The 56,507-nt window shown below is 69.2% G+C and carries 53 protein-coding genes and 2 pseudogenes (2 of these 55 running past the window's edge); 32 read left to right on the top strand and 23 right to left on the bottom strand.

What is annotated here, in order from left to right:
* The 4 genes from A605_RS03510 to A605_RS03495 all read left to right on the top strand — a co-directional run.
* Nucleotides 1-139, top strand: the 3' portion of a protein-coding gene (locus A605_RS03510) for a carbohydrate ABC transporter permease (protein ID WP_015400127.1). It extends 698 nt beyond the left edge of the window; the window shows 139 of its 837 coding nt (coding positions 699-837); its start codon lies beyond the left edge, outside the window; the stop codon is at nt 137-139.
* A gap of 175 nt (nt 140-314) precedes the next feature.
* Entirely contained in the window at nt 315-773 is a 459-nt protein-coding gene (locus A605_RS03505; protein WP_015400126.1) for a MarR family winged helix-turn-helix transcriptional regulator, read from the top strand.
* Nucleotides 774-828: 55 nt separating this feature from the next.
* Nucleotides 829-1,041, top strand: coding sequence for a hypothetical protein (locus tag A605_RS03500; RefSeq protein ID WP_015400125.1), 213 nt, complete (start codon nt 829-831; stop codon nt 1,039-1,041).
* A 27-nt stretch (nt 1,042-1,068) separates the two neighbouring features.
* Nucleotides 1,069-1,638: a dihydrofolate reductase family protein gene (locus A605_RS03495; protein ID WP_015400124.1), complete on the top strand. Its 570-nt coding sequence runs from the start codon at nt 1,069-1,071 to the stop codon at nt 1,636-1,638.
* Between the two features lie 82 nt (nt 1,639-1,720).
* Here A605_RS03495 and A605_RS15235 read toward each other — a convergent pair.
* The 7 genes and pseudogenes from A605_RS15235 to A605_RS03460 all read right to left on the bottom strand — a co-directional run.
* Nucleotides 1,721-1,891 (bottom strand): annotated as a pseudogene (locus tag A605_RS15235) (NAD-dependent succinate-semialdehyde dehydrogenase); the annotation flags it as partial.
* Nucleotides 1,892-1,933: 42 nt separating this feature from the next.
* Nucleotides 1,934-2,392, bottom strand: a complete 459-nt coding sequence (locus tag A605_RS03485) for a YdcF family protein (RefSeq protein ID WP_034991233.1) — start codon at nt 2,390-2,392, stop codon at nt 1,934-1,936.
* Complete coding sequence (gene purE / locus A605_RS03480; protein WP_015400120.1) at nt 2,389-2,889, bottom strand: 5-(carboxyamino)imidazole ribonucleotide mutase; 501 nt, start codon at nt 2,887-2,889, stop codon at nt 2,389-2,391. The genes A605_RS03485 and purE overlap by 4 nt, the downstream gene beginning before the upstream one ends.
* 63 nt (nt 2,890-2,952) lie before the next feature.
* Nucleotides 2,953-3,825 carry an NAD(P)H-binding protein gene (locus A605_RS03475; protein WP_027004561.1) on the bottom strand — a complete coding sequence of 291 codons (873 nt, stop codon included), beginning with the start codon at nt 3,823-3,825 and terminating at the stop codon, nt 2,953-2,955.
* Nucleotides 3,826-3,940: 115 nt separating this feature from the next.
* Nucleotides 3,941-5,164, bottom strand: coding sequence for a 5-(carboxyamino)imidazole ribonucleotide synthase (locus A605_RS03470; RefSeq protein WP_027004562.1), 1,224 nt, complete (start codon nt 5,162-5,164; stop codon nt 3,941-3,943).
* A 264-nt stretch (nt 5,165-5,428) separates the two neighbouring features.
* Complete coding sequence (locus A605_RS03465; RefSeq protein ID WP_027004563.1) at nt 5,429-5,902, bottom strand: PH domain-containing protein; 474 nt, start codon at nt 5,900-5,902, stop codon at nt 5,429-5,431.
* Nucleotides 5,903-5,927: 25 nt separating this feature from the next.
* Nucleotides 5,928-6,686, bottom strand: a complete 759-nt coding sequence (locus A605_RS03460; protein WP_015400116.1) for a biotin--[acetyl-CoA-carboxylase] ligase — start codon at nt 6,684-6,686, stop codon at nt 5,928-5,930.
* Between the two features lie 141 nt (nt 6,687-6,827).
* Here A605_RS03460 and A605_RS03455 point away from each other — a divergent pair, with 141 nt between their 5' ends.
* The 4 genes from A605_RS03455 (at nt 6,828) to A605_RS03440 (ending at nt 10,992) form a co-directional block, all read left to right on the top strand.
* A complete protein-coding gene (locus A605_RS03455; protein ID WP_015400115.1) occupies nt 6,828-8,459 on the top strand; it encodes an acyl-CoA carboxylase subunit beta in 1,632 nt (543 codons plus the stop codon).
* 127 nt (nt 8,460-8,586) lie between these two features.
* The gene (locus A605_RS03450; RefSeq protein ID WP_015400114.1) at nt 8,587-10,170 is read left to right on the top strand and encodes an acyl-CoA carboxylase subunit beta; all 1,584 of its coding nucleotides are present in this window, start codon (nt 8,587-8,589) and stop codon (nt 10,168-10,170) included.
* Between the two features lie 10 nt (nt 10,171-10,180).
* A complete protein-coding gene (locus A605_RS03445; RefSeq protein WP_015400113.1) occupies nt 10,181-10,399 on the top strand; it encodes an acyl-CoA carboxylase subunit epsilon in 219 nt (72 codons plus the stop codon).
* Entirely contained in the window at nt 10,399-10,992 is a 594-nt protein-coding gene (locus A605_RS03440) for a Maf family protein (RefSeq protein WP_015400112.1), read from the top strand. The genes A605_RS03445 and A605_RS03440 overlap by 1 nt, the downstream gene beginning before the upstream one ends.
* 224 nt (nt 10,993-11,216) lie before the next feature.
* Here A605_RS03440 and A605_RS03435 read toward each other — a convergent pair whose 3' ends face one another.
* Nucleotides 11,217-13,316: an acyltransferase family protein gene (locus tag A605_RS03435; RefSeq protein ID WP_015400111.1), complete on the bottom strand. Its 2,100-nt coding sequence runs from the start codon at nt 13,314-13,316 to the stop codon at nt 11,217-11,219.
* Between the two features lie 82 nt (nt 13,317-13,398).
* Between A605_RS03435 and A605_RS03430 the strand changes: the two genes are divergently transcribed.
* Together A605_RS03430 and A605_RS03425 are read left to right on the top strand one after the other, a co-directional pair.
* The gene (locus tag A605_RS03430) at nt 13,399-13,812 is read left to right on the top strand and encodes a DUF3151 domain-containing protein (protein WP_015400110.1); all 414 of its coding nucleotides are present in this window, start codon (nt 13,399-13,401) and stop codon (nt 13,810-13,812) included.
* A 136-nt stretch (nt 13,813-13,948) separates the two neighbouring features.
* A complete protein-coding gene (locus A605_RS03425; protein WP_015400109.1) occupies nt 13,949-14,716 on the top strand; it encodes a chymotrypsin family serine protease in 768 nt (255 codons plus the stop codon).
* A gap of 8 nt (nt 14,717-14,724) precedes the next feature.
* Here the strand turns inward: A605_RS03425 and A605_RS03420 are convergent, their stop codons facing one another.
* Nucleotides 14,725-15,804: a Cj0069 family protein gene (locus tag A605_RS03420; RefSeq protein WP_027004565.1), complete on the bottom strand. Its 1,080-nt coding sequence runs from the start codon at nt 15,802-15,804 to the stop codon at nt 14,725-14,727.
* A 264-nt stretch (nt 15,805-16,068) separates the two neighbouring features.
* Between A605_RS03420 and A605_RS03415 the strand changes: the two genes are divergently transcribed.
* From A605_RS03415 to A605_RS03400, 5 genes are all read left to right on the top strand, one after another.
* Nucleotides 16,069-16,944, top strand: a complete 876-nt coding sequence (locus A605_RS03415; RefSeq protein WP_015400107.1) for a sulfurtransferase — start codon at nt 16,069-16,071, stop codon at nt 16,942-16,944.
* Nucleotides 16,945-17,141: 197 nt separating this feature from the next.
* Entirely contained in the window at nt 17,142-18,911 is a 1,770-nt protein-coding gene (locus A605_RS03410) for an acetyl-CoA carboxylase biotin carboxylase subunit (protein WP_015400106.1), read from the top strand.
* A 108-nt stretch (nt 18,912-19,019) separates the two neighbouring features.
* Nucleotides 19,020-19,163, top strand: a complete 144-nt coding sequence (locus A605_RS15470) for a hypothetical protein (RefSeq protein ID WP_154653282.1) — start codon at nt 19,020-19,022, stop codon at nt 19,161-19,163.
* A 10-nt stretch (nt 19,164-19,173) separates the two neighbouring features.
* Nucleotides 19,174-19,572: a DUF1707 SHOCT-like domain-containing protein gene (locus tag A605_RS03405; RefSeq protein ID WP_015400105.1), complete on the top strand. Its 399-nt coding sequence runs from the start codon at nt 19,174-19,176 to the stop codon at nt 19,570-19,572.
* 11 nt (nt 19,573-19,583) lie between these two features.
* Nucleotides 19,584-20,078 carry a GNAT family N-acetyltransferase gene (locus tag A605_RS03400; protein ID WP_015400104.1) on the top strand — a complete coding sequence of 165 codons (495 nt, stop codon included), beginning with the start codon at nt 19,584-19,586 and terminating at the stop codon, nt 20,076-20,078.
* Nucleotides 20,079-20,136: 58 nt separating this feature from the next.
* Here A605_RS03400 and A605_RS03395 read toward each other — a convergent pair whose 3' ends face one another.
* Nucleotides 20,137-21,081: an NAD(P)/FAD-dependent oxidoreductase gene (locus A605_RS03395; RefSeq protein ID WP_015400103.1), complete on the bottom strand. Its 945-nt coding sequence runs from the start codon at nt 21,079-21,081 to the stop codon at nt 20,137-20,139.
* A 99-nt stretch (nt 21,082-21,180) separates the two neighbouring features.
* Between A605_RS03395 and A605_RS03390 the strand changes: the two genes are divergently transcribed.
* Nucleotides 21,181-21,789, top strand: coding sequence for a helix-turn-helix domain-containing protein (locus tag A605_RS03390; protein WP_015400102.1), 609 nt, complete (start codon nt 21,181-21,183; stop codon nt 21,787-21,789).
* A gap of 204 nt (nt 21,790-21,993) precedes the next feature.
* Here A605_RS03390 and A605_RS03385 read toward each other — a convergent pair whose 3' ends face one another.
* The 4 genes from A605_RS03385 to A605_RS03370 form a co-directional block, all read right to left on the bottom strand.
* Nucleotides 21,994-22,719 carry an SPFH domain-containing protein gene (locus A605_RS03385; protein WP_015400101.1) on the bottom strand — a complete coding sequence of 242 codons (726 nt, stop codon included), beginning with the start codon at nt 22,717-22,719 and terminating at the stop codon, nt 21,994-21,996.
* 400 nt (nt 22,720-23,119) lie between these two features.
* A complete protein-coding gene (locus tag A605_RS03380) occupies nt 23,120-23,329 on the bottom strand; it encodes a hypothetical protein (protein ID WP_015400100.1) in 210 nt (69 codons plus the stop codon).
* Between the two features lie 203 nt (nt 23,330-23,532).
* Nucleotides 23,533-25,434 carry an FAD-binding monooxygenase gene (locus A605_RS03375; RefSeq protein ID WP_015400099.1) on the bottom strand — a complete coding sequence of 634 codons (1,902 nt, stop codon included), beginning with the start codon at nt 25,432-25,434 and terminating at the stop codon, nt 23,533-23,535.
* A gap of 163 nt (nt 25,435-25,597) precedes the next feature.
* Complete coding sequence (locus A605_RS03370; RefSeq protein ID WP_015400098.1) at nt 25,598-26,989, bottom strand: MFS transporter; 1,392 nt, start codon at nt 26,987-26,989, stop codon at nt 25,598-25,600.
* Nucleotides 26,990-27,150: 161 nt separating this feature from the next.
* Between A605_RS03370 and A605_RS03365 the strand changes: the two genes are divergently transcribed.
* From A605_RS03365 to A605_RS03315, 11 genes and pseudogenes are all read left to right on the top strand, one after another.
* Nucleotides 27,151-28,626 (top strand): fumarylacetoacetate hydrolase family protein, encoded by a 1,476-nt coding sequence (locus A605_RS03365; protein WP_015400097.1) that lies wholly within the window; start codon nt 27,151-27,153, stop codon nt 28,624-28,626.
* Nucleotides 28,627-28,645: 19 nt separating this feature from the next.
* The gene (locus tag A605_RS03360; protein ID WP_015400096.1) at nt 28,646-29,329 is read left to right on the top strand and encodes a GntR family transcriptional regulator; all 684 of its coding nucleotides are present in this window, start codon (nt 28,646-28,648) and stop codon (nt 29,327-29,329) included.
* Entirely contained in the window at nt 29,329-30,873 is a 1,545-nt protein-coding gene (gene hpaE / locus A605_RS03355) for a 5-carboxymethyl-2-hydroxymuconate semialdehyde dehydrogenase (RefSeq protein ID WP_015400095.1), read from the top strand. Before A605_RS03360 ends, hpaE begins: the two co-directional genes overlap by 1 nt.
* 51 nt (nt 30,874-30,924) lie before the next feature.
* Nucleotides 30,925-32,034, top strand: a complete 1,110-nt coding sequence (gene hpaD, locus A605_RS03350) for a 3,4-dihydroxyphenylacetate 2,3-dioxygenase (RefSeq protein WP_015400094.1) — start codon at nt 30,925-30,927, stop codon at nt 32,032-32,034.
* A 9-nt stretch (nt 32,035-32,043) separates the two neighbouring features.
* Complete coding sequence (locus A605_RS03345; protein WP_015400093.1) at nt 32,044-32,829, top strand: 2-keto-4-pentenoate hydratase; 786 nt, start codon at nt 32,044-32,046, stop codon at nt 32,827-32,829.
* Nucleotides 32,814-33,608: an aldolase/citrate lyase family protein gene (locus A605_RS03340; RefSeq protein ID WP_027004569.1), complete on the top strand. Its 795-nt coding sequence runs from the start codon at nt 32,814-32,816 to the stop codon at nt 33,606-33,608. The genes A605_RS03345 and A605_RS03340 overlap by 16 nt, the downstream gene beginning before the upstream one ends.
* Before the next feature lie 7 nt (nt 33,609-33,615).
* A complete protein-coding gene (locus A605_RS03335; protein WP_015400091.1) occupies nt 33,616-35,088 on the top strand; it encodes an NAD-dependent succinate-semialdehyde dehydrogenase in 1,473 nt (490 codons plus the stop codon).
* A gap of 332 nt (nt 35,089-35,420) precedes the next feature.
* Nucleotides 35,421-36,086, top strand: a complete 666-nt coding sequence (locus tag A605_RS03330; protein ID WP_015400090.1) for an IclR family transcriptional regulator — start codon at nt 35,421-35,423, stop codon at nt 36,084-36,086.
* A gap of 175 nt (nt 36,087-36,261) precedes the next feature.
* Nucleotides 36,262-37,516 (top strand): annotated as a pseudogene (locus tag A605_RS03325) (CaiB/BaiF CoA transferase family protein).
* Nucleotides 37,506-38,372, top strand: a complete 867-nt coding sequence (locus A605_RS03320; RefSeq protein ID WP_015400089.1) for a hydroxymethylglutaryl-CoA lyase — start codon at nt 37,506-37,508, stop codon at nt 38,370-38,372. Before A605_RS03325 ends, A605_RS03320 begins: the two are co-directional and overlap by 11 nt.
* 75 nt (nt 38,373-38,447) lie before the next feature.
* Nucleotides 38,448-39,920, top strand: coding sequence for a 2-hydroxycarboxylate transporter family protein (locus A605_RS03315; RefSeq protein WP_015400088.1), 1,473 nt, complete (start codon nt 38,448-38,450; stop codon nt 39,918-39,920).
* A 90-nt stretch (nt 39,921-40,010) separates the two neighbouring features.
* Here A605_RS03315 and A605_RS03310 read toward each other — a convergent pair whose 3' ends face one another.
* The 4 genes from A605_RS03310 to prpD form a co-directional block, all read right to left on the bottom strand.
* Complete coding sequence (locus A605_RS03310; protein WP_015400087.1) at nt 40,011-43,424, bottom strand: pyruvate carboxylase; 3,414 nt, start codon at nt 43,422-43,424, stop codon at nt 40,011-40,013.
* 139 nt (nt 43,425-43,563) lie between these two features.
* Nucleotides 43,564-44,733 carry a bifunctional 2-methylcitrate synthase/citrate synthase gene (locus A605_RS03305; RefSeq protein ID WP_027004556.1) on the bottom strand — a complete coding sequence of 390 codons (1,170 nt, stop codon included), beginning with the start codon at nt 44,731-44,733 and terminating at the stop codon, nt 43,564-43,566.
* 15 nt (nt 44,734-44,748) lie between these two features.
* Nucleotides 44,749-45,726, bottom strand: a complete 978-nt coding sequence (prpB, locus tag A605_RS03300) for a methylisocitrate lyase (protein WP_015400085.1) — start codon at nt 45,724-45,726, stop codon at nt 44,749-44,751.
* Complete coding sequence (gene prpD / locus A605_RS03295) at nt 45,726-47,225, bottom strand: 2-methylcitrate dehydratase PrpD (protein ID WP_015400084.1); 1,500 nt, start codon at nt 47,223-47,225, stop codon at nt 45,726-45,728. The genes prpB and prpD overlap by 1 nt, the downstream gene beginning before the upstream one ends.
* Before the next feature lie 182 nt (nt 47,226-47,407).
* Between prpD and A605_RS03290 the strand changes: the two genes are divergently transcribed.
* Nucleotides 47,408-48,751, top strand: coding sequence for a short-chain fatty acyl-CoA regulator family protein (locus A605_RS03290; RefSeq protein ID WP_015400083.1), 1,344 nt, complete (start codon nt 47,408-47,410; stop codon nt 48,749-48,751).
* 84 nt (nt 48,752-48,835) lie between these two features.
* Nucleotides 48,836-49,018, top strand: a complete 183-nt coding sequence (locus A605_RS03285) for a hypothetical protein (protein WP_015400082.1) — start codon at nt 48,836-48,838, stop codon at nt 49,016-49,018.
* Between the two features lie 63 nt (nt 49,019-49,081).
* Here A605_RS03285 and A605_RS03280 read toward each other — a convergent pair whose 3' ends face one another.
* The 4 genes from A605_RS03280 to upp all read right to left on the bottom strand — a co-directional run bounded on the left by A605_RS03280 (nt 49,082) and on the right by upp (nt 53,143).
* Nucleotides 49,082-50,494 (bottom strand): NAD(P)H-quinone dehydrogenase, encoded by a 1,413-nt coding sequence (locus A605_RS03280; protein ID WP_015400081.1) that lies wholly within the window; start codon nt 50,492-50,494, stop codon nt 49,082-49,084.
* A 63-nt stretch (nt 50,495-50,557) separates the two neighbouring features.
* Complete coding sequence (locus tag A605_RS03275; protein WP_015400080.1) at nt 50,558-51,745, bottom strand: M20 family metallopeptidase; 1,188 nt, start codon at nt 51,743-51,745, stop codon at nt 50,558-50,560.
* 64 nt (nt 51,746-51,809) lie between these two features.
* Complete coding sequence (locus A605_RS03270; protein ID WP_015400079.1) at nt 51,810-52,358, bottom strand: helix-turn-helix domain-containing protein; 549 nt, start codon at nt 52,356-52,358, stop codon at nt 51,810-51,812.
* Nucleotides 52,359-52,507: 149 nt separating this feature from the next.
* Nucleotides 52,508-53,143, bottom strand: coding sequence for a uracil phosphoribosyltransferase (upp, locus tag A605_RS03265; RefSeq protein WP_015400078.1), 636 nt, complete (start codon nt 53,141-53,143; stop codon nt 52,508-52,510).
* A 70-nt stretch (nt 53,144-53,213) separates the two neighbouring features.
* On the opposite strand from upp, the gene A605_RS03260 reads away from it, so the two are divergent.
* From A605_RS03260 to A605_RS03250, 3 genes are read left to right on the top strand one after another with little or no spacing between them, the layout of a single operon-like run.
* Nucleotides 53,214-53,495, top strand: a complete 282-nt coding sequence (locus A605_RS03260; RefSeq protein ID WP_015400077.1) for a hypothetical protein — start codon at nt 53,214-53,216, stop codon at nt 53,493-53,495.
* A complete protein-coding gene (locus tag A605_RS03255) occupies nt 53,492-54,457 on the top strand; it encodes a C40 family peptidase (RefSeq protein ID WP_015400076.1) in 966 nt (321 codons plus the stop codon). The genes A605_RS03260 and A605_RS03255 overlap by 4 nt, the downstream gene beginning before the upstream one ends.
* A gap of 22 nt (nt 54,458-54,479) precedes the next feature.
* The gene (locus A605_RS03250) at nt 54,480-55,709 is read left to right on the top strand and encodes a hypothetical protein (protein WP_015400075.1); all 1,230 of its coding nucleotides are present in this window, start codon (nt 54,480-54,482) and stop codon (nt 55,707-55,709) included.
* Here the strand turns inward: A605_RS03250 and A605_RS03245 are convergent.
* Nucleotides 55,687-56,507, bottom strand: the 3' portion of a protein-coding gene (locus tag A605_RS03245) for a hypothetical protein (RefSeq protein ID WP_015400074.1). 136 nt of this gene lie beyond the right edge of the window; only the last 821 of its 957 coding nucleotides appear in the window; the start codon falls outside the window, past its right edge — the gene reads right to left on this strand; it ends in the stop codon at nt 55,687-55,689. The genes A605_RS03250 and A605_RS03245 overlap by 23 nt on opposite strands.

Below are 56,507 nucleotides of genomic sequence, written 5' to 3'. Positions count from 1 at the left end.
CGGGCCGAGCGCCTTCGAGTACCCGTACGCCTCCACCATGGCCGCCGGTGCGCTGGTGACCATCCCGCTGATCATCATGGTGCTGATCTTCCAGCGCCGGATCGTCTCCGGGCTGACCGCCGGCGGTGTGAAGGCCTAAAGTACCGGTCTGGCGCCGGAGCCTGGTGCCGGGCGGGGGTGGGCTTCCCGCCGCACCTCCCGGCGAGCACCGCGACAATCAGCCCGGGTTTCGGTGCGGGGGCGGCTCCCGAGGAGATGAATGTGCACCATACAGATCATGTGCATTATGCATAATATGTGGCAGAATGAGGGGCATGCCCGACGATCCGATCCCCCACCTCGAGTACGAGAACATGGTCTTCGGCCGACACCAGGCCCTCTTCACCGGCCGGACCACACAGGAGGGCGGCCCACTCGACCAGAGTGCCTACGTACTCCTGAGCCTGCTCCGGGCCTCCGGACCGGCGAGCATCAGCGAGCTCAGCGCGGTCACCGGCCTGGACGCCTCCACCCTCAACCGGCAGACCGCCGCGCTGCTGCGGAAGGGGTACGCGGAACGCATCCCCGATCCGGAGGGCGGCATCGCCCGAAAGTTCCGCAACTCCACGGTCGGTGACGAGGTCCTCGACGAGGTGCGCGCCGCCACCCGGGAGAAGCTCGCCGAGATCCTGGAGGACTGGAGCGCCGGGGAACTGGCGACCTTCACCGACCTGCTGGGAAAGATGAACCGGGCCATCGAAAAGCGCACCGGGCGGCCCTGGCCGCGACCGTGAGGCGGGCGGGGCTTTCCGGTGAATCCCGGAGAACCCCCTGCTAACCTGACATGACATGGACAACCCCCGGGACCATTCCCGTGACGAGCGCCGCCGCCTGCAGACGGATTCCTTCGCCGGATTCCTGGGGTTCTTCGCCTTCCTCTCCGTGGTCCAGGCCGTGATCAACGTGCTGTCCCCCGACCCCGCCGTGTGGCCGGCGGTCCTCGCGCTCATCCTGGTCGTGGCCACGGTGGCCACCTGGCGGTACGGAAGACGGTTCCGCTGAAGCCCCGTCGTCCCTAGGATCCGGGGTGTGAAGATCATCTACAACACCGCCACCACCCTCAACGGGTTCCTGGCCACCGAGGACGATTCCCTGCAGTGGCTCTTCGACGTCGGCGGTCAGGAACCCGACATGGACGCCTTCCTCGACTCGATCTCCGTCATCGTGATGGGATCGACCACCTACGAGTGGCTGCTGCGGGAGATGGACCTGCTCAATCGCCCGGAGAAGTGGCGCGAGTACTACGGCGACCGCACCGGCTTCGTGTTCTCCAGCCGGGAGCTTCCGGTCCCGGCGGGCGTGGACATCCGGGTGGTCAATGGCACCGTTCCGGAGATTCTCCCGGAAGTCCGCACGGCCGCCGGTGACAGCGATGTCTGGGTGCTCGGCGGCGGGGACCTGGCCGGTCAGTTCCTCGACGAGGATCTCCTCGACGAGATCGTGCTGACCATGGCCCCGGTCTTCCTCCCCGCGGGCCGGCCCCTGCTGCCGCGGGAGGTGCTCAGTGACCGGCTGCACCTGCGGGAGACACGGCGGACCGGACGCTACGTGGAGGTCATGCTCGGCGTCGTCAAGCGCGGGGAGCCCGGGCAGCCGTAGCCGCTACGCCGGCGACTGCCCCGCATCCGTCTGGTCGCTGGCGCGGATCAAGGTGCTCGTTGACGAACTCGCCCACGCCCCGGCGGGTCAGCTTGCCCATCTCCCGGCCGATGTGGTCGGCGAGCTCGTCGAAGCGTTCCTCGTAGAGACCGACGCCACGGGCGAGCACTGCGGCGCGCTCGTCGTCGGAAAAGCGGTCGAAGGTTTCTTCGGTTCGTCCGGTGTTCGGGTTCTCCAGCGCGAATGAGCTCATGGCCCCCGTCTAGTCCTGCCAGGACGGGCAGCGTCTCACAGGTCAGTCCCGGGCCCGCCACCGCCGCCACAGCACGCGCAGCGTCGAATGCGGCAGGGCGAAGCATTCGCGCAGGTACATCTTCCCCCGCCGGGGCGTCGGTGTGCGGGCGGAGACCACGCGCACGGGAATGCCGAGGTGCCAGGCCCACAGACGGGTGCGCCACACGTGGAAGTCACTGGTGACCACGGTCCAGCACCTCGTGTCCGGCAGGAGGGCGTGGGCCTTCTCCAGGTTCTCGTTGGTGCTGGTGGCCTCGGGTTCCTCGCGGATCGCGGCGGCGTCGACGCCGTGGTCGATCAGCCACTCGGCCATGACCCCGGCCTCCCCCGCGCCGGAGACCACGGCGACGCCGGCGGCGTCGATGAGCGGTAGGGCGCGCTCCAGCCGGGAGGCGAGGATGGCCCCCGGACGGTCGCCTCTCGTCCTGCTGCCCAGGACGAGCACCGGGTGAGGTGTCACTCCCCCATCAGCTTCTTACGCAGGTTCTCGTCCTTGGTCTCCACCTCGGCGGCCATGTTCTCCTGGTAGGCGACCATTCTGTCCTGCAGCTCGGGGATACCGGCGGAGAGGATCCGCACGGCCAGCAGGCCCGCGTTCTTCGCCCCGCCGATGGACACGGTGGCCACCGGCACGCCGCCGGGCATCTGGACGATCGACAGCAGCGAGTCCAGTCCGTCGAGATCCTTGAGCGCGCGCGGGATGCCGATCACCGGCAGCGGGGTCGCGGCGGCGACCATGCCCGGTAGGTGGGCGGCGCCGCCGGCGCAGGCGATGATCACCTTCAGCCCGCGCCCGTGGGCCTCCTTCGCGTAGGAGAGCATCTTCTCCGGGGTGCGGTGGGCGGAGACCACCCCGACCTCCAGGGGAATGCCGAACTCGGCGAGCACCTGCGCGGCGGGCTCGACGGTGGGCCAGTCGGAGTCCGAGCCCATGATCAGGCCGACGAGAGGTTGCATGCTTGTTCTCCTTTATGCGCGCGGGATTCGTCCGCCTCGATTGTGCCAGAGCAGCCGGGGATGTCAGCCCGCCAGGGCGGGCCGGAGTACCGCATGGGCCCAGGCGCTCAAGGGGGTGGGCGTCGTGGTGACGAGTGCGCGGGGATTTTCGGGGGCGAAGCCGCGCTGGCCGCGGAACATGCCCAGGGCAGCGTCGATCTGCGCCGCGGTGAGACCGGCCGCGCGCATGGCCTCCGCGGCCTCCGCCTCCGGAATCTCCTCGGCGACGACGGTGCGGTCGAGGGCGGTGCTCAGGATCGCGGCGGCCTCCGCGAAGGACAGGTCCGCCGGGCCGTGGACGCCGAGGGTGTGGCGGCCGGTCCAGGCGGTGGACAACAGGCGGGCCGCGGCGACATCCCCGATGTCCCGGGGATCCACCCAGGGCATGCGGTGGCCGACGGGAAGCGTGGTGCCCAGGACCCCCGCCTGCACGGATTCGAGGTCCAGGAGCAGGTTGGTGAAGAAATAGCCGCACCGCAGGTGGGTCACGTGCGCGCCCGTCGCGTCGAGCAGCTCCTCGGTGCGCCCGAGCCCGTCGATCTCCCCGAAACCGGAGCGGGCCTCGGCCCCGCCGCTGCTCTGGAAGACCACCCGGGAAATGGCGTTCTCCCGCACGGCGGCGGCCGCCGACTCCCCCATCCGGATGGAGCCGGCGAGGGGGTCGTCGTCATCCGTCGGTGGGTTCACCCAGTACAGCGTGTCAATGCCTGCGGTGGCACGCACCACCGCCTCCGTGTCCCCCTGGTCGACCTCACGGATCTCGCAGCGTCCGCGCAACGCGGCGTCGAGACGGGCGGCGTCGCGCAGCAGGACGACGGGCCTTACCCCGGCCTGCACGAGCAGGCGCACGACCCGGGAGCCGACGTTTCCGGTGGGCGTGGTCACTGCGATGTTCACGAGATTCGTCTCCTCGGAGCCGCCGGGGGTGGTGGTTCCTCCATGATCGCCCATCGCACCGCGGGATGGAATACCCCGGCGGAGTATTCCGGCCGGGGGCGGATTCACGGCAGGACTACTCCGCCACGAACCCGTCAGCCCACACCGCGTGGACCAGGTAGTGGGCGGCCAGCTGCGCCTCGCGGCGGGTGCGCGGCTCGTCCGAGCCGGAGAGGTTGACGTGGCCGATCTTGCGGCCCGGTCGGTGCGTCTTGCCGTAGAGGTGGATCTTCGCCTCCGGGAAGCGGGTCCAGACATCGACCGTGCGGCGGGCCATGGGCAGCTCCGGATCGGAGTCGGCGCCGAGCACGTTGGCCATCACGGTCACCGGTGCGGTCGGCTCGGTCGAACCGAGCGGGTAGTCCAGTACGGCCCGCAGGTGCTGCTCGAACTGGCTGGTCACGCAGCCGTCCTGGGTCCAGTGGCCGGTGTTGTGCGGGCGCATGGCCAGCTCATTGACGGCGATGTCGGGCTGGCCGTTGGCGTCGGTGAACTCGAAGAGCTCCACGGCGAGCACCCCGGTCACGCCGAGTTCCTCGGCGATACGCACGGACAGGTCGCGGGCGCGGGAGCCCAGTTCCCCGGACAGGCCCGGGGCCGGGGAGACGGCCTCGGCGCAGACACCGTTGCGCTGCACGGACTCGACGACCGGCCAGGGTGCGGTCCTCCCCGACGGGGTGCGGGCGACCATGGCGGACAGCTCGCGGGTCAGGGCGACCTTCTTCTCCGCCATCAGCGGCATGCCGCGGCCGAGCAGGTCGGCGACCAGGTCGCGCAGCTCCTCCTTCGAGGACGGGAACCACACGCCCTTGCCGTCGTAGCCGCCGCGGCGGGTCTTCAGGCACACGGCGCCGTCGACGGCGTCCCAGAACTCCTCGGCGTCGGCCACGGACTCGAGCGCGGCGAACGGCGGGACCGGGGCGCCGAGTTCGCGCAGCTTCTTCCGCATGACCAGCTTGTCCTGGGCGTTGACGAGCGCGTCGGGACCGGGCTGGACGTTGACGCCCTCCCCGATGAGGGTGCGCAGGTGCTCGGTGGGCACGTGCTCGTGATCGAAGGTCACGGCGTCCGCACCCGCGACGGCGCGGCGCAGATCCTCGAGATCGGTGTAGTCGCCGATGACGACGTCGGCGGCGACCTGGGCGGCCGAGGAGTCCGGCGCGCCCGCCAGCAGGCGGATGGACTGGCCGAGCTCGATGGCCTCGGTCTGCATCATCCGGGCCAGCTGGCCGTCACCGAGGACGGTGACGACGGGCATTCCGGGGGCATGGGCACTGGGGTTACCTGCGGGTTCAGTCACGCGCACCACTATAGCCACCGGTCCGGTCAGCGGAAATGTCCGGTCAGGAAGGCCCCGGCCGGACCTGCCGCGGGCGACGAAGGAAGCCTGGTGCCGCCCGTACCTGCCCTCCCCGAGATCACCCGCCCGAGAGGCCTTCGCCGAGATCGCCACCTGATCTCGGTGAAGCGCGCCGCCCCGGACCGAGATCACCCACCCCTCTCGGTCAGGTGATCTCGGCGAGGTGATCTCGGCCCCGCGCACCGGCACCCCGGCCCCAGCACCTCACCGGTAATGCCCGGGCCGCGGCGGCAGGGAGGACTCGATCAGCCCGGCGACCTTCTTCGTCTTGGGCACGTCCGGGAAGTACAGGGGCCGGGCGAAGCCGGAGATGGCCAGGGAGATGCCGCGGCGTCGGCGGGAGACGGCGCGCACGTCACGCAGCGGGATGGAATCGACGCGGGAGCGCAGGGCCCCGTCGCGGACGACAATGCGCCGGTCGGTGACGATGAAGCGGCGGCGCCGGGAACGCAGCAGCGGCAGCCCGAAGCGCCACAGCGCCAGCAGGAACCACACGACGACCACGCCGTTGCGCAGCTGCATGTCGACGACCGCCTCGGGCCGGTCGAGCCAGCCGATGAGGATCCAGCTCAGTCCCGTGATCAGGATGAGTTCGAGCACGGGGAAGGTCAGGGAGCGCAGCGGCGACGTGACATCGGCGCGCACCACTTCCCCTTCACCGGGTCGGAACAGTCCCATGGGCGGTGAGTTTACTTCAGGCAACCTACTGATCGCTGCGCCGGAGGTGGGTGACGTCGCCGGCGGCCAGGAGATGCTCCCGCCCGTCGGGCCCGGCGACGATGATGCGGCCGTCGTCGGCCACCCCGCGGACGTCGCCGTGCAGGTCGCCGGTGGGCAGCTCGACGCGCACCTGCCGGCCGATCGAGGTGCACACGCGGCGGTAGTCGGCCATCAGTTCCGGGTCCCCGGTCTCCCACTGGCCCAGGCGTCGGCGCAGGGCGGTGAGCACCTCCACGGCCAGGTCATCGAGATCGGCGTCGGCGTCGATGAGTCCCTCGAGCGCCAGGGAGGTGGCGTGCGGCACGGGCAGCTGTCCGCGGGTCAGCAACGCGTTCAGCCCCACCCCGATGACCACGCGCGGTTCATCCGGCAGACCGGCGGCCTCGGCGAGGATGCCGCAGAGCTTGCGGCCGTCGATGAGCACGTCGTTGGGCCACTTCAGCCCGGCGGGGGCGACGACATCGGTGAGCGCCAGGCCGGTGGCCAGCGGAATCGTTCCCAGCCGCTCCAGTGCGGCGGCCTCCGGGCGCAGCAGCACGGAGAGAATCAGCTGGGTGCCCGCGGGGGCGGACCAGGGGCGGCCGAGACGACCCCGGCCGGCGGACTGGTGGCCGGCGAGCAGGACGGACCAGGCCGGGGCCGAGGCGTCGGCGAGCAGGTCGGCGTTGGTCGAGCCGGTGTCGTCGGTGTAGTCGACGCGCGCGTAGCCGGGAAGACGGGTGTGAAGCAGCGGTAAATCCACGCCCTTGAGCGTAGTTCGTCACGGCACGAACTTATTATTTCCCCCGGAAAAACGTCTCACCTGCGATTTCCTCAATTGTGACACTCATCACGGGTGTTTGGTTGTGGAATCCGTGGGGTTATACGTCTACGATTCCGAAACATGACCATTTCCTCACCTTTGACGGATCTCGAGAATCTGACCGACGTGTCCACCACCGCCGGCAAGATCGCCGACCTGAAGCGCCGTCGCGCCGAGGCCACCTACCCGATGGGCGAGAAGGCCGTCGAGAAGGTGCATGACGCCAACCGGCTGACCGCCCGGGAGCGCCTGGACTACCTGCTCGACGAGGGTTCCTTCGTCGAGACCGACATGCTCGCCAAGCACCGGACCACCGACTTCGGCATGGGCAAGAAGCGCCCGACCACCGACGGCATCGTCACCGGCTGGGGCACCATCGACGGCCGTGAGGTCTGCATCTTCTCCCAGGACGGCACCGTCTTCGGCGGCGCGCTGGGTGAGGTCTACGGCGAGAAGATGATCAAGATCATGGAGCTGGCCGTGACCACCGGCCGCCCGCTGATCGGCCTGTACGAGGGCGCCGGCGCCCGCATCCAGGACGGCGCCGTGTCGCTGGACATGATCGCCCGCACCTTCTACCAGAACATCAACGCCTCGGGCGTCGTCCCGCAGATCTCCGTGATCATGGGCGCCTCCGCCGGCGGCAACGCCTACTCCCCCGCCCTGACCGACTTCGTGGTCATGGTCGACAAGACCTCCAAGATGTTCGTCACCGGCCCGGACGTGATCAAGACCGTCACCGGCGAGGAGATCACCCAGGAGGAGCTGGGCGGCGCCGCCACCCACATGGCCACCGCCGGCAACTCCCACTTCACCGCCCAGTCCGACGAGGAGGCCCTCGACTGGGTCTCCGACCTGGTCAGCTTCCTGCCGTCCAACAACCGCAGCTTCGCCCCCTTCGAGGACCACACCGCCGACGAGGGCGCGGTCGGCGACAACATCACCGCCGACGACCTGCGTCTCGACGAGATCATCCCGGACTCCCCGACCCAGCCCTACGACGTCCGCGACATCATCGAGTGCCTCACCGACGACGGCGAGTACCTCGAGATCCAGGCCCAGCGCGCCGAGAACGTGGTTATCGCCTTCGGCCGCATCGAGGGCCAGTCCGTCGGCTTCGTCGCCAACCAGCCGTCCGTCTTCGCCGGCTGCCTGGACATCGACTCCTCCGAGAAGGCCGCCCGCTTCATCCGCACCTGCGACGCCTTCAACATCCCCGTGGTCATGCTGGTCGACGTCCCGGGCTTCCTGCCGGGCGCGAATCAGGAGTACGGCGGCATCCTCCGCCGCGGCGCCAAGCTGCTCTACGCCTACGGCGAGGCCACCGTCCCGAAGATCACCGTGACCATGCGCAAGGCCTACGGCGGCGCCTACTGCGTCATGGGCTCCAAGGGGCTGGGCGCCGACGTCAACCTGGCGTGGCCGACCGCCCAGATCGCCGTCATGGGCGCCTCCGGCGCCGTGGGCTTCATCTACCGCAAGGAGCTCAAGGAGGCCCGCGAGAAGGGCCTGGACGTCGACGAGCTGGCCAAGTCCTTCGAGCGCGAGTACGAGGACCACATGCTCAACCCGTACAAGGCCGCCGAGCGCGGGCTCATCGACTCGGTCATCCTGCCGAGCGAGACCCGCGGCATGATCGCCCGCAACCTGCGCCTGTACAAGGACAAGAACGTCACCCGCCCGGCCCGCAAGCACGGCAACATCCCGCTGTAGGCCCCGGCCCCGGAAGGACCGACGGTGCGCCCGTACCGTCGGTTTTCTTCTGCCCTGTCCCCTGTCCGCCCACGGTTTTCCGGCGTCGTTGCAACAGCCGCCGGACGACGACCTAGACTAAGTGACCATGACTGCCTCCTCCCCTGATCTCACCACCACCGCCGGCAAGCTCGCGGACCTGCGCGGACGCCTGGCGGAGACTGAGGCCCCGGTGGGAACCGACGCCGTCGAGGCGACCCACGCCGCCGGCGACCGGACCGCCCGGGAGCGGATCGTCCACCTGCTCGACGAGGGATCCTTCGTGGAGACCGACGCCCTGGCGCGCCACCGCTCCACCGAGTTCGGCCTGGACGCCACGCGTCCGGTAACCGACGGCGTCGTCACCGGCTTCGGCACCGTCGGTGGCCGCAAGGTCTGCGTCTTCTCCCAGGACGCCACCGTCTTCGAGGGCGGCCTCGGCGAGGTCCACGGCGAGAAGATCATCAAGATCTACGACCTGGCCACCAAGACCGGCGTGCCGATCATCGGCATCCATGAGGGTGCCGGCGCGCGTGTCGCCGAGGGCGTGGTCACGCTGGCGATGTACTCGAAGATCTTCGCCCGCGCGACGGCCGCCTCCGGTCTCATCCCGCAGGTCGCCGTGGTCGTCGGCGAGAACGCCGGTCTGCACGCCCTGGCCCCGGCCTTCGCCGACCTGGTCGTCATGGTCGACGACAGGTCCAGCCTGCACCTGGCCGCTCCGGACGTCGTCACCGCGGTGACGGGCACGCCGGCCACCGCCGGTTCCCTCGGCGGCGCGCAGGTCCACGCCACCACCTCCGGTACCGCGCACGCCACCGCCGCCACCGACGCCGAAGCGCTGACCCTGACCCGTGAGCTGCTGGCCTACCTGCCGGTGAACAACCGGGCCGAGGCCCCGCGCACCGACGCCGAGCCGATGAGCGGTGCCGTGACCGAGAACATCACCGACACCGATCTGGAGCTGGACTCGCTGATCCCGGACTCCGCGGCCGGGACCTACGACATCCGCGAGGTCGTCACCCGCGTCGCCGACGACGGCGAGTTCCTCGAGCTGCAGCCCGGTTACGCCGCGAACATCGTCACCGGCTTCGCCCGGGTCGAGGGCCGCTCGATCGGCGTCGTGGCCAACCAGCCCACCGAGCTGGCCGGCTGCCTGGACGCGGTGGCCTCCGAGAAGGCCGCCCGGTTCATCCGCACCTGCGACGCCTTCAACCTCCCCGTCGTCGAGTTCGTGGACACCCCCGGCTTCCTGCCGGGTGAGGACCAGGAGCACGGCGGCGTCGTGCGCCGCGGCGCCAAGCTCGCCTACGCGTACGCCGAGGCGAGCGTCGGCAAGATCACCGTGATCACCCGCAAGGCCATCGGCCCGGCGTACGTGGTCATGGGCTCCAAGGACATGGGCGCCGACCTCGTCTACGCGTGGCCGACCGCCGAGATCGCCGTCACCGAGGCCCCGGCCGCCGTCCGCGCCATCCACGGCGAGAAGGCCGCCGACCCGGAGAAGGCCGCCCAGCTCGAGGCCGAGTACGCCGAGAGCCACATCAACCCCTACCTCGCCGCCGAGCGCGGGCTGGTCGACGCGGTCATCCCGCCGTCGCAGACCCGCGGCCAGCTGGTCGAGGGCCTGCGGCTGCTCGACCGCAAGGTCGTCGCCGCACCCGCCAAGAAGCACGGAAACATCCCGCTGTAAGGAGCGTTTAGTGACCACCACCACCGACAAGCCGTTGTTCCGCGTGCTCAAGGGCAACCCGGACGCCACCGAGCTCGCCGCCCTCACCGCGGTGATCACCTCCCTGGCCGGCAAGAAGCCCGCCGCCACCGACTCCCGCGAGCGCAACATGTGGGGACGTCCCGAGGACCGCCTCCAGCGCCCCGCGCTCTACAACCCGAACGCCTTCCGCAACGTCACCTACTTCTGATGCGCCTGGTACTCGCCTCCGCCTCCCCCTCCCGCCGGATGATCCTCGAAGCCGCGGGAGTCGAGCCGGTGACCCACCCCGCGGACGTCGACGAGGAGGCCATCCAGGCCTCGCTCGCCGGCGCCCCGCCCGCCGACGTCGTCGCGGCGTTGGCCGCGGCCAAGGCCGAGGTGGTCGCGCCGTCATACCCTTCCGACGTGGTCGTGGGCTGCGACTCCATGCTGCTGCTCGACGGGCAGCTGCAGGGCAAGCCCCACACCGTCGAGGCGACCGTGGAACGCTGGCGCGCCCAGGCGGGCAAGACCGCCGAGCTGCTGACGGGCCACTGCATCATCCACGGCGAGCAGCGCGTGGTGGAGACCCGCCGGACCACCGTGAGCTTCGCCGAGGCCAGCGAGAACGACATCGCCGCCTACGCCCGCTCCGGTGAGCCGCTGGAGTGCGCCGGCGCCTTCACCCTGGAGGCCCTCGGCGGCTGGTTCATCGACCGCATCGAGGGCGACCCCTCCTCGGTCATCGGGCTGTCCCTGCCGCTGCTGCGCCGCGCCCTGTACGGGTTCGGGCTGGACGCCAGCAGCTTCTGGACGCGCTGAGGGCCTCCGGCTGTTTTCGGCACCTCGCCGGCCTCGGCGCCGGCCCGCGCACGTTGAGTTGAGCCGGCGATAAACCCGCGTTCCCTGCGATCAGATCCACGCAAGGACCCTCTCCAGGGAGCGTCAAACCCCGCATTCGGTAGGTGGATGCGTGGAATTGATCGCGGGGTTCAGCCCCCAGGCCTCGGCCCCCGGCACACCGAAGCTCCACAGTCGGCCGCGCCCTACCGCGGGAAGAACCCGCCGATCTCCGCCCACAGCAGCGGGGCGGTGGAGTAGGCGTACTGGTTCGACAGGTGGTTGCTGTCGCGGTAGACGAAGATGTTGCCGATGACCGCCGGGCAGTGGCCGTCGCGGCAGAGCCACTCGGAGGTGTCGATCGCCTTCATGCCGCGCATCGGGTCCAGGTAGGCCGCCGCCGGGTCGGTCTCCTGGTAGAAGTCGTCGTAGGCCACGCCGCATGCGTGGATGTCATCGATGTCCAGCATGCACAGCGGAATGCTGAGTGGGCTGCCGTCCGGGAAGGTCTTCCACGGGTTGTCGCGCAGCCCGGCGAACGGGATTCCCTGCTCCGCGAGGAACTCCCAGAACGTCACGTAGGACGCCGGGACCGTCTCCCGGCTCGAGCCGGACTCGATGAGCGGGCGCGTCGTCGTGGAGATCACCAGATCCGGGTCGGCCTCCGCCAGTCGCTCGGTCACCTGCTGATTGAACAGCCGGCAGTCCTCGCCGAAGATGCCGTCGAGGTCGGTGACGAACGTCGGGCAGCTCTGCCGCACCAGGGGGATGATGCGGAATCCGTGCTCCTCGCCGAGGGCGTGCAGCGGGGTGATCCACTGCTCCGAGTGGGAGCCGCCGACGAGGTAGACGTCGAAGGTGGAGTCGGGGTCACCGTAGATGCAGTCCCCGCCGCGCTCGTCGACGGGCAGGATCGTCGGGTCCTCGCCGAAGCGGGACATGCAGCCGTCGGTCCAGATACGCGAGACCGTCGTCGGCCCCAGCAGCTCCGGGTTCGGCCGGGGATTCACGTCCGGCGCCGGCGTGCCCGTCAGGGCCATCGCCCCGGGGTAGCGGTCGGGGTCGAGGCGCACGTTCTCGATGGACGACAGCCGGACCTGCCACACCGCCTGCACGGCCAGCAGACCGACCAGCACCACGGCCAGCGTCCCACCGGCGACGGCCCGCCGGCGCGGGGCGCGCGAGACCGACAGTTCGTGCCATGCCCGGCGGGCGCGGCGTTCATCCCGCACCGGCCGCTTGGCGTGCTGACGCAGCGGCTTCTCGACGACGCGGTGGGTCAGGTCCGCCAGCACCAGCGAGACCGCCACGATCACGACACCCAGCACCGGGCCGGAGGTCTCCCGGCCGAGGACCACCAGCGCGATGATCAGCAGCGGCCAGTGCCACAGGTACAGCGGGTAGGCGATGTCGCCGAGCCAGCGCATGAAGCGGTTGCCCAGCACCCCGGCCAGCCGGCCCCCGCCGAGGATGACCAGGACCGCACCGCCGATCGGGTACAGGGCGGCCGGGCCCGGGAAGACCGCGGCGCCGTCGAAGAGCAGACCGGTGGTCAGCACCATCGCCAGGCCGATCCAGGTGAAGACCTCCTTCAGCCACGGCGCCACCGTCAGGCGCGAACCGTAGAGGGCGAGCAGACCACCGAGGGTCATCTGCCACATCCGCGTCCAGGTGGAGTAGTAGTTCAGCGGCTGGTTCGCGCCGTGCAGCCACCAGGCGTAGGCGAAGGAGACCACGGTGACCACGATCAGCAGCGGCCCCACCCAGCGGCTGAGGTCCCGGCCGCTGCGCCGCAGCCAGATGATCACCATCGCCAGGGCGATCGCCACCAGATAGAACTGCCCCTGCACCGACATCGACCACAGGTGCTGCAGGGGGCTCACGGTGCCGGAGGCGACGTTGTAGTCGGCGTCCTGCGCCGCCAGTTCCCAGTTCTGGAAGTACAGCAGGCTGGCCGTGAACTGCTCGACGATCTCCGTCCGCCGCAGCTGCGGGGCGAACAGCAGGCCGATGATCGCGCTGGCCCCCAGCACCACGACCAGCGCCGGGGTGAGCCGGCGGATCGTGCGCCAGACCGGCCACCACGGGTTGGCGGAGGCGTCCGGCCGGGGGGCGTAGCGCAGCTGCGAGCCGAGGAAGAAGTAGCCCGACAGCAGCAGGAAGACGTCGACGCCGCCGGAGACCCGGCCGACGAAGACGTGGAAGAGGACGACGAACGCGATGGCGATGCCGCGCAGTCCGTCGAGATCGTAGCGGTAGGGAACCGTCCGCAGCGCCCTACCCGTGTCCGTCTTTACCGCGTGCATCTTCCTCTTTTCGGCCGTTAACCCGTATCAGGGTACACACGGCCCCACCCGGTACAGGATTCCGGCGCTAGGGTGGGAGGACATGGAGATCAACGACATGCTCGCCCCGCCGCCCGTGGAACTACCCGCCGATCCGGCGGCCACCCTCGACCCGGCGGCCCCGGCGACCGCCCTCGCCCACCCGGACAGCCCCCTGGTGTGGGCCACCCGCGCGGAACGCGCCATCGAGTCCGCCTCGAGCGACGACGAGAAACTCGTCGCCTACGCCTACGCCCGCACCGGCTACCACCGCAGCCTCGACCGCCTGCGCGCCAACAAGTGGAAGGGCTGGGGCCCGGTGCCGTGGTCGCACGAGCCGAACCAGGGCGTGCTGCGCGCCATCGCCGCCCTCGCCCGCGCGGCCCAGCTGATCGGCGAGACCGACGAGTACGACCGCTGCCGCCAGATGCTCTCCGACGCCGACCCGGACTCGGTGGGACGTCTGCTGGACAATTAGCTCACAGGGGCGGTGCCGCCCCTTCCGGACATCCCGAAACCCCGGTTCCTCTGCGGAGCGCGCAGAAGGAACCGGGGTTCGTGGATACGGGAGCGCACGGCCGGGGAGGATCCGGGAGAGCCTAAGGTGGCTACCCATGCCCCGAAACTCCCGACGTGCGGCGTTGTCCTTCCTGACGGCCGCGGCCTTCATCCTGTCCGGTCCCCTGCCCGCCGCCCCCGCCTCCGTAGTCACCACGGACGCGGACCGGGACGACCACCTCGTGGACCAGGGCGAGAAGATCCAGAACGCCCGCAACCGGCTCTCCTGCACCGTGGGGCTGGTCGACCACGAGAACAACACGCTGCACACCGCGGGGCACTGCGGCGCCGACGGCGACCCGTTCTACCATGTCCGGACCGACGGGACCCGCCGCTACCTCGGTTTCTTCTCCACCTCCCACGAGGCGGGCACCGCACGCAACGACATCGGCGCCATCACCGGGGTCAACCCCGCGCTGCTGGGCGCGAACATCTTCGCGGCCCCACCCGTCAGTGACGACGAACCGCCGCGGGCCGGTGACGAAATCTGCGCGTACGGGCAGGTCTCCGACCGGGTGCGCTGCGGCACCGTCATGGGCCGGGACGGCGAGGTACTCGTGACGACGCCCGGCCTGGCGGCGCTGCCCGGGGATTCCGGCGGCCCCGCCTGGATCGACGGCCGCACCGTCGGCGTCTACACCGCCGACTGGTTCAAGGGCCCGGACACGGACATCAGCTTCGCCTCCACCGTCACCCTGCTCGGCCAGCCGGACGCTGTCGCCCCCGCCCCACCCGCGGTGGGGCGGATCGCCGACGCCTACCGGGGTACGGAAGCGCCGGTCCTGTCGTCACTGTCGTCACTGTCGTCGTTGTCGTCGCGGTAGCCCCGAACTCAGGCCGGCTCGTCCCCGGTGAAGCCGTGGGCGCGCTCCACCCGCTCGATGGCCTCCCGGGCCACCAGCTCCTGGATGCCCATGTCCAGCTCGGAGGTGAAGCCGACGCAGGAGCAGTTGATCTCGCCGAGCACGTAGGCGTCGGCCCCGTCGGGGGCGTCGTCAAGCATGAAGTCCGCGGTCCAGATCAGCGGGATGTCGTCGCCGCCGAGTTTCCCGGCGAGGACGGGGCGGGCGTCGGCGAACAGGTCGATCAGGTCCTGCCAGGCCCCGGGGCGGTCGTAGGTGTAGCGCGCGCCGGAGAACAGGGTGGCGGAGAAGTTGTCGGCGCCCTCGGCGGGCTTTTTGTGCACGACGAAGACCGGGCGCGGACCGACGAGCAGGATGCGGACCTCACCCTCGACGATGCGCGGGAGGAAGCGCATGTCCACCAGCATGCCGTTGTCGCCGATGATGTACTGGTCGCAGAAGTCCATGAACTCCCCGAGCTCGCGGATCTCGCTGTGGTTGTCCACGGCCTCGGTGCAGCGGATCCTCGTCTCCGGCGGCACGGGGATGCCCGGCTCGATCCGCGCGGCCAGTTCCCTGTCCACCAGCTGCACGCGCCAGATACCCGTGCCCGTGGAGCCGCGGTTCTGCTTGAGCACACGCTCGCCGTGGGACAGCGACGTCGGGAAGGACTCGTGGAAGGAGTCGACATCGTAGTAGGCGGCGGTGTCGGCGGGCACCAGGCCGGTGTCCGAGAGCTTCGCCAGGGCGTCCTTGGCGCCGTAGGACATCATCTCGGCCGGGGTGGACATCCCGACCAGACCGGCCGCGGACAGCCGGGTCAGCAGATCGAAGTAGCCCTTCTCGCCACCGGGGACGTTGCCCGGGTTGACGCGGGAGATGTAGGCGTCGAAGTTCTGCGAGACGTGGAGGAAGAGATCCTCGGTCCACTCGGGACGAAAGTAGAGGACCTCGGCGTGCCAGCCGGCGGCTTTGATCGCGTTGACGATCGGCATGGTGTCCCTGCGGTGACCGTCGATGTACTTGTCGGAACCGCCCTCGACCTCGAAGACGACGATGGCCTTGTGCACGTCCACCCCTCTCTGTGAAGGTTATCTGCAGCTTACCGGGGACGGAAAGCCTTGTCACCAGCGATTTTACGGGAGCAGCTCCGGCGCTCCCGCGCGGCGCGCAGCAGTGGTAACAAAGGCCACATTCTTCCCTGCCGGGTGACCGGAAACCGCGCCGGTCCGGCCCAGGCACTAATCTTGGAACCGCAACAGTGCGGAAGACCGGCGCGTCCGGAATTTCCGTGCACACTACAACCGCCCCCATCAGAGAAAGGCGTGAGACGCGTGGCCGCTCCGTTCGACCCGTATCCCCAATTCCAGGAGTACGCCCGGCCCGAGCGCCTGGTGTCCGCCTCCTGGCTGTCCGCCCGCCTGGGTACCCCGGGCCTACGCGTGGTCGAGTCCGACGAGGACGCCCTGCTCTACGACATCGGCCACATCCCCGGCGCCGTGCGCATCGACTGGCACAAGGACCTCAACGATCCCGTCACGCGTGACTTCATCGACGGCGAGGCCTTCGCCCGCCTCATGAGCGAGAAGGGCATCGCCCGCGACGACACCGTGGTCATCTACGGCGACCAGTCCAACTGGTGGGCGGCCTACGCCCTGTGGATCTTCGAGCTGTTCGGCCACGAGGACGTCCGCCTCCTCGACGGTGGCCGCGACGCCTGGATGGCCGAGGAGCGCGACACCTCCTTCGCCGTGCCGGACTACCCGGCCACCGACTACCCCGTCGTCGAGCGCCGGGACGATATCCAGCGTGTCTTCGTCGCGGACGTCCTCTCCGCCATCGGCACCATCCCGATCCTCGACGTGCGTTCCGCGGACGAGTACTCCGGCTCCAGCTTCTCCGAGGGGGATCCCCGCGCGGGCAGCGTGCAGCGCGGCGGCCACATCCCCTCGGCGCTGAACATCCCCTGGGACCGCACGGTGCGGCCGAACTCCAGCTTCCGCTCCCGCGCGGAACTGTCCGAGATCTTCCGGGATCTCGACCCGTCGGCCGACACCATCCTCTACTGCCACCTGGGCGACCGCTCGGCCCACACCTGGTTCGTGCTCAAGTACCTGCTGGGCTTCGAGAAGGTCCGCAACTACGACGGCTCCTGGGTCGAGTGGGGCAACATGGTGCGCATGCCCATCGCCCGGGGCGAGGAGGCCTGAGCGGGGTAACCTCTGTCACATATCCCCGGCGACCTGGGACTTTCTCCCGCGACACGCCGAAAATCGGGCACGAACCCGAACCTGACGGAATGCTCACGTTTTTGTGTGCAAGAATAGTGCCCATGTGTCGCCGGACCCTGTGGTCGGCGTGCGCCAAATTCCAGCATCAGCCTGCTCAGAAACCAGGAGGCCAGTAAGTGGCAGTTGAGACCAGAAAGATCACGAAGGTCCTGGTGGCCAACCGTGGCGAGATCGCCGTCCGCGTGATCCGTGCCGCCAAGGACGCCGGCATCGCCAGCGTCGCCGTCTACGCCGAGCCCGACGCCGACGCCCCGTTCGTCGGGCTCGCGGACGAAGCCTTCGCCCTGGGTGGCCAGACCTCGGCCGAGTCCTACCTCGTGATCGAGAAGATCATCGACGCCGCCGCCAAGTCCGGCGCCGACGCCATCCACCCCGGTTACGGCTTCCTCTCCGAGAACGCCGACTTCGCCCAGGCCGTCATCGACGCCGACCTGATCTGGATCGGCCCCTCCCCGAAGTCCATCGCCGACCTCGGCGACAAGGTCACCGCCCGCCACATCGCCGAGCGTGCCGAGGCCCCGATGGCCCCGGGCACCAAGGACCCGGTCGCCGACGCCGACGAGGTCGTCGAGTTCGCCAAGGAGCACGGCCTGCCGATCGCCATCAAGGCCGCCTTCGGCGGCGGTGGCCGTGGCATGAAGGTCGCCCACACCATGGACGAGGTCGCCGAGCTCTACGAGTCCGCCACCCGCGAGGCCGTCTCCGCCTTCGGCCGTGGCGAATGCTTCGTCGAGCGTTACCTGGACAAGGCCCGCCACGTCGAGGCCCAGGTGCTCGCCGACCAGCACGGCAACGTCATCGTCGCCGGCACCCGCGACTGCTCCCTGCAGCGCCGCTTCCAGAAGCTCGTCGAGGAGGCCCCCGCCCCCTTCCTGACCGACGAGCAGCGCGAGCGCATCCACTCCTCCGCGAAGGCGATCTGCCGCGAGGCCGGCTACTACGGCGCCGGCACCGTCGAGTTCCTGGTCGGCGCCGACGGCCTGATCTCCTTCCTCGAGGTCAACACCCGTCTGCAGGTCGAGCACCCGGTCACCGAGGCCACCACCGGTCTCGACCTGGTCCGCGAGCAGTTCCGCATCGCCGAGGGCGAGAAGCTGCGCTTCACCGAGGACCCGACCCCGCGCGGCCACGCCTTCGAGTTCCGTATCAACGGTGAGGACGCCGGCAACAACTTCATGCCCGCCCCGGGCACCGTCACCGCCTACTCCGAGCCGTCCGGCCCGGGCGTGCGCGTCGACTCCGGCGTGCGCGCCGGTTCCGTCATCGGCGGCCAGTTCGACTCCATGCTCGGCAAGCTGATCATCTACGGCGAGAACCGTGACGAGGCACTGGCCCGCTCCCGCCGCGCCCTGGACGAGTTCGTCGTCGAGGGCATGCCCACGGTCATCCCGTTCCACCGCACGGTCATCGACGAGCCGGCCTTCATCGGCGACGGCGAGGGCTTCGACGTCTACACCAAGTGGATCGAGGAGGCCTGGGACAACCGCCTCGAGCCCTGGGTCGACCCGGCCGACGCCCCCGAGGACGAGTCCACCCCGGCGAACAAGTTCGTCGTCGAGGTCAACGGCCGCCGCGTGGAGATCGCCCTGCCGGCCGATCTGGCGCTGGGCGGTTCAGCCCCGAAGAAGAAGGCCAAGAAGCGCCGCTCCAGCGGTGGCGCGAACGCCGCCTCCGGCGACTCCGTGACCGCCCCGATGCAGGGCACCGTCATCAAGGTCAACGTCACCGAGGGCGCCGAGGTCACCGAGGGTGAGGTCGTCGTCGTGCTCGAGGCCATGAAGATGGAGAACCCCGTCAAGGCCCACAAGTCCGGCACCGTCACCGGCCTGGCCATCGAGGCCGGCTCCGGCGTGACCAAGGGCTCCGTGCTGCTGGAGATCAAGTAACCCGGTTTCCTCTGTGAGTCCGTGGGCCCCGCTTCGGCGGGGCCTTCGTCGTTGCCACGGGCCGGTACGCACCGCACCTGTCCGCCCCTGCGGGACCAGCATCAGGGCATGTCCCTCCCCTGCCCCGGGAGCACCGCCACCGACGCCGACCGCAACCGGGCGACCTGGCGCAGTGAACTGCAGGACCCGGCCGACCGGCTCACCGGCCCGCCGTGCCCGTCAGCCCTTTTCCACGCCGTGACAGGCGGCTAGGGTGAGAGGTATGTCACTTCCGGAGCGGTCGAGACGTATCGGCGACGCCGAGCGCAACCACGCCCTGGAACGGCTCAGCAGGTTGACCGGCACCGGACATCTGGACGTCAACGAGTTCGAGGAGCGCTCGGCGTCGGTCGTCGCCGCCCGCACCCGCGGGGATCTCGACGCCGTCCTGGCCGACCTGCCGGCCGAGGCCTCGGTACCCGAGGTGCCCGCCGCCGTCGCCCCGGAGCGCACGCCGGCGCTGCGCGACACCCGGAAGATCGCCGGGCTCGCCCTGTCCTGGGTGGGCATCTTCATCGTGGCGGCCGTACTGGGACTGCCCTGGCTGATTCTGCTGGCCCCGGCCCTCATCCTGGGTGTGTGGCTCAGCGGGCGCGGGCCCTCCGGCTTCTACGAGGACTAGGCTGTGGCCCCATGAGCACCCCTGAGTTCCGCCTGCGCCCGGCCACCGAGGCAGACCGCACCTACCTGGCGCGGCTGCTCTACCTCACCGATGTCTTCGGCGACGAGTCCCGGCCGGTCAGCGACAACTTCGCGGAGGACCTGGGCACCTACGTCGACGCCTGGTCCCCCGATCAGGGCGGCGTCATCGCCCTGAGCCCGCAGGGCGTTCCCGCGGGCGGGGTGTGGCTGCGGGCGGGCGTCGACCATCGTCCCGTCTTCGGCCTCGTCGAGACCGCGCTCCCGGAACTGGCCATCGCCGTCGAGGGGCGCTTTGCCGGGCACGGCCTCGGCGGCGCGCTTGTCGACGCCGCGCTCGATCTCGCCCGGACCGCCGGCCACCCGGGGGTGTCCCTGGCGGTCGACGACGGCAACGACCGGGCCCGCCGGCTGTATCTGAGGCACGGCTTCCAGACCGTGGAGCACCGGGGCGGGCTGGACTGCGAGGTCATGGTGCACCGGTTCTGAAACCGGCTGTACCCCTCCCCGTGGCACTCAGGGCCGGAGCCTGCACGACCAGGAAAACCTAGCCGGTTCCAGCGGCCGCCACGGCCTTCGTCACGTCCTCGTCGACCAGGTCGAAGTTGAGTTGTGCGGCCACCTTGCTTCCCTCGGCGGCGGATGCGCCGACCTGCGCGGACAGGTCGGTGGCGTTGCCGGCCACCCACACGCCCGGCACGTCCGCCCGACCGAGCCCATCCGTGGCGATGAAACTACCCATCGGATGCTCGGTGACGGTGATCCCGATGCCGGCGAACACCTCCGCCCGGGCCAGCATCCGGGTGCCCACCGAGACGGCCTCGGCCGCGTGGACGGTGCCGTCGACCAGCTTCACCCCGGTCAGGCGGCCCCCTTCGGAGACAACCTCGGCCACCTCGTCGGGAATGACCGGGATGCCCAGGGCGTCGAGTTTGCGCCGGTCCCCGTCCGGGATGTTCAGGCCGCGACTGAACAGGGAGATGTCCCGGCTCCACTGGTGGAACAGCAGCGCCTGATGCACCATCATCGGTCCGGTGCCCAGCACCGCGATCTTCCGGTCGGAGACCTCCCAGCCGTGGCAGTAGGGGCAGTGCACCACACTGCGGCCCCATTGCTCGCGGAGCCCCGGGATCTCCGGCAGCTCGTCGACCAGCCCGGTCGCGATCACCAGCCGCCGGGCGTACAGCCTCCCACCGGACCGCAGCGAAACCACGAACGCCCCGCTCTCCCCGGCCACATCGACGACTTCCCCGGTACGGATCTCCCCGCCGTAGCCGGTCACCTCCCGCCGGCCGCGTTCCAGCAGTTCCAGGGGATTGATGCCCTCCTGCCCCAACAACCCGTGCGCCCCGTCGGCGGGTGCATTCCGCGGCTGGCCGGCGTCGATCACGGCCACGCTCCGCCGCGCGCGGGCGAGGGTGAGCGCCGCGCCCAGCCCGGCTGCGCCGCCGCCGACGACGATGGCGTCACGCAGCTCATTCTCCACTGACATTTCCGGCTCCCTCCGGTCTGCTCCTGCTGTATTGAACTGAACCTAAACCCCCTCCGAACTATCTGGCAATCTATATTGCCGAATGGCAATATAGCCAGCATGGACAACCGCATCGACCGCACCCTCGCAGCCGTCGGCCCCCGACTCAAACGCCTCCGCCAGCGGCGCGACACCACTCTGGCCGAGCTTGCCGAGCAGACCGGCATCTCCGCGTCCACGCTGTCACGCCTGGAATCAGGGCTGCGGCGCCCCACCCTCGAGCAGCTGCTTCCGCTCGCCCGCGCGCACGGGGTCACGCTCGATGAGCTTGTCGACGCCCCGCCCACCGGCGACCCGCGCATCAACCTGCGCCCGTTGCCCATCGGCGGTGACACCGTGGTTCTCCCGCTGACGAGACGGCCCGGCGGGATCCAGGCGTACAAATTCATCAAGCCCGCTGACCGCACCGGCCGGCGTCCCCGCATGCACACCCACGAGGGCTACGACTGGGTCTACGTCCTCAATGGCAGGCTGCGGCTGATCCTCGGAGACCGGGACATGGTCCTCGAACCCGGTGAGGCCGCGGAGTTCGACACCTCCACCCCGCACTGGTTCGGCGCCACCGCGGAAGGCCCGGTGGAATATCTCAGCCTCTTCGGCCGTCAGGGGGAACGGGCGCATGTGCGCACGACGGCCCCCGGCGCGGAATCTGCGGCCGACCCCCACTGAGACTGTGACTTGCAGCTTCGTTCTGCGGCTTTCCACAACTTCGGACAGCACTCCGGGTGGCCTGCTGAACCCCCGCGGGCATCCGTACTTCGCCGGTACCTGTGTCGGGGGTAGTTCCTCCACCGTTGATCATCGCGTCCGTGGCGCAACCGCTCTGGGTAGGAGCAATCCGCCGGCGGCTCATCCTGTGTGCCGTAACGTCGCCTAGGACTGCTCGCCGCGGACCTCGATGGTGGAGCCCGGGGGCAGCGCCTCGAGCATGCGGATCTTCGCCAGCACGGGGTTTTGCTCCAGCACCTTGGCACTGGCCAGCCGTGCGCGGGTGGTCTTGACCTCGTTGCGGGCGCGTTCCAGGTCGGTTTCGGATTTCACCTTGGCCACCAATGCCTCCTGCAGGGCGGAGGAGTACTCCGCAGGCAAACTGACGTCCTTGAGCAGGACCGTGGCCACCTCCACGCCGACGGCCGCGGCAGCCGTCTGCGCGGCCACCAGCACCGGGGTCAGGTCGATACGGGTACCGACGAACGCCTCCAGTGGGAGTCCGGCGACGAGTTCGCGCAGCGCGATCTGAGCGGCGAGGTAGATCTCCTCGTCGGGGCCCTGGGAATCGGAGACAAACGAGACCGGTTCAACGGTGCGCGCCGACAGCGCCAGCGTGACCGTCACGGTCATGGCGTCGGCGGTGGGGATTGACTGCGGGTGCATCTGGATCAACCGTCGACGCAGATCGACCTGCAGAAAATGGTCTCCCGGACGAGAGAACTCCCGGGCACGCAGCCGGGTGATCCCGCCCTCGCGCTGACGCAGCACGGCGTGCCCGGCCCGCGGGACGGGAGAGCGCAGGGACGCTGGCTGCCACCTCACGCCGCTCGACAGCGGCGAGTACATGGTCCAGCCGCGGTCGGCGGAACGGGAACGGAAGATACCCATGCGATCACCCAGAAAAGTTCAGGGGGTTGCCGCCGGCCGGGGCCGACAGAAGCGGGGCGTCGGTGCGTCCCCTGCGCCTGAGACGCAGGATCGGGCCGGGCCACTGGCTGCCGCCGGAGAGATTCCGGGCGACGGCAACCCGTATCAGGAGGGAGGGGACTTGAACCCCGTTGGCCTTCTCAGGCCGTGCCGTAGCGGTCCGCATCAGTTCAATCGGGAACACCCACGGAAGACCGGAAGCGCCCAGCAACCACGATGCGGTGCTCAGGCAAGAGTAGCGCAGCACGACCATCCGCGCCGTGCCAGTAGTGCATCTCAGGTAGGGGCGCGGCCGTAGCACGGCAACAAGCCGATAGTTGGACGACCATCGTTTGGAGTTCAGTGGGTGTGGCACACAAGCTCACACCGTCTCCGGGGCTTTTGGGTCGACAGCCAACCGCTGGGCGGTGTCATACATGACATACAGATGCACCACGGTCACCAGCACCGTCCGGTGATGCCCGCCCAGCCAGCTCCGGCCCTCGAAATGCTCCAACCCCAATCCGGCTCTGAGTTCTCGACGGTCATGCTCGATCCGCCGACGGATCTCGCCCATCAGTCCGACCAGCATGATGGTGCTGATGCCCTCAGGCAGGACTGAGAGCCAATAGCCGGTGGGATACCCCGCGGCGCTGGGCGGGGTGCCCCCGGTTCCACAACTTCAGACAGGGACCGGAACGGAGCATCCGGTAGGACAGGCATGCGCTTGTCCCACCGGGCCGGAGTTCCGGTCACTGCAGTGGCGGCACGGCTCAGGAAATCATGGGACCCGTCCTAGACCGACGCCAGCTGCGAGGTGGTGTCGAAGATCGGGTTGAAGAAGTCCGTGAGTGCCTGCGTGTCGTCCAGCGGCAGAATCGCGGCGACGTACTGGTCCGGGCGGACCACCACCACCGCGCCGTCGCGGGAGATCCCGCGCTCCTCGAAGATGTCCTCGTCCGGCAGCACACCGTAGACCTTCTCGTAATCGGTCAGCTGGAAGGGACCGACCTCCGGGCGGAACACCCGGGGAGCGTCCGTGAAGTTGAACTCCGTGTGGCGCTGCTGGTAGATCACCTTGACGTCGAAGTAGGCGTCCTCGTCGGCGTCCACGGGCGTGTGCGCGACGACCGGGGAGGCCGGATCGTTGCCCAGCCACTCGGCCCAGCGGGTCAGCTTCGAGTCCTGTCCGGGGGCCGGCTGATCGGCGAAGGCGTAGATCCGCCAGCGGCCGTCCGCGGTGGCGTGGTGGCCGATGTGGACCGGGTTGGTGTCACACACGCGCACGACCTTCGCGGACTTGAAACGCTTGCCCAGCGGGTAGCCGGTGGCCAGCTCCTGCTGCGAGGCGTCCCCGGTGATCAGGGAGGGCTCGTACTCGGTCATGAAACCGGCCGGGAACTCGGCGGTCTTGACGTAGAACTCCTCGACCATCTTCGGATCCTCGAGCTCCTCCGGCTTGGTGGCCATGAGCCTGGACCACTGCTTGTCGAAGTCGATGAGGTTCCGGGCGATGTCCAGGCGCTCCTCGGAGTAGGTGCGCAGCAGCGACTTCGGGCTGCGCCCCTCGACGACGTGGCCCAGCTTCCAGGCGAGGTTGAAGCCGTCCTGCATGGAGACGTTCATGCCCTGGCCGGCCTTGGCGCTGTGGGTGTGGCAGGCGTCGCCGCCGATGAACACGCGCGGGGTCTCATCCGCCGGGCTGTCCGCGGTGAGGTTGTCGAAGCGGTCGGTCACGCGGTGGCCGACCTCGTAGACGCTGCTCCAGGCCACGTCCTTCACCTCGAGGCTGTAGGGGTGGATGATCGCGTTGGCCTTCTCGATGACGGTCTCGATCGGGGTCTTGCGGATGGCGCCCTTGTCCTCCGGGCCGACCATGCCCAGGTCGACGTACATGCGGAACAGGTGCCCACCCTCGCGCGGGATGTGTAGGATGCTGCCCGCGCTGGAGTGGATGGCGCACTTGGTGCGGATGTCCGGGAAGTCGGTCTTGGCCAGCACATCCATCACGCCCCAGGCCTGGTTGGCCTGGTCGCCGTCGAGGGTGCAGCCGATGGCGTGGCGGACACCGCTCTTGGCTCCGTCGGTGCCGTAGACGTACTTGGTGCGCACGGTCTTCCGCTCACCGGTCTCCACGTTCTTCAGTTCCACGGTGACCGGGTATTCCACGGAGTCCGGGTTCTCGGCGACCTTGAGATCGAGGAACTCCCAGCCGAAGTTGGGGGTCATCCGGCTCGGGGAATTCGCCATGAAGGTGGCGAAGTGGTCCAGGATACGGGCCTGGTTGACGATCAGGTGCTTGAACTCGCTGATGCCGTACTCGTCGTCGATGGCGCGGCCGGTGCGGATGATGTTCTCCGGGTTCTCCGGATCCGGGTTCCAGAAGGCCATCTCGGTGAGCCAGTAGGCCTCGTCGATGATCTCGTTGGCGAAGCCGAAGGCCTGGAAGGTCTCGACGCTGCGGGCCTGGATGCCGTCGGCCTGGCCGATGTCGAGGCGGTGCGGGCGCCGGTCGATGAGGCGGGTGTGCACGCCGGGGAACATCGACAGCTGGGCCGCGGCGATCATGCCGGCGGGCCCGGCGCCGACGATCAGGACGTCCATCTCCTCCGGGAGTTCGGCGGAGCGGGGCATCCCCGGGGCGGCGGGTATGACGCGCGGATCCTCGGAGACGTAGCCGTGGTGGTGGAACTGCATGATTACTCCTTCAGGTGTGGTTCGTCATCCGCGACGGGAACCGGTGGGAAAACCGCCCCTCGGTCGCCGGGATGAGATGATTCCGCCGCCGCATGAGCGCGGCAATCGTATATGACGTGATCTTTTCGTATATCTTCCTGAACCCGCTATCTTTCCCCGGAAATCACGCCACCTCCTCAACCACAGGCCTGCGCCCCACCCCGCGAACCGGACTGATCCGCTGCAGCTCCTCATGATCCGGGCCCAGCGGAATCCCCTTCCGGTCCCGCAGCACCAGCGCCGCGGCCAGCGCGAGGAGCGCCATGGTCCCCAAATAGATGGTGACGGCCGCCGTGGTGCCGGTGGCCTGAACCAGGGCCGAGGCGATCGTCGGCGCGAAGGCGCCGCCGATGATGGCGCCGATGGCGTAGGTGATGGAGACGCCGGAGAAGCGCACGGAGGCCGGGAAGAGCTCGGCGTACATCGCCGACTGCTGCCCGTAGGTGAATCCGAGCCCGACGGTCAGGAGCACCAGCGCCAAGGTGACCATTCCGATCTGACCAGTGTTGACCAGCGGGAACAATGCCAGCACCCCGGCAAAGAGCATGATGTAACCGAGAATGTAGGTGTTTCGCCGGCCGATGAGGTCGGAGACGATTCCCGCGAGCAGGGTGAACACCAGCCAGGTCGCTGCGGAGAGGGTCACCGCCGACAGGACCGGCCCACGGTCCAGCCCGAGGGGCCCCTCGGGATTCGTGGCGTAGTTCTGGATGAAACCACCTGTGGTCATGTAACCGACGGCGTTGTTGCCCGCCATGACGACGGCCGCGAGAGCGACCAACAGCCCGTGACGGCGGAAGAGCTTGCCCACCGGGTTGGAGACGACTTCCTTACGGGCGGCGATCTCCTCGAAGACCGGTGACTCCTCGACGCCGTGGCGGATGAAGTAACCGACGATGATCAGCACGAAGCTGAGCAGGAAGGGCACGCGCCAGCCCCACTCCAGGAAGGCGTCGCCGGGGGCGATGGAGGTCATGATCGCCAACATTCCGGAGGACATCAGCAGGCCGGCCGGGACACCGATCTGCGGGGCCGCCCCCATGAGGCCACGGCGGTGCACGGGCGCATGCTCAACCGACATCAGTACGGCGCCGCCCCACTCACCACCGGCGGAAATGCCCTGGACGATGCGCAGGAAGATCAGGAGCACCGGAGCCAGCCACCCGACCGATTCATAGGTCGGCAGCAGACCGATGAGGGTGGTGGCCCCGCCCATCATGATCAGGGTGATCATGAGAATCTTCCGCCGACCCCACCGGTCGCCGAAGTGGCCGGCGAGGAAGGCCCCCAGGGGGCGGAAGACGAAACTGAGCCCGACCGAGAGGAAAGCGACGATGGTCGCCGCCCCCGACCCCAGCGGGCCGAAGAAAAGGTTGTTGAACACCAGTCCCGCGGCGGCCGCGTAGAGGAAGAAATCGTACCACTCGATCGCCGTTCCGACGGTGGTGGCGGCCGAGACCCGGAGGTTTTCCCTCAGGTTGGCCTTCGGTACTGAGGGCTGCGGCGGCGTTGTCATTTTAGTGTCCACGCCGGCTCCTTTCACATTGGGATGCACACCACATCACTGGTGTGACTTATTCGATTTCTCACCTTTGCGAGTGATCTGTCTTACTTGCGCGACTGACCCAGATAATATACGATCTGGGTCACACGTCAAGGTGTCAGCAAAGGAGTTTCATGAATTCCCATCCCGAACTCCCCCGCAGTCCGGGGAAGATCATCGCGGTCCACACCGCGTTCGAGTCCCGGGCGGCGCAACGCGGACGCCGCCCCAAGCAACCGTCCTATTTCCTGAAGGCGGGCAGCTCGGTCTCCACTTCGGGCTCGAAGGTCGAGCGCCCGGCGGGAACTGAACTTCTCGCCTTCGAGGGTGAGATCGCCCTCGTGATCGGCAGGCCGGCCCACCGGATCCGCCTCGATGAGGCCTGGGATCATGTCGGCTGGGTGACCGCCTCCAACGACCTGGGGATCTACGATTACCGCGCCCAGGACAAGGGCTCCAACATCCGCTCCAAGAGCCGCGACGGCTACACTCCGCTGGGCCCCGAGCTGATCGACGCCCGCGAGGTCAGCCCCCGCGAGCTCCGCATCCGCACCTGGATCAACGGCGAGCTCTCCCAGGAGAGCGGCACCAGCGACGAGGAGATGATCTTCCCGCTGGAGCAGTTCGTCGCCGACCTGGCCCAGCACATGACCCTCGAGGTCGGCGACGTCATCCTGACCGGGACCCCGGCCGGCTCGACCGTCGTCCAGCCGGGCGACGTCATCGAGATCGAGGTCGACGCCGCCGGCGGCCAGACCTCCGGCAGGCTGGTGACGACGATCGTCGAGGGGCCGGGCGACTTCGACGAGTCCCTCGGCATGCTCCCCAACGTGGATGACAAGCAGACCGAGGAGGCCTGGGGCTCCCGGGAGGCCGCGGGCCTGCCGGCCGACCCGAACGCTCTCCCTGAGGAACTGCGCGCCAAGCTGCTCGAGGCCCCCACCGCCGGCCTGTCCGCCGAGCTGCGCAAGCGCGGCCTCAACCAGGTCAGCATCGAGGGCGTCCACCCGCAGACCCCGGGCACGAAGATGGTCGGGGTGGCCAAGACCCTGCGCTTCCTGCCCGGCCGCGAGGACCTCTTCAAGAGCCACGGCGGGGGCTACAACGCCCAGAAACAGGCCTTCGACGCGGTCCGCTCCGGCGAGGTCCTGGTCATCGAGGCCCGGAACGAGCCCGGCTCCGGCACCCTCGGCGACATCCTGGCGCTGCGGGCGAAGCACCTCGGTGCGGCCGGCATCGTCACCGACGGTGGGGTGCGTGACTACACCGCCGTCAAGGAGATCGGGCTCCCGGTGTTCACCCAGGGCCCCCACCCCGCGGTACTCGGCCGCAAGCACGTCCCCTGGGAGGCGGATGTGGCCGTCGCCTGCGGCAACGCGACCGTCATCCCGGGAGACATCATCGTCGGTGACGACGACGGGGTCATCGTCATCCCCCGGGATCTGGCGGAATCCGTCGTCGACGCCACCCTGACCAAGGAGCGGCAGGACGAATGGGTCGCCGAGCGGGTCGCGGAGGGCAATCCGGTCGACGGACTCTTCCCGCCGACCGGGAAGTGGAAGCAGGACTACGAGGAATGGCTGAAATCCACTGCTCCGCAATCCCGCTAGGAAAGGAGGAACAACTCTGATGATCGACCACAACGACCCCCGCTTCGACGGGATGAGCAAGACCGAGAAGGCCTACCAGCTCATCAAGGAGAAGATCACCTCCAACGAGTTCGCACCGGGCCACCGTCTGGTGCTGAGTTCGATCGCGGAGGCGCTCGACGTCAGCGTCGTTCCGGTCCGGGAGGCCATCCGCCAGCTCGAGGCGGAGGGACTGGTTGACTTCGAACGCAACGTCGGGGCCCGGGTCGCGATGATCGATCGACAGATGTACATCGACTGCATGCAGACGACGGCGATCCTGGAGGGGGCTGCCACCGCGCTGGCGGCGCCCTACCTGACGCCCTCGCAGCTCGCCAAGGCAAGCGAGCTCAACGAGAAGATGGAGACCTCGCTGACGGACCTGGACCCGAAGGAGTTCACGGTCCTGAACCAGAAGTTCCACCGCACGTTGTTCTCCAGTTGTCCGAACCGGGATCTGGTCAACCTGATCCTCACCCAGTGGAACCGGCTCGACTACCTACGCGAATCAACCTTCGCGTTCGTGCCGAACCGGGCCTGGGAATCCGTCAAGGAACACACGAGGATTCTCATGATGATCCAGGCGGAGGCCGAGCCGGTCTACATCGAGAAGCTTGCCCGCGACCACCGCCTCGCAACGCTCGAACAGTACCTGAACAGCCGATCTGAAACGAAGGAAGAATAATGACCACTGTCACCCAGTCCCAGACCGTCGCCCACGCCAAGCCGGAGAACCTGCCAGAGAAGATCCAGCACTACATCGGCGGAAAGTTCGTCAACTCCTCCGACGGCGACACCTTCGATGTGCTCGAGCCGGTGACCAACGAGGCCTACATCCAGGCCGCCTCCGGCAAGAAGGCCGACATCGACGCCGCCGTTGAGGCCGCCTCCAAGGCCTTCAAGGAGGGCCCGTGGCCGAACCTCCTCCCCCGCGAGCGCTCCCGCGTCCTGCACCGCATCGCCGACATCGTCGAGTCCCGCGACCAGGTCCTCGCCGAGATGGAGAGCTTCGACTCCGGCCTGCCCATCACCCAGGCCCTCGGCCAGGCCCGCCGCGCCGCGGAGAACTTCCGTTTCTTCGCCGACCTGATCGTCGCGCAGTCCGACGACACCTACAAGGTTCCGGGGCGCCAGATCAACTACGTCAACCGCAAGCCGATCGGCGTCGCCGGCCTGATCACCCCGTGGAACACCCCGTTCATGCTGGAGTCCTGGAAGCTGGCCCCGGCACTGGCCACCGGCAACACCGTGGTCCTGAAGCCGGCGGAGTTCACTCCGCTGTCCGCCCAGCTGTGGGCCGGCATCTTCGAGGAGGCCGGACTGCCGGAGGGCGTGTTCAACCTCGTCAACGGCTTCGGCGAGACCGCCGGTGACGCCCTGGTCAAGCACCCGGACGTCCCGCTGATCTCCTTCACCGGTGAGTCCCGCACCGGCCAGATCATCTTCGGCAACGCCGCCCCGTACCTCAAGGGTCTGTCCATGGAGCTGGGCGGCAAGTCCCCGGCCATCGTCTTCGACGACGCCGACCTGGAGGAGGCCATCAACGCCACCGTCTTCGGCGTCTTCTCCCTCAACGGCGAGCGCTGCACCGCCGGTGCCCGCATCCTGGTCCAGCGCTCCATCTACGACGAGTTCGTCGAGCGCTACGCCGCCCAGGCCAAGCGCGTGAAGGTCGGCCTGCCCTCCGACCCGGCCACCGAGGTCGGCGCCCTGGTCCACCCGGAGCACTACGAGAAGGTCACCTCCTACATCGAGATCGGCAAGTCCGAGGCACGCCTCGTCGCCGGCGGCGGCCGCCCCGAGGGATTCGAGGAGGGCAACTTCGTCCAGCCGACCGTCTTCGCGGACGTTTCCCCGGACGCCCGCATCTTCCAGGAGGAGATCTTCGGCCCCGTCGTCGCCATCACCCCCTTCGACACGGAGGAGGAGGCCCTCGAGCTGGCCAACAACACCCGCTACGGCCTGGCCGCCTACCTGTGGACCTCCGATCTCAAGCGCGCCCACAACTTCGCCCAGAACATCGAGGCCGGCATGGTGTGGCTGAACTCCAACAACGTCCGTGACCTGCGCACCCCCTTCGGCGGCGTGAAGGCCTCCGGCCTGGGCCACGAGGGCGGCTACCGCTCGATCGACTTCTACACCGATCAGCAGGCCGTGCACATCAACCTCGGCAAGGTCCACAACCCGGTCTTCGGCAAGGCCGACGACGCCAAGCAGATCGACGGCTAATCCCCTCCCCTCCCCTTCCCTCTCCACTCTCGTCCCCAAGGAGCCCCAGTCATGTCCAATTCACCCGTCGAGCTCGCCCCGGAGACCGGCAACGCCGTGCCGGACATCCTGCGTTGTGCGTACATGGAGATCGTCGTCACCGATCTGCAGCGCTCCCGCGACTTCTACGTCGACGTCCTCGGTCTGGTCGTGACCGAGGAGGACGACAACGCCATCTACCTGCGTTCCCTCGAGGAGTTCATCCACCACAACATCGTCCTGCGCAAGGGCCCGGAGGCGGCCGTCGGCGTGTTTTCCTACCGCGTGCGCACCCCTGAGGACGTCGACCGGGCCGAGGAGTTCTACCGGGCCCGCGGCTGCCGCACCGAGCGCCGCAAGGACGGCTTCGTCAAGGGTATCGGCGACTCCGTCCGCGTCGAGGACCCGCTGGGCTTCCCCTACGAGTTCTTCCACGAGGTCGACCACGTCGAGCGTCTGGCCTGGCGCTACGATCTCTACACCCCGGGCGCGCTCGTCCGCCTGGACCACTTCAACCAGGTCACCCCGGACGTGCCGAAGGCCGAGAAGTACATGGAGGACCTGGGCTTCCGCGTCACCGAGGCCATCCGCGACGAGGAGGGCACCACCTACGCCGCCTGGATGCGCCGCAAGCCGACCGTCCACGACACCGCCATGACCGGTGGCGACGGCCCGCGCATGCACCACATCGCCTTCGCCACCCACGAGAAGCACAACATCCTGTCCATCTGCGACAAGCTCGGCGCCCTGCGTATGTCGGACCACATCGAGCGCGGCCCGGGCCGCCACGGGGTGTCCAACGCCTTCTACCTCTACCTGCGGGACCCGGACGGCCACCGCATCGAGATCTACACCCAGGACTACTACACCGGCGACCCGGACAACCCGGTCGTCGTCTGGGACGTCCACGACAACCAGCGCCGCGACTGGTGGGGCACCCCGGTCGTGCCGAGCTGGTACACCGACGCCTCCCGCGTCCTGGACCTGGACGGCAACCTCGTCCCGCTGACCGAGCGCACCGACGCCTCCGAACTCGAGGAGACCATCGGCGCCGACGGCTTCTCCTACACCCGCCCCGAGGAGGGCGAGGAGTCGCTGCCGGAGTGGAAGCAGGGCGAGTACAAGCTGGGTCACCAGCTCTAGGAGAGGTATATGCTGCAGGATTCAGACATCACCCAGATCGCGGACGACCTCGCCGGGGCCGAACGCAACCGCACCATGATTCCCCTGCTCACCAAGCGTTTCGAGGGGATGACGGTGGAGGATTCCTACCGGGTGCAGAACGAGTGGCGACGCCGCGGCATCGAGGCGGGCCGGCGCCCGGTCGGCCGCAAGATCGGCCTGACCTCCAAGCCGATGCAGGAGGCCACCGGCATCACCGAGCCGGACTACGGCGCGATCTTCGCCGACATGGTCCACGAGAACGGCTCCGTCATCGAGCACGCCCAGTTCTCCAATGTCCGCGTCGAGGTGGAGCTGGCCTTCGTGCTCAAGGACGAGCTCACCGGCCCGGATGTCACGGTCTTCGATGTGCTGCGGGCGACCGAGTACGTCGTCCCGGCCCTGGAGATCCTCTCCTCCCGCATCGAGATGGAAGGCCGCACGATCGTCGACACCATCAGCGACAACGCCGCGATGGGCGCGATGGTCTACGGCGGCCGTCCGGTTGCGGTGGACGCACTCGACCTGCGCTGGGTCTCGGCCCTGCTCTACCGCAACGAGACCATCCAGGATTCCGGGGTCGCCGCCGCGGTGCTCAACCACCCGGCCACCGGTGTCGCGTGGCTGGCCAACAAGCTCGCCGAGCACGGTGACTGCCTGGCCGCCGGGGAGATCATCCTGGCCGGCTCGTTCACCCGCCCGATGTGGGTCCACCCGGGCGACACCGTCTTCGCCGACTACGGAGAGTTAGGAACCGTCACATGCCGTTTCGAGTAGAACTTCCCCCGACCTTCCATGAGGTCGTGGCTGAACGCCGGGCCACCCAGGTGGGCCTGTGGGTGTGCTCCGGCTCCGCCACCGTCGCCGAGATCGTCGCCGCCTCCGGCTGCGACTGGCTCCTCATCGACGGCGAGCACTCCCCTATCGGCCTGGAGTCCACCCTGGCCATCCTGCAGGCGGTGGGCGCCTACCCGGCCGTCCCGGTGGTGCGCGTGCCTTTCGGCGACACCGTGCTGATCAAGCAGTTCCTGGACCTGGGCGCCCAGAACCTGATGGTGCCGATGGTGCACACCGCCGCCGACGCCGAGCGGGCGGTCGCCGCGATGCACTACCCGCCGCGCGGGGTGCGCGGGGTGGGCAGTGCGCTGGCCCGTTCGGCCCGCTGGAACCGGGTGGAGGGATACCTCGCCAACGCCTCCGAGCACGTGAGCCTGACCGTCCAGGTCGAGTCGGCGGAGGCCGCGGAGAACGCCGCCGAGATCCTCGCGGTCGACGGCGTCGACGCCGTGTTCATCGGCCCCTCCGACCTCGCCGCGTCAATGGGGCTGCTCGGGCAGCAGACCCACGCGGACGTCGTCAGGCACGTCACCGACACGATCTCCGCCTCCAACGCCGCCGGCAAGCCGGTGGGCGTGAACGCCTTCAACAATGAGCAGGCGCAGCAGTACATCGACGCCGGCGCCGATTTCGTCGCCGTGGGTGCCGACGTCCAGCTGCTCGCCGGTTCCACCGCCGCACTCGCCGAGAAATTCGGCGCCTACAACACGAAGGGGTGACCCGGACATGAGCATCGACATCCAGGCACTGATCAACAAGGTCCCCACCGGCCTGCTCATCAATGGCCAGTGGACCGACTCCAGCGACGGCGAGACCTTCGACGTGGAGAACCCGGCCACCGGTGAGACCCTGGCCACCCTGGCCTCGGCCACCTCGGATGACGCGAACGCCGCCCTCGACGCCGCGTGCGCCGTCCAGGACGAGTGGGCGCGCACCCCGGCGCGGGAGCGCTCCGACATCCTGCGCCGGGCCTTCGACCTGGTGCACGAACGCGCGGAGGAATTCGCCGCACTGATGACCCTCGAGATGGGCAAGCCCCTTTCCGAGGCCCGCGGCGAGGTCACCTACGGCGCGGAGTTTCTGCGCTGGTTCTCGGAGGAGGCGGTGCGCGACTACGGCCGGGCCTACCCCGCCCCGGAGGGCACGCTGCGGATGGTCACGGTACGCAAGCCGGTGGGCCCGTGCCTGCTGATTACCCCGTGGAACTTCCCGCTGGCCATGGCCACCCGCAAGATCGCCCCGGCCGTGGCCGCCGGCTGCACGATGGTGCTCAAGCCTGCGAAGCTGACGCCGCTGACCTCCCAGTACTTCGCCCAGACCATGCTCGACGCCGGCCTGCCCGCCGGGGTGCTCAACGTGGTCGCCGGCAAGTCGGCGTCTGCGATCTCCGAGCCGATCATGGCGGATCCGCGTCTGCGCAAGGTCTCGTTCACCGGCTCGACCCCGGTGGGCAAGACCCTGATGAAGGCCGCGGCCGACAATGTGCTGCGCACCTCGATGGAACTCGGCGGCAACGCCCCGTTCATCGTCTTCGCCGACGCCGACCTGGATGAGGCGGTTGAGGGCGCGATGGGCGCGAAGATGCGCAATATCGGCGAGGCCTGCACCGCGGCCAACCGCTTCATCGTCCACGAGTCCGTGGCCGAGGAATTCGCGAACAAGTTCGCCGAGCGCATCAGCGGGCTCAACGTCGGCGACGGCCTCGATGAGGACGTCACCTGCGGGCCGTTGGTCGAGCAGAAGGCACTCGATTCCGTGGCCTCGCTGGTCGACGACGCCGTGGCCTCCGGTGCCCGCGCCGTCGCCGGTGGCAGGCGGGTGGACGGGCCCGGCTACTTCTACGAGCCGACCGTGCTGATCGACGTGCCCGCCGACGCCCGCGTGGTCCAGGAGGAGATCTTCGGCCCCGTCGCCCCGGTCATCACCTTCTCCACCGAGCAGGAGGCCATCACCCTGGCCAATGCCACCGAGTACGGCCTGGCGTCCTACGTCTTCACCGAGGACCCCAGCCGCATGTGGCGGCTGTCCGACGGTCTCGAGTTCGGCCTGATGGGCTTCAACTCCGGCGTGATCTCCAATGCCGCGGCCCCGTTCGGCGGCGTCAAGCAGTCCGGCCTCGGCCGTGAGGGCGGCGCCGAGGGCCTCGACGAGTACACCACCGTCCAGTACATCGGCATCCAGGACCCCTACCAGCGGTAGTTTCCGTGGCTTCGGTGACAGGCGGCCCCCGATCTCCGGGGGCGGTCTTTGTCATGCCACTGTCATCGACCGATCCCTTTCGGCATCAGATCAGCAGAGCATCGCTCAGTGGGGGCAGGTCTCTCCTATCTGACGGCCTCTCCACGCCCTCCTGAGGCGGCCCGGAGCCGGTCGGGCAGGTCAACTCCGGACCTCCGGGGAGCGTCCCGGGGAGAGACGCCGGCTCCCGCAGGGACCGCCGTCTCCCACGTGCGGGAGATGGTTGGAGCCCGGGCCCGGCCATCCCGCTAAACTCGTGGTTCGTCATCCACAACGGGAGGAATTGAGCCACGATGGCCGAGAAGGCAGACGGAAGCAGGAGCAGTTCCGGCTCCGGCAACCGCACGCTCGAGCGTGCCGGGGCCATCCTCGATGCAGTGGAGGATGGCCCGCAGCACGCCACTGAAATCGCCCGGCGCACCGGCCTGTCCGTCTCCACCACACACCGGCTGGCCCTGGCGATGGCGGAGACGGACTTCCTGATCCGCTACGAGGACGGCACCTTCGCCCCCGGTCGCCGGATCGTCCAGAACGACCGCGACGCCCGGAGTTTCCCGCTGATCTGGGAACTCAGCAGCCGGATCGGAGAAACCGTGCAGCTGTGGGTGCGGTCCGGAAACCAACGCATCTGCCGGGTGTCGGTGGAGGCCCCGCATGAACTCCAGGTCACGCTACCGGTCGGGGCCCGGCTCGACCTGCCCGCGGGTTCCTCGGGCGCCATCCTCGCGCAGCTGCCGGAGGCGCAGGCAGATCTGGAGCGGCAGGGGTGGGTGGAGTCCACCGGGAAACGTTCCCCCGGCGTCGCCTCGGTCAGCGCACCGATCGTCGTCGGTGGCCGACTCGTGGGAGCACTCTGCGTGGCCAAGCCGGTCAGCCGGGTGCAGCGCAGCATCGGCCTCGACCACGGCGACGACGTGCGGGAGACCGCCCGGCAGATCGCCCGCAAGCTCTCCCCCTGACCGTCGTCACCTGCCGTTTTCCCGGGCATCCCCTCCCAGGGGTGCCCTTTTTTCATGTCCTGACCAGGGTCGACGAGGAATTTCCCGAAAAGGGCTTGTGTGAACGGGACAACACCATTAGCTTTGCAGTGAGTGGGAACACACCTACCACCAGATGGGAGACACCGTGCAGAACATGCAACTTCAGGACACCGGCCAGGACGGGCCGGCGCCGCTCGAGGGCATCCGCGTCCTCGAACTCGGCAACTACATCGCCGCCCCCTTCGCCTCACGCCTCTTCGGGGACTTCGGCGCGGACGTGATCAAGGTCGAGAAGCCCGGCGGCGACGAGCTGCGCGACTGGCGACGCCCCGTCGGCAAGGTCTCGATGCTCTTCCGCACCGTCGGCCGCAACAAGCGCTCAATCGTCCTCGACCTGCGGACCCCGGAGGGCATCGAGGCCGTCAAACGCCTGATCGCCGCCTCCGACGTGGTCATCGAGAACTTCCGCCCCGGCACCATCGAACGCTAGGGCATCGGTCCCGAGGTCATCCGCGGGCTGAACCCGGACACGGTCCTGGTGCGCATCTCCGGCTACGGGCAGACCGGCCCCTACCGCAACCGCGCCGGCTTCGGCAGCGCCGCCGAGTCCTTCGCCGGCCTGCGCTACCTCACCGGTGAGCCGGACCGCCCGGCCTCCCGCGCGGCCGCCAGCATGGCCGACACCGTCGCCGGTCTCTACGGCGTGATCGGCGCGCTGATGCTCATGCTCCAGCGCGCCCGCGGCATCGAGAGCAGCGCCCGGACCGTCGACATCGGCCTCTACGAGGGAGTGTTCAGTCTCCTCGAGTCGCTGGTGCCCGAGTACGACGCCTACGGCATGGTGCGCCGCCGCTCGGGTGGTTCCCTGCCCGGGGTCGTCCCGATGGGTGCCTACCCCTGCACCGACGGACTCGAGGTGGTCATCGGCGGCAACGCGTCCAAGGTCTTCAAGCGGCTCATGCGGACCATCGGCCGCGAGGACCTCGCCGAGGACCCCTCGCTCGACACCGCCGAGGGACGCCAGGCCCGGGAGGCCGAGCTCAACGATCTTATCGGCGCATGGACCTCCTCCCTGCCGCTGCAGCAGGTGCAGGAACTGCTCGACGAGGCGGGCGTTCCGGCCGGCCCCGTCTACGACGCCCCCCAGCATCGCCGCCGACCGGCACTACCAGGCCCGCGGCATGGTCGAGGAGCACCTGGTCCAGGTCGAGGAGGACGCGGAGCCCCGCGCCGTCCGCTTCCCCGGAGTCGTGCCCGTCATCCCCGGTGCCGAGGGAAAGACCCGCTGGGTCGGCCCCGAGCTGGGCGAGCACACCGTGGACGTCCTGCAGGAGGTCGCAGGATACAGCCGCGACGAGGCCGAGGCACTGGCGGCCGGCACCGACCGGGAGGCCGTCCATGTTCATTGAGATCACCGACGTGTACCTGCGTGACGGGCTCCAGGACGAGCACGTCGTGGTGTCCACCGAGGATAAGCTCCGGATCGCCGCGGGCCTCCACCGGGCCGGTGTCACCCGCCTGGAGGCGGGCTCCTTCGTCAACCCGAAGCGGGTCCCCCAGATGGCCGACGCCGCCGAACTCTTCGCCCGCAAGCCGGAGATCTCCGCGACCTGGACCGCACTCGCGCTGAACGGGCGGGGCATCGACCGCGCCGTCGCCGCCGGCGCCGATGAGATCCAGATCGTCGCCTCGGCGAGCGAGGCGCACAGCTCCGCCAACGCCGGCGGATCCACCGCGAAGATGGTCGCCGATCTCGGCGGAACCGTGGCGAAGTACGCCTCACGCACGGGTGTCCGGTTCTTCGCCGGGATCTCCACCGCCTTCGTCTGCCCCTTCGAGGGAGACATCGCCCCGGAGCGACTCACCGAGGTCGTCGGCCACTTCACCCGTCTCGGGCTGAAGAACATCGGCCTGGCCGACACCCTCGGCTCCGCGACACCGGAGCAGGTCCTCGCCTCCGTCGCGGCGGTGCAGGAGGCGGAGCCCGACATCACGCTCTCGCTGCACCTGCACAACGCCCACGGCCGGGCCCTGGAGACCGTCACCGCCGCCGTGGAGCTCGGCATCACCAGGTTCGACTCCGCCCTGGGCGGTTTCGGCGGCTGCCCCTTCGCACCGGGGGCGGCCGGCAACCTCGACACCCTCGATCTCGTCCGGCACCTGCACTCGCTGGGGCTGGAGACGGGAATCGACGAAACACAGCTGTGTGAACTCACCGAGCTGAGCCGTCGGGTGGTGCGACAGTCCGCGCCCGTCAGCATCTGAGACAACAACCTTCGGCCGCAACGGCCGGCTGAACCCGTGGTCTGCGCCCTGTGAGGCCACGCTGAGGAGACCACCATGTCACAATCCCAGAAAACCCTTGGTTCTGACACCACTGAGACTGACGCCATCCCCGGCCCGACCCGCCCCGAGGACGTACACTTCCCCCGGATCGGCGACCGCGACAACGAGATCCGCCAGGGCCTGATCGACGGACTCGGCCCCGAACCGGGATCGGTCGGCTCCCTGACCACCAGCAGGATCCCTCCCTGGAAGGTCATCGCGGGGTTCCCGCCGCTGTACTTCGGCGCCTTCTTCGCGATCGCCCTCCTGGCCGCCTACACCGGCAATCTGCCGGAGAGCATGCTCAGCGGCTTCGCGGTGACCATGCTGCTCGGCGGGGTGCTGATCTGGATCGGCAACTTCTTCCCGTATGTGCGGGAGATGGGACTGCCGACGATCTTGTGCACCTTCGTGCCGGCCATCCTGGTCTACGTGGGCCTGTTCCCGGAGAACGTGGTCACCGTGACCCAGACCTTCGTCGACGGCACCGGGTTCCTCGACTTCTTCGTCGCCGCCATCATCGTCGGCAGTGTGCTGAGCATGCCCCGTGCCCTCCTGATCCAGGCGGGCCCGAGGTTCATCGTCCCGCTCATCGGCTGCTTGATCGCCACCTTCACGCTCGTCGGGCTACTCGGCGCGCTCTTCGGGTTCGGGATGATCGAGGCGATGCTCTTCATCGCCGCCCCGGTCATGGCCGGCGGCCTCGGCGTCGGAGCGGTGCCGACGTCGGAGATGTACGCCGACAAGATGGGCGGGTCGGCCGGGGACTTCATGGGGGATCTGATGTCCGCGGTGGTCGTCGCGAACATCGTCTGCATCCTGGTCGCGGGTCTGTACAACGCGCTCGGCAAGCTGAAGAAGCAGCCGTTCGAGGGATTCAACGGCTACGGTCAGCTGCTGCGCATCAAGAAAAAGGGCAGGGACCTGTCCGTGCCGAAGAAGAAGGAGTCCGCCGCACTCTCCGCCCTGGGCAAGGGTCTGGTGATCACCGCGGTGCTCTTCGTGCTGGGACAGTTCCTCGGCGGCACCTTCCCCTGGCTGCACACCTACGCCTGGGTGATCATCGCGGCGCTGGCCATCAAGATTTTCAAGCTCTTCCCCGAGGAGCTCGAGGATGCGGCCACCTCCTGGGGCGACATGATCCAGTCCTTCCTGGTGCCCGCGCTGCTGGTGGGTGTGTCCCTGACCTACATCAGCATCGAGGAGGTCCTGCTCTCGCTGTCCAACCCCTCTTTCATCCCGCTGATCGTCATCACCGTGCTGATCTCCGCGCTCTCATCGGGACTGCTGGGTTGGCTGGTGAAGATGAACTTCATCGAGGCCTCCATCACCCCGGGCCTGGTGATGGCCGACACCGGTGGCAGTGGTGACGTCGCGGTGCTCAGCGCCGCCCAGCGCATGCACCTGATGCCCTTCGCGGCCCTGACGACCCGGTTCGGTGGTGTGCTCGTCCTGTTCGGGACCTCGCTCCTCACGACCTTCCTGTAAGTCCCGCCGTCCCGCCGCACACAAATAAGCTCCCGTTCCCTCCGGAACGGGAGCTTATCCGTGGTTCACCCATGTTCACCCATGGCGGTACTAGCCGATCACCACGATCAGGTCCCCGCCCTCGACCTTGGTGGCCTGGGCCAGGGCGACGCGCTCGACCTTTCCGTCCACCGGTGCGGTGATGGTGGCCTCCATCTTCATCGCCTCGATCACGGCGACCGGGTCGCCGGCCTTGACCTCCGCGCCGGTCTCGATGGTCACGTTGACCACCCCGGCGAACGGTGCCGCCACGTGACCGACCACGGAGGGGTCGGCCTTCTCCGCGGAGGCGGTGACGGACTCGACCGAGTGGTCGCGGACCTTCAGCGGCCGGATCTGGCCGTTGACGTTGCAGACCACCTGCCGCATGCCCTTCTCGTCGGGCTCGCCGACGGCGTCGAGACGCACCACCATCGGCGGGGTGTCGCCGCCGTTGACGAAGCGGATGACGTTCTCCTCGCCCTCCTTCAGTCCGTAGAAGAAGACCCGGTCATCGAGGGCGGAGGTGTTGCCGAAGCGGCGGCGGTGCTCGGCGAACTCCTCGGCCTGCTTCGGGAAGAGCAGGCGGTCCAGGGCCGCGCGGCGCACCGTGCGGTCCTCGGACCCCAGGTTCTCCGCCTCCTCGGCCGGGACCTCGACCATCGGCGCCTTACCCTCACCGCGGCCTGCCAGGGCCTTGTCGCGCAGCTCGGGCCAACCGCCGGGCGGGGTGCCCAACTCGCCACGCAGGAAGGCGATCACCGAGTCCGGGATGTCGTAGCGCTGCGGGTCGGCGGCGAAATCCTCCGGATCCACGTTCGCGCCCACCAGGTGCAGCGCGAGGTCGCCGACGACCTTGGACGACGGGGTGACCTTGGTGGGCCGGCCCAGCATCTCGTTGACGGCCGCGTAGTAGTCCTCGATGAGCTCGAAACGGTCCGCCAGGCCCAGCGCCTTGGCCTGGGTGCGCAGATTGGACAGCTGGCCGCCGGGGATTTCGTGGTGGTACACCCTCCCCGTCGGTCCGGGCACGCCCGCCTCGAAGGGGGCGTAGAGCTCGCGGACCGCCTCCCAGTAGGGTTCGAGGTCGGACACGGCGTCGAGCGAGAGGCCGGTGTCGCGGTCGGTGTCGGCGAAGGCGGCGACGATCGCGGACAGCGACGGCTGGGAGGTGGTGCCGGACAGCGGTGCCGACGCCCCGTCGACGGCGTCGGCACCCGCGCGGGCTGCCGCGAGGTAGGTGGCCAGCTGGCCACCGGCGGTGTCGTGGGTGTGCACGTGCACCGGCAGGTCGAATTCCCTGCGCAGCGCCGTGACCAGCTTGGCGGCCGCGCCCGGCCGCAGCAGGCCGGCCATGTCCTTGATGGCCAGGACGTGCGCTCCGGTGCCGACGATCTCCTCGGCCAGCCTGAGGTAGTAGTCGAGGGTGTAGATGTCCTCGTTCGGGTCCAGCAGGTTACCGGAGTAGGCCATGGCTACCTCGGCGACGGTGGTGCCGGTCTCCAGGACGGCGTCGATGGCCGGGCGCATCTGGGACACGTCGTTCAGGGCGTCGAAGATGCGGAAGATGTCCACGCCGGAATCAGCGGCCTCACGGACGAAGGCACGGGCCACGGAGTCCGGGTACGGGGTGTAGCCGACGGTGTTGCGCCCGCGCAGCAGCATCTGGATGTTGACGTTCGGCATGGCCTCGCGCAGGGCGTCGAGACGCTGCCACGGATCCTCGTAGAGGAAGCGCATGGCGACGTCGTAGGTCGCGCCACCCCAGGCCTCCACGGACAGCAGGTTCGGGGTCAACCGGCCGACATGCTTCGCGGCATCGACCAGCGTCGAGGAGCGCACGCGCGTGGCCAGCAGGGACTGGTGGGCGTCGCGGAAGGTGGTGTCGGTGACGGCCAGGGCGTGCTGCGTGCGCAGCGCCTCCGCGAATTTCTGCGGGCCCAGGTCGCGCAGCAGGTCACGCGAACCGCGCGGCAGGGGGCCGTCGCCCAGCTCCGGCAGCTTGTCGAAGGGCCGGATCTCGGTGGGGCGGTCACCGTTGGGACGGTTGACGGTGACGTCCGCCAGGTAGTCGAGGACCCGGCCCGGCTCATCGTCGGCGGGCGGGGCGGCCAGCAGGTGCGCATGGTCGCCGATGAAGCTGGTGGCGATGCGCCGGGACCGGAAATCCTCCTCGCGCAGCAGGGCGCGCAGGAAACCGATGTTGGTGGCCACCCCGGAGACGGTGAACTCGGCCAGGGCGCGCTGGGCGCGGGCGACCGCCATGGCGAAGTCCGCGCCGCGGCAGGTCATCTTGACCAGCAGGGAGTCGAAGTTCGGGGTGATCTCGGTGCCGACGGACACGGAACCGTCGAGGCGCACGCCCGCGCCACCCGGGGAGCGGTAGGCGGTGATGGTGCCCGAGTCGGGGCGGAAGTTGTTGGCCGGGTCCTCGGTGGTGATGCGGCACTGCAGGGCCGCGCCGGTGAGCCGGACGGACTCCTGGGTCAGGCCCAGGTCCTGCAGCGTCGCGCCGGCGGCGAGGTGCATCTGCGCCTTGACGATGTCGACGGAGGTGACCTCCTCCGTGACGGTGTGCTCGACCTGGACGCGCGGGTTCATCTCGATGAAGACGTGGTTGCCGGCCTCGTCGACGAGGAACTCCACGGTGCCCGCGCCCTGGTAGTTGATCGACCGGCAGAAGGCCACGGCGTCGGCGCAGATCTTCTCGCGCAGCTGCGGGTCGAGGTGCTGGGCCGGGGCGATCTCCACGACCTTCTGGTGGCGGCGCTGCAGGGAGCAGTCGCGCTCGTAGAGGTGGATGACGTCCCCGGTGGCGTCACCGAGGATCTGGACCTCGATGTGCTGCGGGTTGATCACCGCACGCTCGAGGTAGACGTGGCCGTCACCGAAGGCGGCCTCCGCCTCCCGCGAGGCCTCCGCGGCACGGGCCGGCAGATCCTCCGGCTTCTCGACGAAGCGCATGCCGCGCCCGCCGCCGCCGGCGACGGCCTTGACGAAGACGGGGAAGGTGAAGTCCCCGGCCATCGCCACCAGCTCGTCGACGTCGGTGGACGGCCTCGAGTCCTGCAGCACCGGCAGGCCCGCGGCCTTCGCGGCGTCGACGGCCGCGGACTTGTCGCCGGTGAGATCCAGGGTCTCCGGGGTGGGGCCGATGAAGGTCACGCCGGCCTCCGCGCAGCGGCGGGCCAGCTCAGCGTTCTCCGACAGGAAGCCGTAGCCGGGGTAGACGGCGTCGGCGCCGGACTTCTTGGCCGCCCGGATGATCTCGTTGATGTCCAGGTACGCTTTGACCGGGGAGCCCTCGGAACCGATCCGCACCGCCTCGGAGGCGAAGGAGCGGTGGAAGGAGTTGCGGTCCTCCCTCGGATAGACCGCGACGGTCGCGGCGCCGGTCTCGAAGGCGGCGCGGAACGCCCGGACCGCGATCTCACCGCGGTTGGCTACGAGCACCTTCTTGAACGCTGGGAGTGTGGTGGTGGCCACGTGAGGAGTCCTTTCCGGGTAACAGGCATGTGAGATAACTCTCTGCCATACAATAACGCAGGGTTCGCCATACGAACACTAAGCCGGCCGGCCGGTCCCCTACGGGGGCACCCCGACCGGCCGGTTCGACCGGCTCCGGTTAGCTGCCGGACTTCGCCGGCACCGAGCGCTGCTCCGCGCCGTTGTAGGCGGACAGGGGGCGGATGAGCGAGTTGTTCTCGTACTGCTCGACGATGTGGGCGGTCCAGCCGGTCACGCGCGCCAGGACGAACAGCGGGGTGAAGAACTCCACCGGGAAACCCAGCAGGTGATAGGCCGGCCCGGACGGGAAGTCCAGGTTGGGCTTGATGCCGGTGCGCCCGTCCATGACCCCGGCCATGATGTCGTACATCTCGACCCACTTCCCGCCGTCGTGGCGCTCGGCCAGGCTGCGCAGCTCCGCCTCCATCGTCGGCACGCGCGAGTCGCCGCTCTTGTAGACGCGGTGGCCGAAGCCCATGACCAGGCGCTTGTTGTCGAGGGCGTCGGTCATCCACTCCTCGGCCCGGGCGGGGTCGTCGATCTCCAGCATGGTGTGCATGACGAACTCGTTGGCGCCGCCGTGCAGCGGGCCCTTCAGCGCGCCGATCGCGCCGGTCAGCGCGGAGTAGGCGTCCGAACGGGTGGAGGTGATCACCCGGGAGGTGAACGTGGAGGCGTTGAAGGAGTGCTCGGCGTAGAGGATGAGCGATTTCTCGAAGGCGCGGACGTCCCCGGGGTTGCTCGCCGGGGAGTCCTCCCCGTCACCGAAGACCATGTAGAGGAAGTTCTCCGCGAAGCTGCGGTCCAGGTCCGGCTCGACGAACTCCTCGCCGCGGCGGCGCCGGATGTCCAGGGCGACGGCCGTGGGCAGCTGGGCCATCAGGTGCAGTCCGATGCGCCGGATGTGCTCCGTGTCCGTGGTGAAGGGCTCCGGGTCCTTGGTGCCCAGGTAGGACACCGCGGTGCGCAGCACGTCCATCGGGTGGCAGGTGTCCGGCAGGGTGCGGACCAGGTCGACCAGGCCCTGGTCGAGGGCGCGCAGGGCGCGGCCCTCCCGGTTGAAGTCCGCGAGCTCGGTTTCCGTCGGCAGCTCGCCGTTCCACAGCAGGTAGGCGACCTCCTCGAAGGAGCAGTGCTCGCACAGCTCCTGGACGGGGTAGCCGCGGTAGGTCAGGGAGTTGGTCTCGGGCACGACCTTGGACACGGCGGTGTAGTCGGCGATCACCCCGTAGAGGCCCTTGCGGATCTCGGGTTCGTTGGTGGTGGTGTGCTTGGTGGCGCTGGTCATGACGGTCATCCCCTCTCAGGAGTTCTTGTGGGTGGGGTCGGTGGAATCGGAGGCGTAGGTGGCGTAGGGGGTGAAGCTGGACTGGTAGTTCTCCGCCGAGTAGGTGAACACCTGCTGGTCGAAGGCGTTGTACTCGGCGTAGCGCAGCAGCTCGTAGAGCCGCGAGCGGTGCTGCATGCGGTCGACCCAGCCGGACTGGGTGCCGGTGACGGCGATGTCCTGCAGGGCGTGCTCGACCTGGCCCATGGCGATGCGCAGGGTGGTGACGGGGTAGATGACGGCGTTGTAACCGATGTCCTGCAGCTGGTCGGCCGGCAGCAGCTCGGTCTTGCCGAACTCGGTCATGTTGGCCAGCAGCGGCACGTCGACGGCCCCACGGAATTTCTCGAAGTCCGCCGGGGTGTGCAGCGCCTCGGTGAAGATCATGTCCGCGCCGGCGTCGGCGTAGGCCTTGGCGCGCTCGATCGCGGCGTCGATGCCCTCGACCCCGGCGGCGTCGGTGCGCGCGCAGATGATGAAGGTGTCGTCGCGGCGCTCGTTGACCGCGGCGGTGATGCGGCGCAGCATCAGCTCGGTGGGCACGACCTCCTTGCCGTCGAGGTGGCCGCAGCGCTTGGGGTTGACCTGGTCCTCGAGGTGGCAGCCGGCCACGCCGGCGTCCTCCAGCTCGGAGACGGTGCGCGCCGCCGACATCGGTTCGCCGAAGCCGGTGTCGGCGTCGACGAGCACGGGCAGGTCGGTGCTGCGCGCGATCTGGCGGGCGCGCCCGGCGACCTCGGTCAGCGTGGTCAGGCCGATGTCCGGCAGTGCCAGGTCGGCGGAGACGACCGCGCCGGAGACGTACACGCCCTCGAAGCCGGCGTCCTGGATGGCGCGGCCCACCAGCGGGGAGAACGCCCCGGGCAGGCGCTGGATGGTGCCGGAGTTCAGGCCGTCGCGCAGCGCCTGCCGACGCTCGCGCGGGGTGAAGGTGGTGGAGTACAGGCCGGCCATCACAGCAGTCCTTCCGGGGTGGTCGGGGCACGGTCGAGCACGTCCTGCTCAAGCGTGATGTTCAGCTCGCCCAGATCCGTGAGGTTCTCGGTGTTCTCGGCCGCGGCGAGGAAGCGGTCCTGCTCGGCCTCGGAGACGACGCCCTCGGCCAGGGTGCGGAACTTGTGCACGTACTGGTCGCGGGCGAACGGGCGGGCGCCGAGCGGGTGGGCGTCGGCCACGGCGATCTCGTCGTCGAGGACGGTGCCGTCCTTGAGCGTGATGACGGCGCGGCCGCCGAAGGCCTTCTCGTTCGGGTCGGTGGACAGGTAGCGGCGGGTCCACTCCGGGTGCTCCACGGTGGAGATCCTGTGCCACAGCTCGACGGTGTCGGGGCGGTTGGCGCGCTCCGGGGTGTAGGAGCGCTCGTGGTGCCACTCACCGTCCTCGAGGGCGACGGCGAAGATGTAGGGGATCGAGTGGTCGAGGGTCTCGCGCGTGGCGTTCGGGTCGAATTTCTGCGGGTCGTTCGAGCCGGTGCCGATGACGTAGTGCGTGTGGTGCGAGGTGTGCAGGACGATCGACTCGACCTGCGTGGTGTCGCCGACGCGCTCCCGCATGCGGCGGGCCAGGTCGATCAGCGCCTGGGCCTGGTACTCGGCGGAGTGCTCCTTGGTGAAGGTGGCGAGGATGGCGCGCTTTTCCTCGCCCTCGGCCGGCAGTGGGACGGTGTACTCGTGTTCCGGGCCGGAGAGCAGCCAGGCGATCACGCCGTCCTCGCCCTCCCAGATCGGGGCGGGCGCCCCCTCACCGCGCATGGCCCGGTCGACGGCCTCGATGGCCATCTTGCCGGCGAAGGACGGGGCGAAGGCCTTCCAGGAGGAGATCAGTCCCTTGCGGGACTGGCGGGTGGCGGTGGTGGTGTGCAGCGCCTGGCCGATGGCCTGGTAGATCGTGTCCACGTCGAGGTCGAGCAGGGTGCCGATGCCGGCGGCGGCCGACGGGCCGAGGTGGGCCACGTGGTCGATCTTGTGCTCGTGGAGGCAGATGCCGCGGACCAGGTCGACCTGGATCTCGTAGCCGGTGGCCAGGCCGCGGATGAGCTCCCGGCCGCCCTTGCCGGCCTGCTGCGCGGCGGCGAGGATCGGTGGGATGTTGTCGCCCGGGTGGGAGTATTCGGCGGCGAGGAAGGTGTCGTGGAAGTCGAGCTCACGCACGGCGGTGCCGTTGGCCCAGGCGGCCCATTCGGCGGAGAAGGTGCCCGGGATGCCGAAGACGGTCGCGCCCTTCGACGTCACGGCGTGGGCCTGCGCCTGACGGCGGGCCACGGTGACGGGACGGCGGAGCACGGAGGCGGCGGAGACGGCGGCGTTGTCGATGATCCGGTTGATGATCATCTCCTTCGTCTCCTCCGGGACCTCGACGGGGTCGGCGGCGACGCGTGCGATCTTGTGGGCGAGGTGCTCCTCGTGGGGGAACTCCTCGGCGGATCGGCGGGTGCGCACGGGGTGGTCGATCATGGCGGGCGGTCAACTCCTCGGATGACGGGACAATACTGCTGACGAGCTGATGCTCACACTAGTCGGCGAATTGTGCGTCACCTCACAGCGAATGGTGTGTAAAGTAGCGGCATATCCTGCCCGAATCTGCGAAACTTGTGGAACATACAGCTCATGACCCTGAAACGGGGTGGAGGTTCACGATGACGAAGCATTTCGCGGGGGGACGGATCCGCACGCTGCGCAGGACGCGCAGTCTCACGCAGGTGGAGATGGCCCGCCGCCTCGACCTGTCCACCAGCTACCTCAACCAGCTCGAGAACGACCAGCGCCCCCTGACCGTCACCGTGCTCATGGCGCTGTCCTCCGCCTTCGACGTCGACCCGGCCTTCTTCTCCCCGGAACACGACGCCCGCACCGTCGGCGAGCTGCGCGACGTCTTCCCCGACGCGCCCGTCGACCAGCTGGCCGACCTGGCCGCCCGCCACCCCGATCTCGTGCCCGGTGTCCTCGACCTGGCCCACCGCTCCCCCGCCCCGGCGGAGATCAGCCCGTACGAGCTGGTGCGCGATTACTTCTACGATGCCCACAACTACATCGACGAGCTCGACACCCTGGGCGAGGAGCTGGCCGGCCGGCTGGGCGAGCCGCAGTTGCGGCTGACCCGCCTGGCCACGGTCCTCGACCGCGAGCTCGGTGTGACGGTGCGCTTCCGCAAACTCACCTCCGGCCCGCGGCGCATCTTCCACCCCGGCGGCCGGGAACTGCACCTGCGCACCGGCCTGTCGGAGGCTCAGCTGTGCTTCGAACTGGCCCTGCAGTACGCGCTGCTGGCGCTGCCGGACCTCCTCGATGAGCTGTCGGCGTCACTGCCCACCGAGGAATCGCGTGCCATCGCCCGGCTGGCGCTGGCCCAGTACTTCGCGGCGGCGGTGACCATGCCGTACGAGATCATGCTGACCACCGCCGAGGACACCCGCTACGACATCGACCGGATCGCCGACCACTTCGGCACCGGCTTCGAGACCACCTGCCACCGGCTGTCCACCCTGCAGCGCCCGGGTGCGCGCGGGGTGCCGTTCTTCTTCGTGCGCACCGACCGGGCGGGCAACATCTCCAAGCGGCAGTCGGCCACGAGTTTCCACTTCTCCCGTTCGGGCGGTTCCTGCCCCCTGTGGGTCATCCACCGTGCCTTCGAGACCCGCGGGCGCATCACCCGCCAGGTGGCCGGCATGCCGGACGGGCGCCACTACCTGTGGATCGCGCGCACGGTGCACGGGCAGTCCCGTGGTTTCGGCACCCCGAACAAGGAATTCGCCGTCGCACTCGGCTGCGATCTGGAGCAGGCGGAACGCCTGGTCTACTCCTCGGGGCTGGATCTGTCCCCGGCCTCGGCCACCCCCATCGGGCCGGGCTGCCGGGCCTGTCCCCGGGAGCGCTGCCCCCAACGGGCCTTCCCCCAGGCGGGCAGGCGGACCGTCGTCGATCTGGACGCGACCGTCGACGAGTCCTACGCGACGGTCACGCCGGATCCTCGGGGAGCATGAGCGGGTGAGCGGTGCCGGGTCCATCGGCGGGCACGCCCCTCTCCCCCGTGAACCTCACCCGACCCCCCACCGGAGGTATCAGCCGTGACCGGAAACCGGCGCCCCGACCGCAACGCCCCCGTGGTTTTCCTGTTCGGCGTGGCCCTGAGTCTGTGGCTCGGGCTGCGCCATTCCTGGTGGCCCACCGGGCTGCTGATGCTGGCGCTCGCCGTGGCGGGCGCGATCGTGGTGCACCTGGTCCGGAGCCGTCACCGGGACCGTGGATAACCGGCGGGGCAGACGAAAGGCGGCACCTCCCCCACCGCCGCGTCGACGGCCCCTACGGGGCGGTCACTCCAGATCGTCGTGCGCCACGAGACGGCGCGCCGCCTCGGTGATGGATCCCGACAGGGACGGGTAGACCGCGAAGGTGTCCGCCAGGTCCTTGACGGTGAGGTTGTTCGTGACCGCGACGGCGATCGGCAGGATCAGCTCGGAGGCGCTCGGGGCCACGATGACGCCGCCGATGACGAGGCCGGAGTTGCGGCGGCAGAAGAGCTTGACGAAGCCGTGGCGCAGGGAGCGCATCTTGGCGCGCGGGTTGGTCTGCAGCGGCAGGACCACCGTGCGGGCGGAGACCTCGCCGCTGTCGACCTCGGCGTGGGTGACGCCCACGGTGGCGATCTCCGGGCGGGTGAACACGGCCGTGGCCACGGTCTTCAGGCGGATCGGACTGACACCCTCGCCGAGGGCGTGGTAGATGGCCAGGCGGCCCTGCATCGCGGCGACGGAGGCCAGCGGGAACAGGGTGGTGCAGTCACCGGCGGCGTAGACGCCGGTGACGTTCGTGCGTGAGACACGGTCGACCTTGATGTGGCCCGAATCGGTGGTCTCCACGCCGATGTTCTCGAGGGCGAGCTTCTTCGTCGACGGGATGGAGCCGATGGACATCAGGGCGTGGGAGCCGTGGATCTCGCGGCCGTCGGTGGTGCGCACCACGACGCCGTTGCCGTCCTCGGTGCGGGTGACCGTCTCGACGCGCGCGTGCTTCTCCAGCGCGACGCCGCGCTCGGCGAGCACGTGCTCGAGCACGTCGGCCGCGTCGGCGTCGTCGTGCGGGAGGATGCGGTCACGGGAGGCGACCATGGTCACCTTCACGCCCAGCTCGGCGAAGGCGGAGACGAACTCCGCACCGGTCACGCCGGAGCCGACGACGATCAGGTGCTCGGGTGTCTCGGTGAGGTCGTAGACCTGCTGCCAGGTGAGGATGCGCTCGCCGTCGGGCTGGGCGCCGGGCAGGATGCGCGGGGTGGCTCCGGTGCCGATGAGCACCATCTCGCAGTCGAGCTCCTCGACCGTGCCGTCGTGGTGGGTGGCGGTCACGGCGTGGGTCATCTGGTCCTGCTGGTCCTCGGAGAAGCTTCCCCAGCCCTTGATGATGCGCACCCCGGCGCGCTCCAGCTGCTGGGTGATGTCCTTCGACTGCTGTTCGGCGAGCGCCTTGACGCGGGTGTTCAGCGCCTGGATGTGGATGCGGGCCCGGCCCAGCAGACTGTTGAGACCCATGTCGTCCGCGCGGCGCATGTCGGTCTTGATGCCGGTGCCGGCGATGAAGGACTTCGAGGGCACTGAATCGTAGAGGATGCTGGAACCACCGGGGCCCTGGGCCTCGATCAGGGTGATCTCCGCTCCGTACTTGGCTCCGGCCAGTGCGGCCTCGTAGCCGCCGGGGCCACCTCCGATGATGACAATCCGCTGGGTCACGGGCACTCCTTCTCGTTAAATTCTCGACTGAGGCAGGGGGCGATTATTGCCTCTCGAGCCTAGTCACTCAGCGAGGAAGCCGTCAGTCGCCCCTGCCCCGTACTGCTCGACCACGGCGGCGAACAGCCGCACGCCCACGCCGATGGAACGTTCGTCGACGACCAGATCGCCCCGGTGCAGGTCCTGCTTGACGCCCTCCCCCGGCCAGCAGCCCAGGCGCGCCATGGAACCGGGCACGTGTTCGAGGTACCAGGAGAAGTCCTCGCCCCCGGAGGACTGCGGGGCATGGACCACGGCCTGCGGATCGATCGAACGGGTGGCGTCGGCCAGCAGCGCGGTGGCCAGGTCGTCGTTGAGCACGGGCGGCACGCCCTTCTGGTACTCGAGTTCGTGCGTGCACCCGGTCGGGGCGAGGATCTGCCCGATCAGCTCCCGGACGAGCGGTTCGTTGGTCCGCCACGTAGCGATGTCCGCGGTGCGCAGAGTGCCGGAGATGGTGCCGGTCTCCGGGATGGCGTTCGGGGCGTAGCCGGCGTTGATGGTGCCGAAGACGAGCACGGTGCCCGTGCGCGGGTCGATCCGGCGCGAGAGCAGGCCGGGCAGCTCGGTGGCGACCTTGCTCAGCGCGTAGACCACGTCAGAGGTCAGGTGTGGGCGGGAGGAGTGCCCGCCGGGGCCGCACACCTTGAGCTTGAGCACGTCGCTGGCCGAGGTGATCGCACCGGTGCGCAGGCCCACCCGCCCCACCCGCAGCTTCGGCTCGGCGTGCACGGCGAAGATCGCGCCGACCCCCTCGAGCCCGCCCCAGGTGATGACGTCGCTGGCGCCGCCCTCCATGACCTCCTCGGCCGGCTGGAAGATCACGCGGACACCGTGCTCGAGGTCGCTCTCGGCGAGGGCGCAGGCGGTCGCGAGCGCCACGGTGGTGTGCACGTCATGGCCGCAGGCGTGGGCCACGCCCGGCACGGTGGAGGCGAACTCCAGGTCGGTTTCCTCGGAGATCGGCAGGGCGTCGAGGTCGGCACGGAAGGCCAGGCGCTGGTCGCTCTCCGGGCCGATGTCCACCATCAGTCCGGTGCCCGGGAAACGCACGGGTTCCAGCCCATGGTCGCGGAGCACGCCCTCGATGAAGTCCGTGGTGGCGTACTCCATGTGAGACAGCTCGGGGTTGGCGTGGATGTGGCGGCGCCAGCCCACGACCTTCTCGCGGTGAGTGCGCAGCCACTGGTCGACCCGTGCTGAGATACCCATCAGATCTGTCCTTTCGGCCCGGCTGAGAATTGCCCCCGAGTCTACAACTAGACCATGCGGTCCATCACTGCCCCTCCTCCGCGGGATCGCCGGCCCGCCCGTCGTGGTCGTCGGCGTCGGGGTCCTCACCGGCGGCGCTCACGTCCTGCGGCGGCAGCTCACCGGCACTGTGCCCGCGGGATCCGGGGACGGGGGCGTCGAGTTCGAGTGCCCGGGTGGGGTCGAAGCCGGGCCGGTCGCCGGGGCGCGCACTGTAGAGGTGGTGGACGTCGAAGGCCATGGTGTCCTCGGGACGGGCGGGCCACACGATGTCGACGCCGAGCCCCTCGGCCGGGCAGATGTCCTCGACGAACCGGTCCCCGGCCGGCAGCAGGGCGACCGGCGGGACGTGCAGGGCACGGGCCAGCTTGTACACGGTGGACAGCACCGGATCGGTCGAGCGGGTGGAGGTGTTCTCGTTGCGCTCGATATTGCTGATCTGGTTGCGCGACAGGCCGGACAGCTCGGCCAGGCGGTCCTGACTCAGCCCCCGCATGGTGCGCAGCACGCGCAGATTCTCGCCGAGGCAGTGGCCGTAGCTGGCCCAGCGCCTCCACTCCGATCTGCGTCCCATGTCCCCCACAGTGCCCAGTGCAGTGGGTGGGTACCGCACACTGTATTGGGCAACGGTGCCCCAGTGCGTGAGGAGCGGGGCATCACAAAAGCCCCGCCCCGGGACGCGGTGCGGGCGTCGGCGGGGCGGGGCCGGGTGGGAGTGGCCGGTTACAGCTCGATGTTCCGTGGCCCGTAGAGACGGTCGCCGGCATCGCCCAGGCCCGGGACGATGTAGGCGTTGTCGTCGAGACCGGGGTCGATGCAGGCGGTGATCAGGCGCACGGGCAGGCCGGAGTCGGCCAGGGCGTCGACCCCCGGCTGGGCGGAGACCATGCAGACGGCGGTGATGTCCGTGGCGCCGCGGCCGTTGAGCAGGCGGATGGCGTGCAGCAGGGAGCCGCCGGTGGCCAGCATCGGGTCGACCACGAAGACGGTGCGGCCGGTCAGGTCCTCGGGCAGGGCCTCCAGGTAGGGCACGGGTTCGTGGGTCTTCTCGTCGCGCGCCAGTCCGATGAAGCCGACCTGGGCGTCCGGGATCATCGACAGGGCCGGATCGATCATGCCGAGACCCGCGCGGATGACGGGCACGATGATCGGCGGATCCTGCAGGCGGGTGCCCTCGGCGACGGCGACCGGCGTCCGGCAGTCGAAGTGCTCGACCGGCAGGTCCCGGGAGGCCTCGTAGACGAGCATCGCACCCAGATCGGCGAGGGCGGCGCGGAAGACGGTGTTGTCGCTGCGCTCGTCGCGCATGATGGTCAGTCGGGACGCGGCGAGCGGGTGATTGACGACGGTGATCTCCATGGGGACCATGCTAGGGCATCGCCGGGACGGGCCCGGGAACCTGTCGGCGGTCGTTCCAGTCCAACGAGGCATGACGACCATGGACATCGATCCCGAGTACGCCCGGGTGCTCGCCCGCGACCTGCACACCGCCGCCCTCACCGTCACCCCCACGCCCGGTGCCCCGCCGCTGCCCGACCCGCCGCTCGCGCGGTTCACCGGGGCGCTGGCCGGGGCGCTCGCGGCCGTCGCCACGCGCACGGAGGGCGTGCACGAGCACGCGCGCTCCCTCGCCGCGGCGTCGCTGGGCATCGTCGCCACCGCCGAGGACTCCGACGCACGCCTCGCCCACGACCTGGGGAGGCTGACGTGAGGGCTGTCGTCGAGACGCTGCGCCACATCGCGGATCTGGAACCGCCCGCCCTGCCGTGGCTCGAGCTGCCCGCGCTACCGGATTTCGCCGCCGCCGGGCCCCTGTCCGAGATGCTCGCCGTGGACGCGCCGGGCGGGCGGCGCCTCATGGAGACCGCCGGGCGGTTGAGCGGCGAGCGCGGGCGTATCGACGGGCTCGCGGGTGACGCGCGCTCGATCGTCGACGGCACCCGCGGCGAACTGTTCGATCTCGGCGGGCAGTTGCTGGGCCAGGCCCTGCCCGTCCTGCCCGGTCTGCTCTCCCCCGTGCCCGGCGCGCGGGCGGCGGCGATGGGACAGCTGTCGGCGCTGTCCGAGACCTTCCTCCACGCGGCCACCGCCCGGGTGGGGGATCTGCCGTCCCGGCTGGAGCCGTTGGCCGTCGAGCTCGAGGACATCGCACGCTCGGTGGCCGCCGAGGAGATCGGCGCGCCCGCCCCGGCGGTGCCCCAGCCGGCGGCGGTCGGCGCCGGTGCCGGCCCGCCGGGCCCGTCCACGCCGTTCGCGGCCGCTGAACCGGTTGTCGCGGAGGACACCGGTGGCGAGGAGCCCGCGGAGCCGGAGGAGGACGCGGCTTCCACCACCCAGGGCGAGGCGGCCGTCGCGGCGGCGATGACCCAGCTGGGTACCCCCTACGTGTGGGGAGGGACGTCGACGTCGGGTTTCGACTGCTCCGGGTTCACGCAGTGGGCGTGGCGGCAGGCGGGCGTCGAGCTGCCGCGGCTGGCCGAGGAGCAGACGGTGGGCCGGCAGGTCACCGCCGACCAGCTCATCCCGGGGGATCTGGTGGTCTGGGACGGGCACGTGGCGATGTACGCCGGCGACGGGCAGATCGTGGAGGCCGGCAGCCCCGTCCAGACCAATCCGCTGCGCACCTCGAACATGGGGATGGCCTTCAAGGGCTTCTGGCGGCCGACCGGTTAGCTCTCCGCTAGAATCTGCCCCCATGAGCACCCGCGCGATCGTCCCCGTGAAACTGTCCCTGACCGAGGGTGACTACTACACCCTCTGGGCGCCAGAATGGAAGGAACACGGCGCCGAGTGGCAGGCCTTCCTGGGGGACGACGATCAGCTCTTCCTGTTCACCTCCCCGGCGGCGATGCTCGCGTTCCTGGAGTCCGGTCAGAAGCACGACCTCGCCTCCCACCCGCGCTGGGGCTCTTTCGATTCCCAGCCTGAGCACCGTGTCGTGCCGGACAAGAAGGACACCTACGACATCATCGGTGCACCAGGTTTCCTCGCGGGCCGGCCCTCCCACGAGAACGTCTCCACCGTCGCCCGGATCTTCGCCGTGACCCGCAGCCTCGCGGAGGTCACCTCCGCCAATGACGCCGTCGTGTTCTTCGCCACCCACTCCGTGCTCCGCAACGTCGACCGCGGCGCCGACCACTACGCCGGCCCCGAGGGTCTCAGCGAGTGGTCGGCCGTGGGGCGGGCGGTGCTGTCCAACTGGCCGAAGGTCGTCGCCGACCTGGATGCGCAGGTCAACGTTGTGGAGATGGTCAAGGACAAGGTGGACGACGCCCGCGTGCGCATCGGCACCGCGCAGGCCGCCGCCGAGGAGGCCCGCGAGCGCGCCGAGGCGGAGCGCCGGGCCGAGGCCGAGCAGGCCGATCCGTACGACATCTCCGCGTGGGCGGCCGCCGGCATCGATCCGGTGAAGATCACCATCCAGGGCAAGACCGTCTACACGCTGCGCACCTACCTCGACGGGGCCCCGGTCTTCCTCGGCAGGTTCGGTGAAATCTTCACCTTCCCCACCCCGAAGCACCTGCTGCGCTGGATGGTGGAGAACAACGACCACGATCTGACGCGCGCCTCCACGTGGGAGGATCTGGTCACCGCCGCCAATTCCGGTGAGCTGGAGGTCAGCGTCCACCGGGATAACTCCTACTCCTATGCGGGCCTGGTCTCCGACATGGAGAAGGGCCCCGAGGAGGTCGACACCGAGCAGATGTCCCGCGGCTACGAGCTGCTCGCCGACGCCGCGGACTGGGCGGGCGACGACTCGCTGAACTCCTACTTCCTGGCCAACCCGCGCATGCAGGACTACATCTCCTACATGCTCGGTTCCACCGAGTCTTCCGGATACGTTCCCTCCAAGCCCTACAGCGATCACGCCCAGGGCTGGAAGGAACTGGAGGAGATGCTGGTCAAGCGCTTCTCGAAGTTCTGACCGGCGCGGCGTAGTTCTCGAAGGCGTTGACCACCAGCCGGATGAGCCGGCACGGTCCTCCGTCGGGCGGCGGGAGCAGGTCCCGGTGACCGACCCGGAGCACCACCTTCCCGAGGTTCTGCAGGTACTTCTCGCGGCCCCGCTCGTCTCGGACGACCTCGTCGGTCTTCTTCCCGAAAGTGTGCCCGTCGTACTTGATCTCGCCGTCGACCTCGATGATCAACCATCCGTTGATCAGCAGATCCACCTCGAAGTAGCCCCCCTCATAGGAGAAGCGGACCTGCGCCTGGATCGACTCCACCTGCGGGAGCTGTGCCACCAGCAGAAGAAACCGCGCCCTTGACTCGAGCGCGCTGCCCGAATTGGGTATCGACCACTCGATGACCTGCCGCACTGTCCTGATTCCGGGATAGGGGCGGCCGCGGGTCAGTTCCTCGTGGAGCGCATGCTTCGTCCACTCGGGCCACTTCTTGCGCACCGAGTCGACGGCGACCAACCCGTCCATCACCCCGTGATAACGGGCGATGTCGCGCAGGGTGCGGGCGAGGTCGGTGACCCGCAGGCCGTGTTCCTCCCGGATCTCGGCACGGCTGAGATGGCAGTAGCGGTAGTGCACGCCAGGTTGCCAGCTACTTCTGGCCTGGGCCTGCTTTCCGTCGATATGCATCAGTTCCACCACCTGGTCCCATCCCAGGACCTCGATCCCCCAGAGGCGGGCAGCTGATTTCCCGGCCACCACCGCGGTGTCCACCGTCAATCCCACTGCCGCCGCCCGGGCGGTGGCCTTCTCCCACGGGG

It is taken from the genome of Corynebacterium halotolerans YIM 70093 = DSM 44683, from assembly GCF_000341345.1.
GTDB lineage: Bacteria > Actinomycetota > Actinomycetes > Mycobacteriales > Mycobacteriaceae > Corynebacterium > Corynebacterium halotolerans.
This window is presented reverse-complemented; position numbering and strand designations above follow the sequence as displayed.

What these genes read in the sequence shown, in the direction of transcription:
- A605_RS03505 (WP_015400126.1), top strand. Translation starts at nt 315, where the DNA reads ATGCCCGACGATCCGATCCCCCACCTCGAGTACGAGAACATGGTCTTC.
- A605_RS03500 (WP_015400125.1), top strand. Translation starts at nt 829, where the DNA reads ATGGACAACCCCCGGGACCATTCCCGTGACGAGCGCCGCCGCCTGCAG.
- purE (WP_015400120.1), bottom strand. Translation starts at nt 2,889, where the DNA reads ATGCAACCTCTCGTCGGCCTGATCATGGGCTCGGACTCCGACTGGCCC.
- A605_RS03465 (WP_027004563.1), bottom strand. Translation starts at nt 5,902, where the DNA reads ATGGGACTGTTCCGACCCGGTGAAGGGGAAGTGGTGCGCGCCGATGTC.
- A605_RS03455 (WP_015400115.1), top strand. Translation starts at nt 6,828, where the DNA reads ATGACCATTTCCTCACCTTTGACGGATCTCGAGAATCTGACCGACGTG.
- A605_RS03450 (WP_015400114.1), top strand. Translation starts at nt 8,587, where the DNA reads ATGACTGCCTCCTCCCCTGATCTCACCACCACCGCCGGCAAGCTCGCG.
- A605_RS03440 (WP_015400112.1), top strand. Translation starts at nt 10,399, where the DNA reads ATGCGCCTGGTACTCGCCTCCGCCTCCCCCTCCCGCCGGATGATCCTC.
- A605_RS03435 (WP_015400111.1), bottom strand. Translation starts at nt 13,316, where the DNA reads ATGCACGCGGTAAAGACGGACACGGGTAGGGCGCTGCGGACGGTTCCC.
- A605_RS03430 (WP_015400110.1), top strand. Translation starts at nt 13,399, where the DNA reads ATGGAGATCAACGACATGCTCGCCCCGCCGCCCGTGGAACTACCCGCC.
- A605_RS03425 (WP_015400109.1), top strand. Translation starts at nt 13,949, where the DNA reads ATGCCCCGAAACTCCCGACGTGCGGCGTTGTCCTTCCTGACGGCCGCG.
- A605_RS15470 (WP_154653282.1), top strand. Translation starts at nt 19,020, where the DNA reads ATGTCCCTCCCCTGCCCCGGGAGCACCGCCACCGACGCCGACCGCAAC.
- A605_RS03405 (WP_015400105.1), top strand. Translation starts at nt 19,174, where the DNA reads ATGTCACTTCCGGAGCGGTCGAGACGTATCGGCGACGCCGAGCGCAAC.
- A605_RS03400 (WP_015400104.1), top strand. Translation starts at nt 19,584, where the DNA reads ATGAGCACCCCTGAGTTCCGCCTGCGCCCGGCCACCGAGGCAGACCGC.
- A605_RS03395 (WP_015400103.1), bottom strand. Translation starts at nt 21,081, where the DNA reads ATGTCAGTGGAGAATGAGCTGCGTGACGCCATCGTCGTCGGCGGCGGC.
- A605_RS03390 (WP_015400102.1), top strand. Translation starts at nt 21,181, where the DNA reads ATGGACAACCGCATCGACCGCACCCTCGCAGCCGTCGGCCCCCGACTC.
- A605_RS03385 (WP_015400101.1), bottom strand. Translation starts at nt 22,719, where the DNA reads ATGGGTATCTTCCGTTCCCGTTCCGCCGACCGCGGCTGGACCATGTAC.
- A605_RS03380 (WP_015400100.1), bottom strand. Translation starts at nt 23,329, where the DNA reads ATGCTGGTCGGACTGATGGGCGAGATCCGTCGGCGGATCGAGCATGAC.
- A605_RS03375 (WP_015400099.1), bottom strand. Translation starts at nt 25,434, where the DNA reads ATGCAGTTCCACCACCACGGCTACGTCTCCGAGGATCCGCGCGTCATA.
- A605_RS03370 (WP_015400098.1), bottom strand. Translation starts at nt 26,989, where the DNA reads ATGACAACGCCGCCGCAGCCCTCAGTACCGAAGGCCAACCTGAGGGAA.
- A605_RS03365 (WP_015400097.1), top strand. Translation starts at nt 27,151, where the DNA reads ATGAATTCCCATCCCGAACTCCCCCGCAGTCCGGGGAAGATCATCGCG.
- A605_RS03360 (WP_015400096.1), top strand. Translation starts at nt 28,646, where the DNA reads ATGATCGACCACAACGACCCCCGCTTCGACGGGATGAGCAAGACCGAG.
- hpaE (WP_015400095.1), top strand. Translation starts at nt 29,329, where the DNA reads ATGACCACTGTCACCCAGTCCCAGACCGTCGCCCACGCCAAGCCGGAG.
- hpaD (WP_015400094.1), top strand. Translation starts at nt 30,925, where the DNA reads ATGTCCAATTCACCCGTCGAGCTCGCCCCGGAGACCGGCAACGCCGTG.
- A605_RS03345 (WP_015400093.1), top strand. Translation starts at nt 32,044, where the DNA reads ATGCTGCAGGATTCAGACATCACCCAGATCGCGGACGACCTCGCCGGG.
- A605_RS03340 (WP_027004569.1), top strand. Translation starts at nt 32,814, where the DNA reads ATGCCGTTTCGAGTAGAACTTCCCCCGACCTTCCATGAGGTCGTGGCT.
- A605_RS03335 (WP_015400091.1), top strand. Translation starts at nt 33,616, where the DNA reads ATGAGCATCGACATCCAGGCACTGATCAACAAGGTCCCCACCGGCCTG.
- A605_RS03330 (WP_015400090.1), top strand. Translation starts at nt 35,421, where the DNA reads ATGGCCGAGAAGGCAGACGGAAGCAGGAGCAGTTCCGGCTCCGGCAAC.
- A605_RS03320 (WP_015400089.1), top strand. Translation starts at nt 37,506, where the DNA reads ATGTTCATTGAGATCACCGACGTGTACCTGCGTGACGGGCTCCAGGAC.
- A605_RS03315 (WP_015400088.1), top strand. Translation starts at nt 38,448, where the DNA reads ATGTCACAATCCCAGAAAACCCTTGGTTCTGACACCACTGAGACTGAC.
- A605_RS03305 (WP_027004556.1), bottom strand. Translation starts at nt 44,733, where the DNA reads ATGACCAGCGCCACCAAGCACACCACCACCAACGAACCCGAGATCCGC.
- prpB (WP_015400085.1), bottom strand. Translation starts at nt 45,726, where the DNA reads ATGGCCGGCCTGTACTCCACCACCTTCACCCCGCGCGAGCGTCGGCAG.
- prpD (WP_015400084.1), bottom strand. Translation starts at nt 47,225, where the DNA reads ATGATCGACCACCCCGTGCGCACCCGCCGATCCGCCGAGGAGTTCCCC.
- A605_RS03290 (WP_015400083.1), top strand. Translation starts at nt 47,408, where the DNA reads ATGACGAAGCATTTCGCGGGGGGACGGATCCGCACGCTGCGCAGGACG.
- A605_RS03275 (WP_015400080.1), bottom strand. Translation starts at nt 51,745, where the DNA reads ATGGGTATCTCAGCACGGGTCGACCAGTGGCTGCGCACTCACCGCGAG.
- A605_RS03270 (WP_015400079.1), bottom strand. Translation starts at nt 52,358, where the DNA reads ATGGGACGCAGATCGGAGTGGAGGCGCTGGGCCAGCTACGGCCACTGC.
- upp (WP_015400078.1), bottom strand. Translation starts at nt 53,143, where the DNA reads ATGGAGATCACCGTCGTCAATCACCCGCTCGCCGCGTCCCGACTGACC.
- A605_RS03260 (WP_015400077.1), top strand. Translation starts at nt 53,214, where the DNA reads ATGACGACCATGGACATCGATCCCGAGTACGCCCGGGTGCTCGCCCGC.
- A605_RS03250 (WP_015400075.1), top strand. Translation starts at nt 54,480, where the DNA reads ATGAGCACCCGCGCGATCGTCCCCGTGAAACTGTCCCTGACCGAGGGT.